Origin of the sequence: Hymenobacter tibetensis, assembly GCF_022827545.1 — a bacterium.
Lineage (GTDB): Bacteria > Bacteroidota > Bacteroidia > Cytophagales > Hymenobacteraceae > Hymenobacter > Hymenobacter tibetensis.
The window spans coordinates 1,344,387-1,402,057 of record NZ_CP094669.1; the positions used below are offsets into that span (position 1 = coordinate 1,344,387).

General features: G+C 54.2%; 47 protein-coding genes. 25 read left to right on the forward strand and 22 right to left on the reverse strand.

Features of this window, described 5'->3' with window-relative positions:
* Positions 1-149 precede the first annotated feature (149 nt).
* Positions 150-686, forward strand: coding sequence for a DUF7935 family protein (locus MTX78_RS05420; protein WP_243800607.1), 537 nt, complete (start codon positions 150-152; stop codon positions 684-686).
* Between the two features lie 112 nt (positions 687-798).
* Positions 799-1,329, forward strand: coding sequence for a 5' nucleotidase, NT5C type (locus tag MTX78_RS05425; protein WP_243800610.1), 531 nt, complete (start codon positions 799-801; stop codon positions 1,327-1,329).
* Between the two features lie 96 nt (positions 1,330-1,425).
* On the opposite strand, the gene bshA is transcribed toward MTX78_RS05425, so the two are convergent.
* Together bshA and MTX78_RS05435 are read right to left on the reverse strand one after the other, a co-directional pair.
* Positions 1,426-2,565: an N-acetyl-alpha-D-glucosaminyl L-malate synthase BshA gene (gene bshA / locus MTX78_RS05430; protein WP_243800611.1), complete on the reverse strand. Its 1,140-nt coding sequence runs from the start codon at positions 2,563-2,565 to the stop codon at positions 1,426-1,428.
* Between the two features lie 179 nt (positions 2,566-2,744).
* Positions 2,745-5,819 carry a glycoside hydrolase family 3 N-terminal domain-containing protein gene (locus MTX78_RS05435; RefSeq protein ID WP_243800612.1) on the reverse strand — a complete coding sequence of 1,025 codons (3,075 nt, stop codon included), beginning with the start codon at positions 5,817-5,819 and terminating at the stop codon, positions 2,745-2,747.
* Between the two features lie 198 nt (positions 5,820-6,017).
* Between MTX78_RS05435 and mutL the strand changes: the two genes are divergently transcribed.
* From mutL to MTX78_RS05450, 3 genes are all read left to right on the forward strand, one after another.
* On the forward strand, positions 6,018-8,066 hold the full coding sequence (gene mutL / locus MTX78_RS05440; protein ID WP_243800613.1) for a DNA mismatch repair endonuclease MutL: 2,049 nt from the start codon (positions 6,018-6,020) through the stop codon (positions 8,064-8,066).
* Between the two features lie 167 nt (positions 8,067-8,233).
* Complete coding sequence (locus tag MTX78_RS05445) at positions 8,234-9,031, forward strand: rhomboid family intramembrane serine protease (protein ID WP_243800614.1); 798 nt, start codon at positions 8,234-8,236, stop codon at positions 9,029-9,031.
* Between the two features lie 107 nt (positions 9,032-9,138).
* The gene (locus tag MTX78_RS05450) at positions 9,139-10,026 is read left to right on the forward strand and encodes a rhomboid family intramembrane serine protease (RefSeq protein WP_243800615.1); all 888 of its coding nucleotides are present in this window, start codon (positions 9,139-9,141) and stop codon (positions 10,024-10,026) included.
* Between the two features lie 52 nt (positions 10,027-10,078).
* On the opposite strand, the gene MTX78_RS05455 is transcribed toward MTX78_RS05450, so the two are convergent.
* The 4 genes from MTX78_RS05455 to tilS all read right to left on the reverse strand — a co-directional run bounded on the left by MTX78_RS05455 (position 10,079) and on the right by tilS (position 14,080).
* A complete protein-coding gene (locus MTX78_RS05455) occupies positions 10,079-10,777 on the reverse strand; it encodes a DNA alkylation repair protein (protein ID WP_243800619.1) in 699 nt (232 codons plus the stop codon).
* Between the two features lie 38 nt (positions 10,778-10,815).
* Positions 10,816-11,448: a macro domain-containing protein gene (locus MTX78_RS05460; RefSeq protein WP_243800621.1), complete on the reverse strand. Its 633-nt coding sequence runs from the start codon at positions 11,446-11,448 to the stop codon at positions 10,816-10,818.
* 117 nt (positions 11,449-11,565) lie between these two features.
* Positions 11,566-12,507: a malate dehydrogenase gene (gene mdh, locus MTX78_RS05465; protein WP_243800623.1), complete on the reverse strand. Its 942-nt coding sequence runs from the start codon at positions 12,505-12,507 to the stop codon at positions 11,566-11,568.
* A 244-nt stretch (positions 12,508-12,751) separates the two neighbouring features.
* The gene (gene tilS, locus MTX78_RS05470; protein ID WP_243800625.1) at positions 12,752-14,080 is read right to left on the reverse strand and encodes a tRNA lysidine(34) synthetase TilS; all 1,329 of its coding nucleotides are present in this window, start codon (positions 14,078-14,080) and stop codon (positions 12,752-12,754) included.
* Positions 14,081-14,154: 74 nt separating this feature from the next.
* Between tilS and MTX78_RS05475 the strand changes: the two genes are divergently transcribed.
* The 10 genes from MTX78_RS05475 (at position 14,155) to MTX78_RS05520 (ending at position 26,063) form a co-directional block, all read left to right on the forward strand.
* Entirely contained in the window at positions 14,155-15,081 is a 927-nt protein-coding gene (locus MTX78_RS05475; protein ID WP_243800628.1) for a glycerophosphodiester phosphodiesterase, read from the forward strand.
* A 176-nt stretch (positions 15,082-15,257) separates the two neighbouring features.
* Positions 15,258-16,982, forward strand: coding sequence for an OstA-like protein (locus MTX78_RS05480; protein WP_243800629.1), 1,725 nt, complete (start codon positions 15,258-15,260; stop codon positions 16,980-16,982).
* Positions 16,983-17,084: 102 nt separating this feature from the next.
* Entirely contained in the window at positions 17,085-17,909 is an 825-nt protein-coding gene (locus MTX78_RS05485) for an outer membrane protein assembly factor BamD (RefSeq protein WP_243800633.1), read from the forward strand.
* Between the two features lie 115 nt (positions 17,910-18,024).
* Positions 18,025-18,369 carry a DNA-directed RNA polymerase subunit omega gene (locus MTX78_RS05490; RefSeq protein WP_243800634.1) on the forward strand — a complete coding sequence of 115 codons (345 nt, stop codon included), beginning with the start codon at positions 18,025-18,027 and terminating at the stop codon, positions 18,367-18,369.
* 161 nt (positions 18,370-18,530) lie between these two features.
* Positions 18,531-19,112, forward strand: coding sequence for a flavoprotein (locus MTX78_RS05495; protein ID WP_394805605.1), 582 nt, complete (start codon positions 18,531-18,533; stop codon positions 19,110-19,112).
* A gap of 104 nt (positions 19,113-19,216) precedes the next feature.
* Positions 19,217-19,867, forward strand: a complete 651-nt coding sequence (locus MTX78_RS05500) for a phosphopantothenoylcysteine decarboxylase (RefSeq protein WP_243800636.1) — start codon at positions 19,217-19,219, stop codon at positions 19,865-19,867.
* A complete protein-coding gene (gene porD, locus MTX78_RS05505) occupies positions 19,857-20,789 on the forward strand; it encodes a type IX secretion system protein PorD (RefSeq protein WP_243800638.1) in 933 nt (310 codons plus the stop codon). The genes MTX78_RS05500 and porD overlap by 11 nt, the downstream gene beginning before the upstream one ends.
* Before the next feature lie 238 nt (positions 20,790-21,027).
* On the forward strand, positions 21,028-22,701 hold the full coding sequence (recN, locus tag MTX78_RS05510) for a DNA repair protein RecN (RefSeq protein WP_243800640.1): 1,674 nt from the start codon (positions 21,028-21,030) through the stop codon (positions 22,699-22,701).
* A gap of 154 nt (positions 22,702-22,855) precedes the next feature.
* Positions 22,856-23,677, forward strand: coding sequence for an enoyl-ACP reductase FabI (locus MTX78_RS05515; protein WP_243800644.1), 822 nt, complete (start codon positions 22,856-22,858; stop codon positions 23,675-23,677).
* Between the two features lie 1,072 nt (positions 23,678-24,749).
* Positions 24,750-26,063 carry a cytochrome P450 gene (locus MTX78_RS05520; protein WP_243800645.1) on the forward strand — a complete coding sequence of 438 codons (1,314 nt, stop codon included), beginning with the start codon at positions 24,750-24,752 and terminating at the stop codon, positions 26,061-26,063.
* Positions 26,064-26,099: 36 nt separating this feature from the next.
* Here the strand turns inward: MTX78_RS05520 and MTX78_RS05525 are convergent, their stop codons facing one another.
* A complete protein-coding gene (locus MTX78_RS05525) occupies positions 26,100-27,200 on the reverse strand; it encodes a lipase family protein (RefSeq protein ID WP_243800651.1) in 1,101 nt (366 codons plus the stop codon).
* A 294-nt stretch (positions 27,201-27,494) separates the two neighbouring features.
* Here MTX78_RS05525 and MTX78_RS05530 point away from each other — a divergent pair, with 294 nt between their 5' ends.
* Positions 27,495-27,911 (forward strand): tellurite resistance TerB family protein, encoded by a 417-nt coding sequence (locus MTX78_RS05530; protein ID WP_243800654.1) that lies wholly within the window; start codon positions 27,495-27,497, stop codon positions 27,909-27,911.
* Between the two features lie 128 nt (positions 27,912-28,039).
* Here MTX78_RS05530 and MTX78_RS05535 read toward each other — a convergent pair whose 3' ends face one another.
* Positions 28,040-28,738, reverse strand: a complete 699-nt coding sequence (locus MTX78_RS05535) for a hypothetical protein (RefSeq protein WP_243800656.1) — start codon at positions 28,736-28,738, stop codon at positions 28,040-28,042.
* 222 nt (positions 28,739-28,960) lie between these two features.
* Here MTX78_RS05535 and MTX78_RS05540 point away from each other — a divergent pair, with 222 nt between their 5' ends.
* The gene (locus MTX78_RS05540) at positions 28,961-29,587 is read left to right on the forward strand and encodes a class I SAM-dependent DNA methyltransferase (RefSeq protein ID WP_243800658.1); all 627 of its coding nucleotides are present in this window, start codon (positions 28,961-28,963) and stop codon (positions 29,585-29,587) included.
* A gap of 700 nt (positions 29,588-30,287) precedes the next feature.
* Positions 30,288-31,847: a hypothetical protein gene (locus MTX78_RS05545; protein ID WP_243800659.1), complete on the forward strand. Its 1,560-nt coding sequence runs from the start codon at positions 30,288-30,290 to the stop codon at positions 31,845-31,847.
* A 132-nt stretch (positions 31,848-31,979) separates the two neighbouring features.
* On the opposite strand, the gene MTX78_RS05550 is transcribed toward MTX78_RS05545, so the two are convergent.
* The 10 genes from MTX78_RS05550 to MTX78_RS05595 all read right to left on the reverse strand — a co-directional run bounded on the left by MTX78_RS05550 (position 31,980) and on the right by MTX78_RS05595 (position 46,212).
* Positions 31,980-32,843, reverse strand: a complete 864-nt coding sequence (locus MTX78_RS05550; protein ID WP_243800661.1) for a glycosyltransferase family 32 protein — start codon at positions 32,841-32,843, stop codon at positions 31,980-31,982.
* A gap of 462 nt (positions 32,844-33,305) precedes the next feature.
* On the reverse strand, positions 33,306-33,986 hold the full coding sequence (locus tag MTX78_RS05555; RefSeq protein ID WP_243800663.1) for a metallophosphoesterase: 681 nt from the start codon (positions 33,984-33,986) through the stop codon (positions 33,306-33,308).
* A gap of 34 nt (positions 33,987-34,020) precedes the next feature.
* Positions 34,021-34,428, reverse strand: coding sequence for a hypothetical protein (locus tag MTX78_RS05560; protein WP_243800664.1), 408 nt, complete (start codon positions 34,426-34,428; stop codon positions 34,021-34,023).
* Positions 34,429-34,598: 170 nt separating this feature from the next.
* A complete protein-coding gene (locus MTX78_RS05565) occupies positions 34,599-35,423 on the reverse strand; it encodes an alpha/beta fold hydrolase (RefSeq protein WP_243800665.1) in 825 nt (274 codons plus the stop codon).
* 169 nt (positions 35,424-35,592) lie between these two features.
* Positions 35,593-36,606, reverse strand: a complete 1,014-nt coding sequence (locus MTX78_RS05570; protein WP_243800666.1) for a hypothetical protein — start codon at positions 36,604-36,606, stop codon at positions 35,593-35,595.
* A gap of 120 nt (positions 36,607-36,726) precedes the next feature.
* A complete protein-coding gene (locus MTX78_RS05575; protein ID WP_243800668.1) occupies positions 36,727-38,538 on the reverse strand; it encodes an ABC transporter ATP-binding protein in 1,812 nt (603 codons plus the stop codon).
* A 209-nt stretch (positions 38,539-38,747) separates the two neighbouring features.
* Entirely contained in the window at positions 38,748-39,542 is a 795-nt protein-coding gene (locus tag MTX78_RS05580) for an alpha/beta fold hydrolase (RefSeq protein ID WP_243800670.1), read from the reverse strand.
* A gap of 365 nt (positions 39,543-39,907) precedes the next feature.
* A complete protein-coding gene (locus MTX78_RS05585) occupies positions 39,908-41,194 on the reverse strand; it encodes a M20/M25/M40 family metallo-hydrolase (RefSeq protein WP_243800672.1) in 1,287 nt (428 codons plus the stop codon).
* 172 nt (positions 41,195-41,366) lie between these two features.
* The gene (locus MTX78_RS05590; protein ID WP_243800674.1) at positions 41,367-42,983 is read right to left on the reverse strand and encodes a SusD/RagB family nutrient-binding outer membrane lipoprotein; all 1,617 of its coding nucleotides are present in this window, start codon (positions 42,981-42,983) and stop codon (positions 41,367-41,369) included.
* A gap of 10 nt (positions 42,984-42,993) precedes the next feature.
* Entirely contained in the window at positions 42,994-46,212 is a 3,219-nt protein-coding gene (locus tag MTX78_RS05595) for a SusC/RagA family TonB-linked outer membrane protein (RefSeq protein ID WP_243800676.1), read from the reverse strand.
* Between the two features lie 559 nt (positions 46,213-46,771).
* On the opposite strand from MTX78_RS05595, the gene MTX78_RS05600 reads away from it, so the two are divergent.
* Together MTX78_RS05600 and MTX78_RS05605 are read left to right on the forward strand one after the other, a co-directional pair.
* The gene (locus MTX78_RS05600; RefSeq protein WP_243800677.1) at positions 46,772-48,358 is read left to right on the forward strand and encodes a M28 family metallopeptidase; all 1,587 of its coding nucleotides are present in this window, start codon (positions 46,772-46,774) and stop codon (positions 48,356-48,358) included.
* A gap of 133 nt (positions 48,359-48,491) precedes the next feature.
* Positions 48,492-48,704 (forward strand): hypothetical protein, encoded by a 213-nt coding sequence (locus tag MTX78_RS05605; RefSeq protein WP_243800678.1) that lies wholly within the window; start codon positions 48,492-48,494, stop codon positions 48,702-48,704.
* A gap of 107 nt (positions 48,705-48,811) precedes the next feature.
* Here MTX78_RS05605 and MTX78_RS05610 read toward each other — a convergent pair whose 3' ends face one another.
* From MTX78_RS05610 to MTX78_RS05625, 4 genes are all read right to left on the reverse strand, one after another.
* The gene (locus MTX78_RS05610) at positions 48,812-49,045 is read right to left on the reverse strand and encodes a hypothetical protein (RefSeq protein ID WP_243800679.1); all 234 of its coding nucleotides are present in this window, start codon (positions 49,043-49,045) and stop codon (positions 48,812-48,814) included.
* A gap of 190 nt (positions 49,046-49,235) precedes the next feature.
* Positions 49,236-49,844 carry a DUF4468 domain-containing protein gene (locus tag MTX78_RS05615; protein WP_243800681.1) on the reverse strand — a complete coding sequence of 203 codons (609 nt, stop codon included), beginning with the start codon at positions 49,842-49,844 and terminating at the stop codon, positions 49,236-49,238.
* Between the two features lie 200 nt (positions 49,845-50,044).
* On the reverse strand, positions 50,045-50,365 hold the full coding sequence (locus tag MTX78_RS05620; RefSeq protein ID WP_243800683.1) for a hypothetical protein: 321 nt from the start codon (positions 50,363-50,365) through the stop codon (positions 50,045-50,047).
* 164 nt (positions 50,366-50,529) lie between these two features.
* Positions 50,530-52,074, reverse strand: a complete 1,545-nt coding sequence (locus tag MTX78_RS05625; protein WP_243800687.1) for a hypothetical protein — start codon at positions 52,072-52,074, stop codon at positions 50,530-50,532.
* Between the two features lie 177 nt (positions 52,075-52,251).
* On the opposite strand from MTX78_RS05625, the gene MTX78_RS05630 reads away from it, so the two are divergent.
* The 5 genes from MTX78_RS05630 (at position 52,252) to MTX78_RS05650 (ending at position 57,654) form a co-directional block, all read left to right on the forward strand.
* On the forward strand, positions 52,252-53,418 hold the full coding sequence (locus tag MTX78_RS05630) for a 2-isopropylmalate synthase (protein ID WP_243800689.1): 1,167 nt from the start codon (positions 52,252-52,254) through the stop codon (positions 53,416-53,418).
* Position 53,419: 1 nt separating this feature from the next.
* Positions 53,420-54,814, forward strand: coding sequence for a 3-isopropylmalate dehydratase large subunit (gene leuC / locus MTX78_RS05635; protein ID WP_243800690.1), 1,395 nt, complete (start codon positions 53,420-53,422; stop codon positions 54,812-54,814).
* Positions 54,815-54,829: 15 nt separating this feature from the next.
* Positions 54,830-55,426 carry a 3-isopropylmalate dehydratase small subunit gene (leuD, locus tag MTX78_RS05640; protein ID WP_243800692.1) on the forward strand — a complete coding sequence of 199 codons (597 nt, stop codon included), beginning with the start codon at positions 54,830-54,832 and terminating at the stop codon, positions 55,424-55,426.
* Positions 55,414-56,538 (forward strand): 3-isopropylmalate dehydrogenase, encoded by a 1,125-nt coding sequence (leuB, locus tag MTX78_RS05645; RefSeq protein WP_243800694.1) that lies wholly within the window; start codon positions 55,414-55,416, stop codon positions 56,536-56,538. The genes leuD and leuB overlap by 13 nt, the downstream gene beginning before the upstream one ends.
* Before the next feature lie 210 nt (positions 56,539-56,748).
* Positions 56,749-57,654, forward strand: coding sequence for a branched-chain amino acid transaminase (locus MTX78_RS05650; protein ID WP_243800696.1), 906 nt, complete (start codon positions 56,749-56,751; stop codon positions 57,652-57,654).
* Positions 57,655-57,671 lie beyond the last annotated feature (17 nt).

Below are 57,671 nucleotides of genomic sequence, written 5' to 3' on the forward strand. Positions count from 1 at the left end.
GCCCAGCCAAAAATATGCCTAGTTCGTATGGAAACATGCGGTAAGGCTGATACTGCTTGCTGGATGTGTGGTTGCCGAGGCAAATAGTGAACCGTAGTGCCTCTCTTTATCTTTCGAATGCCCTTTCTTCTGGTCTGTAAAAAAACCTAATGAATACCACTGCTTACCTCTTCGACCTACTCAAAATTATTTTGCCAGCACTCATTGTTGCAGGCTCGATTTTCTACCTCATTCAGCAATACCTAGAGAAAGAGCAGCAGCGGCGCTTAATTGAATTACGCCTAGAAGCCACCAAAACCACCTTGCCACTGCGTTTGCAAGCCTTGGAGCGAGTTACGTTGCTGCTGGAGCGTATCACGCCCAACAACATTCTTATTCGCCTGAATAGCGCCGGCCAGACGGCCCCCGATTACTACCGGCTGTTGCTGCAGGAAATTCGGGCAGAATACGAGCACAACCTGTCGCAGCAACTCTACATGAGTCCTGAAACCTGGGCAGAAGTGAAAAGCGCCAAGGAGCACATCCTCACCGTTATCAACAAGTCGTACCAAGGGTTAGCGCAGCCTCAGCAGGCCCGCGGAACCGAGCTAGCCAAGCGGGTGCTTGAAACGCTAATCAACGAGGAAGCTGACCCAACCGAACGCGCCTTGCACGCCGTGAAACGCGAGGCAGCCGGCTTGTTCTAAGTTCCCTGAATCGGTACGCAACCAACCTGCCTGACTGCTCTTAGGGTGCCAGAAAAGCTCATATGCTTAGCGAGGCGCTGAGTTTGATTTGCTTCCGTTACCAACACAGTACATGATAAAAGCACGCATTGCAGTGGACATGGACGAGGTAATAGCCGACTCCATCGCTCGGTTTCAGGAATGGTATGGGCTTGAATACAACCTTGAAATAACGCGGGAACAACTGCGCGGTAAAAAGCTATATGATACGATAGCGCCCGAACACCAACCTGCCCTGCGTGAGTACCCCAACCGGCCCGGCTTCTTCAAAGACCTACCCATTATTGCCGATAGCCAGCGCGTACTACGCGAAATAGCGCAACAACACGAGCTGTTTATTGCTACGGCTGCTATGGAGTTTCCCAACTCCTTTGTCGACAAATACAACTGGCTCAAACAACACTTCGACTTTATTTCGTGGCGGAACATCGTTTTCTGTGGCGACAAAAGCATCCTCAACGCCGACTATCTCATCGACGATAATGCCTTCAACTTCGAGGGTTTTCGTGGCGAAGGCCTGTTGTTCGACGCGCCGCACAATGCCAATGAAACCCGTTATCGGCGGGTCCACAACTGGGAAGAAGTAGGGGCGATGTTTCTGTAGACTAGGTGACCTGCCAATAGGAAAAACGCCGGTTTCTTTCCTTTCAGGGAAGAGAAACCGGCGTTTTGGTTTTCGTATAAAACGAAGTTGCTGCCTTTACACTGCTGCTAGCTGCGCATCAATAGCCCGCTGATAACATTCCTCGTAGCGTGGTACTATCTTATCCGTCGCGAAGGTTTCGGCGTGGGCGCGGGCAGCCGCTTTAAAGCGCGGTAGGTTGTCGTCTTGCAGGACGTATAACGCATTCTTGACCATGTCGGCCACGTCGCCCACGTTGCTGACCATGCCGGTTATGCCGTGCTCGTTTAACTCCGGGATACCGCCAGCATTGGTGCTGATGACTGGCACCTCGCACGACATAGCTTCTAGCGCCGCCAAGCCGAAGCTTTCTTTCTCTGAAGGCATCAGGAACAGATCCGATACGCTCAACACTTCCTCTACCGCTTCGAGCTTGCCCAGGAAGCGCACATCGTTGCTGGATAACCCCAGGTCGCGGCAGAGCTTCTCAATGCGGGGGCGGTCGGGTCCATCACCCACCAGCAACAGCTTGGCGGGCACCTGCTGCCGCACCCCGTCGAAAATACGCACCACGTCTTCCACCCGCTTCACCGAGCGGAAGTTGGACGTATGAATGAGCAGCTTTTCGCCGTCGGGTGCAATGGCTGCCCGGAAGTGGTTTTTGTCTTGCTTCCGAAATCGGTCTAGGTTGATGAAGTTTGGAATAACCTCGATGTCTTTCTCGATGGCGAAGTACTCGTAAGTTTCCTTGCGCAAGTCCGCCGAAACGGCCGTCACCCCATCCGATTGGTTGATGCTGAACGTCACAACGGGCTCATAGCTGGCGTCTTTGCCCACCAGCGTAATGTCGGTGCCGTGCAAGGTGGTGATTACCGGTACGCGGATACCCTTCGTGACAAGAATCTGCTTGGCCATGTAGGCCGCCGACGCGTGCGGAATGGCATAGTGCACATGGAGCACATCTAGCTTCTCGTTCTGAACAATGTCCACCATCTTGCTTGCCAAAGCCAGCTCGTAGGGTGGAAACTGAAACAGCGGATACGGCGGAATATAGACTTCGTGGTAAAACAAGTTCTCGTTGAAAAAGTCGAGACGCACTGGCTGGCTATAGGTGATGAAATGCACGCGGTGGCCTTTCAGAGCCAGTGCCTTACCAAGTTCGGTGGCTACGACCCCGGAGCCGCCAAAGGTGGGGTAACAGACGATGCCAATGTTCATGAGAGAGGAAAAAGGTTGTCGTTCCGACGCAAGAAGGACCAGAGGTAGTAGTTGAAAACGAATGCTCGGGTTCTCTCTTGACGGAAAGACAACGAAAAATAAAAAAGGCGGCAAGCCATCCCGATTGGATGCCTCACCGCCAGATGCAGGTCAGGGGAAAATCAACTTCGAACAACAAATCATGACTTCAGGAGCGACTTGTAGATGACGTCGTGAATACGCGTACGAATGTTGTATTGACGCAGTTTGTTGTTGCCAGCGTCGGGGTACACTCGGTTGGAAAGAAAGATGTATAGGATTTTGTTTTCGGGGTCCATCCAAACGCAGGTGCCCGTGAAACCGGTGTGGCCAAACGTGCTAGCCGGCGAGAGGTTGGAAGTGGGGCCTTCGGGCTTGCTAGGGTCGCCGTGGTCCCAGCCTAAGCCGTGTCGGTTGCCAGCTACCGTGCTGCGCGCAAACTCCGTCACAACGGGAGCTTGAAAGTAATTGCGCCCTCCGTACCGGCCATTTTGCAAGTTCATCTGCATCAGAATGGCTAGGTCATTGGCATTGGCAAACAAGCCTGCATGGCCACCGACGCCCCCAATCATGGCAGCGGTTTGGTCGTGTACGGTGCCTTGCAATTGCGTCCGGCGGTAGTACGTATCGTTTTCGGTGGGCGCAATGCACGACTGCGGAAACTTAGCCAGCGGGTTGTAGGTCATGGTGCCTAACCCCAGTGGCTTATAGAAATTCTTATCCAAGAAATTCTCAATGGGCTGATTGAGTAATTTCTCAGCTACCCGCTTAAGAATGATGAAGCTTAAGTCGCTGTATTCTACTGGGTATTTGCCTTTCACCTTCGGCAGCAAGCTAGAGCGTTGCACCCACGTCCACACCGAATCTTCGGCAGTCTGCACGCTGAACAGGGTGGGCGTTACCTGATTGGGAAACTCGGTTGCGCTGGTGCTGGCGTAGAACGTAGGCTTTGGGCCCGTCTTGGTAATGGTCTTCTCCCAGGTAGGAATGCCCGCCTTCAAGCCTGCTTGGTGGAGCAGCACCTCCCGCACAGTCATGTCTCGTTTGTTGGTTTGCTTCAGCTCCGGCAGATAAGAGGCTACTTTGCTGTCCAGGCTGAGCGTGCCTTGGTCTTTGAGGTACATGATGGCCTGCAACGTGCCAGCTACTTTGGTCACGGAAGCCAAATCGTACAGCGTGCTGGCACTCACCGGATTGGCCTTGTCATAGGTGCAGTAGCCGTAGCTTTTGTCAAACACTACAGCGCCGTTCTTGGCTACTATCACCTGGCAGCCTGGAGCGGCGGCATACGCCACTGTTTCCAAACCGATGTTGTCAATTTGAGCTAGTACTTTAGAATCTAGGCCTTCGCTTTCTGGGGTGGCGTAGCGTAGGCGCCGCAAATCCGGTGTGGGAATACCTGTGCCGGCTTTAAGTTCCGGAGTAACCGTTACGGGTAGGCGCCCTTTGGCTGGCAGTGCGCCAAACAGCACCTGCGGAACCACCAACTGCGCTGCATACGTGTCTTCGTAGCCGCATACTAGAGTACGAGCACTGTCGAGGCTTTTGAGAGCGTACGCATTGCCCATGGCTACTACCACGGTTTTTAGCTGCGGATTCGCTTGCAGCGCCTTTATAAATTTGAGTGCCCCATCCCCAATGCCATAGTTATGGGTGGGGGTGTTGTTCATGTTGTGAAGCGTCACAACTACCGTGTTGTAAGGCGCTAGGCGGGGCAGCAAGCGGGCAAACGTGGTATCAGGAGCATAGCGGTTCGGCACCGGATACACTGGCCCGTTCTGATACTTGCCCATGATTTCGCCCACCGTGCTTCCAGCACCCGTGCCGATGGTCACGGTGGCAATGCGGAGCGTATCGAGGCGCAAAAAGGGGAGGAGGTTGTCTTGATTCTTGACAACGGTAGTGGCGTGTTCGAATATTTCCTGCGCTACCGCCCGGCTTTGGGGCCGGTTTAGGTTGGTCATCAGGGTTGGCACATTGATGGGCTGGTAATGGTTGAGCCCCGCCCAGTACTTGGCGCGCAGAATTTTGCGGACCCGCTGGTCGACATCTTCCTGCGTAATGGCGCCTGCCGCTATGGCTTCCTTGATTTTGGTCAGGGCTACCGGTACATCTTCCGAAAACAGCAGCACGTCGTTGCCAGCTAGCAACGCCAGCGCATCCAGTTGGCCAGGCTTATACAGGTTGGCCACGCTCTTCATGTTGAGCGCGTCCGTGAAGACCAGGCCTTTGTACGCCATTTTCTCTTTCAGCAAGCCCGTTACAAGGTTGCGGGAAATGGTGGCACTCACCGAGCGTACCGTATCAAATAGCGGCATGTAGAGGTGCCCAACCATCACGCCCATCACGCCCGATTGAATGGCTTGCTGAAACGGATACAGGTCCACGTTGGTGAGGTGGGCCAGGTCGGAGTTGATAACTGGCAACGCTACGTGCGAGTCCACGTCAGTGTCGCCGTGACCAGGGAAGTGTTTTACTACCGCAATTATCCCGTGGTCTTGCAGGCCCCGCAGATAGCTGACGCCCCGCTTGGCCACTTGCTCTTTGTCTTCACCAAACGACCGGTTACCAATAACCGGATTGTCGGGGTTGGAGTTGATATCCATGACCGGCGAGAAGCTGACATGCACGCCGAGGGTTTTCATCTTCAGGGCAATTTCGCGGCCCATCTGATAGATGTACTGGTCGTCGTCCATGGCGCCCAGCGTCATTTGCTTGGCGAAGTGCATGCTGGAGTCCAGGCGCATGTCTAGCCCCCACTCGGCATCCAGCGAAACCAGTAGCGGCACCTTGGCTGCTGCCTGGTACCGGTTGGTTAGAATAGCTTGTCGGCGCGGCCCGCCTTGCAAGAACATAAGTCCGCCAATGTTCTGGTTACGGACCAGGTTCTCGATGGATTGGGCGTGGCGTTTGTCTTTGTTGGAGTAGGCCGCCACCATGAAGAGCTGGCCCAGCCGCTGATCGGGAGTGAGCGAGGTGAATACGCTGTCCACCCAGTTCTGCTCGGCCACTGACTGCGGGCGGGCAGCATCGTCGTAGGGCACGGCCGATGTGATGAGTAGACCCGTCGCGGCCAGGAGCAACAGGAAGAGTCTAATCCGAAAATCCTTGAGCATCGGCTCCCGTGGTAATATCTGGCGTGATAGAGTCAGGTTGAAAGCAAGCGGAATTCGCCCTACTTTTGCCCAATCCGTGTAGGAGAAAGTGAACGGGCCGGATAGTCCGGCGGTTGGCATAGCGGGCCCGCGGCATCCTTTCTTCTACTCTTCCCAAAGCATTGATTCGGCAATTCGAACAACGCTTCGCACACGAATGTTGATCGCAAACTTACGGATAATTTTTGGTGGCTGGATGTAGAAGCGCCGCCGTAATGCAATTTTTCTGCTCTCTAACGTGTTCATTTTCACCTTTCGTATCTCTTTTCTTCCACTGGCATGGCCGACATAATTCAGCTGCTTCCCGAATACCTGGCCAACCAGATTGCGGCCGGTGAAGTGGTGCAGCGCCCGGCTTCAGCGGTAAAAGAATTGCTGGAAAATGCCGTTGACGCCGGAGCCACGCAGATTCAGCTCATCATCAAGGATGCTGGCAAACAGCTCGTGCAGGTGGTCGACAACGGCGCCGGTATGAGCGCCACCGATGCCCGCATGAGCCTTGAGCGCCATGCCACCAGCAAGATCCGCACGACCGATGACCTATTCCGGATCCGTACGCTCGGCTTCCGGGGCGAAGCCCTGGCTTCCATTGCGGCCGTGGCTCAGGTAGAGCTGCGCACCAAGCCCCGCGACCAAGATACGGGCACGCTCCTGCTGGTAGAAGGCTCCCAGATTACCAGTCAGCAGCCCGTGGCCTGCCCCGATGGGACGAGCATCAGCGTCAAGAATCTGTTCTTCAATGTGCCTGCCCGCCGCAACTTCTTGAAAAGCAACGCGGTGGAAATGCGACACATCCTCGATGAGTTTCAGCACATAGCGTTGGCTAACCCCCAGATTTCGTTTTCCTTGTATCAAAACGACCTGGAAGTGTTCAATTTGCCATCGGGCAAGCTGAGCCAGCGCATTGTGAGCTTGCTTGGTAATGGGTATAAAGAGCAATTGGCGGCTTGTGAAGAAGTGACGCCTTTCATCACCGTGCGGGGGTTCATTGGCAAGCCCGAATCTGCCAAGAAAAGCCGCGGCGACCAGTTTTTCTTTGTCAACAACCGCTTTATCCGCTCGGCTTACCTCAACCATGCTGTTCTAACAGCTTATGAGGGACTATTGCCCAAGGACACCTACCCGTTCTATGTGCTGTTTCTGGACCTCGACCCGAAGTCCATTGACATCAACGTGCACCCAACCAAAACGGAAATCAAGTTCGAAGACGAGAAAACCGTGTATGCTATTGTGCGCGCTGCCGTAAAACAGTCACTAGGCTTGCACAACATGGCGCCGTCGTTGGATTTTGATGGCGACGTGAATTTTGCGCCTATCCAGCCGTTGCGCTTGTCAGACGATCAGAAAAGTTCGTTCGACAGCAGCTTCCGACCCGACGCGCTGGCTTCGGCCGCTTCGCAGGCAGCCCAGCCGGCCTCCCGGGAGCCGCGTCCCAGCAGCGCTGACCGGGGGGGCAGCCGTTCGGATGCGTACGAACGGCAGGTGCCGCCCCGCCCAACCGACCAAGCCAAACGCGAACTAGAGGCGTTTTACAAATCATTGAGTGAACTCAATGTGCCTGACGTGGAGCGGGAAGCCACCGCGAAAGGAGTGCCGGTGCCGTCGGCGGCGGCGCTGGAGGCCGCGCAAGCGGCCGCTACAGAGATGCCAGCGCCTGCACCAACTCCAACCCCAACCCCAACCGCAGCAGGGCTACCTGTTATGCCAGTTGCCGCTCCGGTTGCGCCGCAGCTGCCGCTCCGCGAGAGTACCGCTGGCCCGGGCGGCAAGGTGTTGCAGCTGCACCAGCAGTATTTGTTGGTGCCAGTTAAGTCGGGCCTAATGCTGATCGACCAGGCGGCAGCGCGGGAGCGGATTCTGTACGAGCAATATGCTCAAGAATTGGAGCGCGAAACCGGCACCTCCCAAACGTTGTTGTTTCCGCGTACGATTACGTTTTCTCCGCAAGACTTTGCCGTGCTACGCGAAGTGGAAGAGGCACTACGCGCGTTAGGATTCCGTTTCACTGATTTCGGCAAGCATACTATTGCGGTGGAAGGCATTCCGGCCGATGTGCTAGCCCGCGACGAAAAGGAACTGCTGGAAAGCCTTATCGAGCAATTTCGCAACAGTGCGGGTCCGGTGAAGCTGGAGCGCCGCGAGCAAATGGCGCGGGCCTTGGCGCGCCGAGTAGCCACTACGGCCTCCACTGCCCGTCTCTCCGATACTGAAATGACGGCCTTGGTTGACAAGCTTTTTGCCTGCCAAGTGCCTGGCTATACTCCCGATGGCCGCCGGACGTTGGTGATGCTGGAAATGAGCCAGTTGCAGTCCTTCTTTACGCGCTGAATAAGCTTGCTGCACCTGCTTGTCATGCTTTGCAGGCAGGTGCAGCTACCAGCTAGCTTCCAAAAAAAGAGGGGATGGTGCGCACCGGCAAGCCGACGAATTCCGGGCAATCAGCGTAAGGAAAAATAGTCAACGAAATTACCTCAACCAGCGCAACTCAGCACTTCATGTTCCGACTTACTCCGACCGTTCGCACCTTGCTCATTATCAACGTGCTGGTGTTTTTCTTGCAAAGCCAATTTGGCGCTCAAGTTGATGTACTAGGTGCTTTGTACCCGTTCAGCTCCATCTATTTTAAGCCATGGCAGTTTGTAACGTATATGTTCATGCACAGTGGCTTCGGGCATCTGCTCTCCAACATGCTTGGGTTGGTGTTCATCGGGGCTTCATTGGAAGACGTATGGGGGCCTAAGCGGTTCCTGACGTATTGGCTGATTTGCGGTATTGGAGCGGGTGTACTCTACCAAGGAGTGCGCACATATGAAATTCAGCAGATGAACGCGGACCGCATAGAATTTCGTGAAAATCCATCGGGTGTTGCCTTTGTAGACTTCTTTAGTCAGCATTTTCCGGCTTATGAGCAGTCGGCTAAGTCAATGGGTGTCTCGCTCGACCGCAATCCAGGCAATGCATCTATGATAGATCAGGCCGCTGATGCTATTGACGACGCATATCAAAGCTTACTGGCTAGCCCTAACGCAGGTATGCTAGGCGCTTCAGGTGCCTTGTTCGGGGTTCTTTTCGCTTTCGGCTTTCTATTTCCACAGCAAACCCTCATCATATTCCCTATCCCGATTCCAATCAAAGCGTGGCTGTTCGTATTTCTATACACTGCCTACGAACTATACTCCGGCTTGCACCGGACACCCGGCGACAATGTGGCGCACTTTGCACATTTGGGCGGAATGTTGATTGGCTTTATTGTCCTGAAAATCTGGCAACGTAATGGCACGCATTTCGGTTAAGTAAGCAGCCAACAGCTCTGTTGGTGGTCACTGGAAACCGGAGGCTGTTGTTGTGCTTCTATAGCAGCCTGGTTTCCAATTTTTCCTGTTTCTACGTTCTACTTTCCATGAGCTTTATCGACGATATCCGCACAGCCTTCAGCCGGCGCGACAATGCGCTGAATCAGCTGCTGCTGCTGAATGCGCTGGTGTTTGTGGGGCTGATAGTGTTTGGAGCCATCATGTTTGTGAGCACAGGCTCTACCAACCATGGGCTGGTGTTGGATTGGATTGCTGTGCCTTCGGAGCCCATGCGCCTACTCACCCGCCCCTGGACGCTGCTGACGTATAGCTTCACCCACATCGGGTTCTTTCACATCCTTTTCAACTTGCTCAACCTGTACTGGTTTGGCTCTTTGGTACGTGAGTACCTCGGCGACCGGAAGCTGGTGAGTTTGTACGTGTTGGGCGCGCTGGCCGGCGTGGTGCTGTTTCTGCTGGCGTTCAATCTGCTGCCTGTTTTCCAAGGACGCCCGGCTATCTTGTACGGTGCCTCGGCTAGTGTAACGGCCATCATTGTGGCGGCGGCCACCCTGCTCCCCGACTACACTTTCAGTATCATTCTGATTGGCCCCGTCAAGATCAAATACATTGCAGCAGTAGTGGTGCTGGTATCGTTGGCTGGGCTTGATGGCAGCAATGCTGGCGGCGAAATTGCCCACCTGGGTGGCGCGCTGCTCGGCTTTCTATATATAAAGCAGCTGCAACGCGGCCGCGACTTAGGTACTCCCGTGCAAGCTGTTGGTGATTGGGTAGGAGCACTACTTTCCGGTCGGCCGCGGCTGCGAGTCACGCACCGTGGGGGAGGTACAAATACTGCTGCGGCCAAGAAAGGCGCCATGCCCAAACCCGAGCAAAACGACATCGATACCATCCTCGACAAGATTTCACGCTCCGGTTACGAAAGCCTTTCCAAAGACGAAAAGCAAAAGCTATTTCGCGCCAGCCAAAAGTAACCTCACTCGACTACCGACTAAAAAGCTCCACTGCTTTTCGCAGTGGAGCTTTTTAGTTGTGCATATGCCAGTGTCGCCGCTCAGGTGGCAGCCGCTCAATGGCGTAACGCAAAGCGGTGCGGGGCATTTGGCCCCGGTAGTCAGCTAAAAATTCTTCGAGGGCGTCTTCGTTGCGCTTGCCTACCTCGCGCAGCATCCAGCCCATAGCCTTGTGAATCAGGTCGTGGGGGTGGGAGAGGAGTTGGGCGGCCAGTTGGAAGGTGTCAGCGAATTGGTTTTTGCGAATGAAGGTTAGCGTTGAAACCAAGGCCATACGCTGGCTCCAAAGCTGTGGCTCGGCTGCTAGCTCATAGAGTGGCTCCCGGCTTTTGTCGAGCAGGTAGGTGCCCACTAGCATGGGGCAAGTAATGTCTACCAGATTCCAGTTGTTGACGAAGCGCCGATTGGCCAGGTACCGTTCGTGAATAACGCGCTGCCCGGCGGGGCCAGCCTTCGGATACTGCAGCGTCCAGACAATAAGGGCTGTCTGCCGACATTCGTGCCACGGACTTGCCAACAGCTTCTCGACCTCGGCCAGCGGCAGCGCCCGAAACTGCCGGGCCAGCTGGCGCTGTTGCGGCAAATCAAGGCCTAAAAACTGGTCGCCAGCGCCGTACTCACCAGGCTTGGTTTTGAAGAAACGCTGTAGAAGAACGACTCGGGCTGGATTGGCGAGGGTGTGAAGGGCAACTTCGAGGTCGGCGGCAGTCATCGGAAGCAAAGTTTATGTTCCTAACAGCAAGCTGGAAGTTACTTGATATTGTACTTCAAGTCTGACTCGTTGTGGGTATAGAAGTAGGCGTAGTTGGAGCGCAACTCTTCCCAACCGGCTTTAGTGGCATATTTCTGGTGTATCACGTCCTCCCAAGCAATCCGCATTTGGCGGGCGCATACCAGCGGCCGCACCTGCCCCACCCCGGTACCTAGACCTGGAATGGCTACACTCTTGATGGTTGATTTCACCGATTCGCCAGTAGGCAGTACCCCGTGCTCCAGCAAGAGCAGTAGGGCTTTCATACAATGATACACATTGGGCCCACGCGTAATAGTCATGGGCGTGCGCATGGTAGGAGCTGAAATCAGGTAGGGAAATAAGTCGCTGCCTGTAGGCAGAATGATGGCCTGCCCAACCAATAGTTCTCCGTAGAACTTCTCGCGGATAATGCGCTGCAAATCCTTCTCGATATGCCAGCCTAAGTGCTTGGATATCGCAAAGTCTATGCCCCCGTTCATGAAGCCGAAACTGTTGGCCGGGCTGACAATGGCGTCGCACGGAAAGTCGAAGATGGAGCCGTGGCGGACTGTTACTGCATCGACGTCGGCAAATACTTGCTTCCAGGCGTCGGTAATCTCTTGGTTGACATCAATAAGGTGAAAGTGCATGTAAGGATTTTAGGCTAGCAAGGTAATAAATACCTGCCTTTCGCTATACTCGGTAAACGAAAATCGGCCGCCCCGCTAGTGCGGAACGGCCGGTTTCAATTAAAGCGGAAACTAGAACTAAGCTGAAGCCTGGCTCATGTTGTCTAGCGCATCCATTACCTCTTTTACGTGGCCGCGTGAGGTTTCCAGCATTGCCTTTTCCTCGTCGTTGAGTTGCAGCTCGATAACCTTCTCGATGCCGTTTTTGCCGAGAATAACCGGGGCGCCCAAGTACACACCATTGATGCCGTATTCGCCCTGCAGTTCGATGCACACCGGGAATACGCGGCGCTGGTCGCGCACAATGGCTTCTACCATCTGAGCGGCGGCAGCACCAGGTGCATACCACGCCGACGTACCCATCAGCTTCACTAACTCACCGCCACCCACGGCCGTGCGCTGTACAATGGCGTCCAACTCGGCCTTACCGATTAGCTCGGTAACAGGAATGCCGCCCACGGTGGTGTAGCGGGGCAGGGGCACCATGGTGTCGCCGTGGCCGCCCATCAATACCGCTTGGATGTCTTTGGGGCTTACGTTCAGAGCTTCGGCCAGAAACGCACGATACCGAGCGGTGTCGAGGATACCAGCCATGCCAAATACCTTCTCGCGGGGCAAGCCCGAGGTGAGGTGCGCCTGATAGGTCATCACGTCGAGCGGGTTGCTCACTACAATGATGATGGCGTTGGGCGAATACTTTACCACTTGCTCCGTCACCGTTTTCACGATACCGGCGTTGGTCGAAATCAGGTCGTCGCGGCTCATGCCGGGCTTGCGGGGCAGGCCCGAGGTAATAACTACCACCTCCGAATCGGCGGTGCGGCTATAGTCGCCGGTGACACCTACGGTGCGGGAGTCATACCCAATGATGGGAGATTTCTGCCAGATATCCAGCGCTTTGCCTTCGGCGAAGCCCTCTTTGATGTCAACCAGAACAATTTCGTTGGCGATTTCGCGGGTGGCCAATACGTCGGCGCAAGTAGCGCCTACGTTGCCAGCCCCAACTACGGTAACTTTCATCGAGTGATGGATTGGGTGTACGGTTTGGGTTCGGGGGTAAAAGTAAGCGCGAGAAGTGAGAGTTTCTGCGAAAGTTTATCTACCCTTTCCACCAATTGCCCTCAATCTAGAGCTACCGAATCTTCAGCTCTGTAATAGTAAGGCCGTCAGCGTCCTGCCTCTGAAAAGGGACTCGGCCTACCCAGCCGAACTAAAGATAGCCTCATGGGCATTTGCTAGGAAAGCTAAGTAGGAGGCTGCTCCTCTACATCCGCTTCACCACCAAGACCCGCTCAGTGGCTTCTGTCACCTTGAACCGCTCATCGGGGCGGAAGCCAACCACCCAGGCAATTTTGCCGTCGGCGGATACCAGTACAAACACGTTGTCTTTGAGGTTGAGCGGTACTTTCTGATCAATCAGAAAGTCAGACAGCTTCTTCTTGCCTTTCATGCCAATAGGCATAAACCAGTCGCCTTCCTGCCAGGGGCGCACGATAAGCGGGAACTTCAATAAGTCGGCATCCAGCGCAGCCACGGCTTTGCCACGCGGAATAGTAAGGCCAGCAGCTTCAGCTAGTTCTAGGCGCAGGTGTAAGCCGTCAATTTTCAGCACCTCCTGGCCCGCCTGAATCTGATGCGTGCCGAATTTGGTGAGTACCTTCCGAGTGATAACCAACTGCTCCCGGTCCTTCACCAGGCGGTGCGTTGGCGACTCGAAGCGGCGGCCAGGCTCAGCGGGAAAGGAGGCCACAATGTCTTTTACCACTGGAAAGCTGAACCCAAATGGCCGCAGTAGCTCGTGCAGCACCAGCGTGGTAGCGGCCGTGCGCTGGAGCGTGGCTATGTTGAGGTAGGTGACTTCCTCCTCGGTGCGTTGCGCCTGCGCGGCCGTATCCTGCACGTAGCGCCGCACAATCTCCTCGGCTCCACCCACGCGCTCCGCCGTGAATTGCAAGGTCTGGTCGAGGTTGGGATTGATTTCGCGTAGCACGGGTAGCACCTCCTGGCGCAGGCGGTTGCGCTGGTACACCGGGCTGTCGTTGGAGGCATCTTCGCGCCATAGCAAGTGCTGCTCCACCAAGTAGTCAAACAGCTCAGGCTTGCCAATACCAAGCAGAGGGCGCACGAGGTACCCGTTCTTGGCCGGAATGCCGTGCAAGCCCGCCAGCCCAGTGCCGTGGGTGAGGTTGAGCAACATGGTTTCGGCCGCGTCGCGCTGGTGGTGGGCGGTGGCAATGTAGGCCAGGCCCTGGGTCTGACGCAGGCGCTCAAACCACTCGTAGCGCAAAGCGCGGGCCGCCATTTGCGTGGAAATGCCCTCCTGCTCGGCAAAGGCTTTGGTTTGGAAGAACTCAGCGAAGTAGGGAACTTCGTATTTCTTAGCCAGCTTGCGCACAAACTGCTCGTCGGCGTCTGCTTCTTCGCCCCGCAGCCCGAAATGGCAGTGGGCAACAGCAAACTGCACGCCCAACCGGTGCAGCACATCCGCTAGCGCCACCGAATCCTGCCCGCCACTAACGGCAACTAGCAACGGGTCTTCGGTGAGCGAGAAAAGCTGGTGTTCTTCGATGTACTGGCGGACTTGGTCGAGCATATAAAAACGATAAGCGAGGCGCAAAAATACGGACGCCTCCTTATTGGACGTTACGCATCAGAAACCTAATCGGAATGATTGATTTACGAGACCAGCTTGTTACACGGCCGCGGCATACTTCCTACTATTGGCTGCGGTATATTTCTTTGTTGATAAGCTGGCCCTTCTTGCTGGTGGGTTGCGGGCCATCGACCAAGCCGTTGCCCATGGGTAAGCAGCCGTTGGTGATAGGGCACGCCGGTTCGGGCTTCCTGACGCCAATCAACCCGTTCAACCCGTTGCCCCCTAGCAGCATGGCCAGCATTGAAAAGGCTCTAGCCCGTGGTGCCGACGGAGTGGAAATTGATATTCAGCTTAGCCAGGACAGCGTGCTGATGCTCTACCACGACCAAACACTGGAGTCCATGACCAACGGGAAAGGCTGTATCTACGAGCAGCCGGCAGCGGCCATCCAAACGCTAGACTATAAAGGCGGCTGGTTCTACGATTTGTGGCACGATGAGCATCCGGCCACGCTCGACGACCTGTTGGGCAAGCTCAGTAAGCGCCCTACATTACCGTATCTGCACTTCGACCTGCACGAAACCAACGTTTGCAACACCGAGCAGCCGTTAGCGCGCGCGCCGGCTTTGGCCCGAGCACTAGGCAAAACGCTGAAGCGTTACGCCTGGCCCCCAGACCGGCTTTTGGTTTTGACCATCAATCAATCGTCGTTAGCGGGCCTGCGCCAGGAATTGCCGGGCATCCCTCTCGGGCTGGAAATAACCGATGATTTCGAGCAGCAACTGCAAGCCGCAAAAGCTGAAAACGTGCAGGCCATCATCGTCCGGAAAGACTTGATAACGCCGGAGCGTACTGCTCAGGCACACGCCGCCGGCTTGCAGGTGGTTACGTTCGGTGGCCGCGCCAGTGGCACGGTGCAGCGCCTGATAGACTGCCAACCCGATGCTATTGAGGTCGACAATGTGCCAACTATGCTGAGTTTACTCGGCCGTAACTAACACGAAGGCTCAACTTAATGAATCGTTGAGGCACTGGCGCTGTTGCAGTAGGGCAGCCTGGGGAGTCGCCTAGCAGTGCTAGCGGCGGCATATTTCATTAGCACTTCCTCCACTGGAGCTTCGCAGCACAACCCCATACCCCAACGCGGAAGCAGATTTCCTACCTTTGCTTAGCAATGCCCTTATCTAGATTTCTTTTTTTGTTTTTAATGGCGTGGTTGCCGCTGTTGGCCTCGGCTCAGCGCAAACCCGCCCCCCAGCCCACGCCTCCCAAAGGCCAGCGTATCGAGCTGTTGCCGGGCACCGAGCGACTGGTAGGAGGGACGTTCAACGGGGTTGAAATCCGCAAGTTGATCGGCAACGTGAGCTTCCGGCAGGGCACCACGCTGCTCTACTGCGACTCGGCCTACCAGTACACGGATAAGAATGCGCTGGAAGCCTTCAGCAACGTGCGCATCATCCAGAACGATACTATCACCATCACCGGCGACCGGGCTACTTACAACGGGGATACACGTAAGGCCCGCATGATTGGCAACGTGACCATGCGCGACCCCCGCATGACGCTCACCACCAGCCTGCTCGACTACGACCTGAACAGCAACCTAGCCTATTACAGTACCGGCGGCCACATTGTAGACCCCGAAAACACGCTCGATAGCCAATACGGGTACTACAACACCACCACCAAGATATTCAGCTTCAAGCGTGATGTGAAGGTGCTCACCAAAGACAACACCATCGACACCGATACGCTGCAATACAACACCATTTCGAAGGTGGCATACTTCTTCGGCCCGACCCGCCTTACGGACCGGCAAAATCAGACGCTGTACGCTGAAAACGGTGTGCACAACACCATCACGGGCGTATCCGTGTTTCAGCGCAACGCTAAAATCGAAACCCCCAACTACCTGCTCACCGGCGACAAACTGGTGTACGACCAAGCCAAGAAATACGGCGTAGCCACCGGGCACGTCTCCATGACGTCGAAGAAAGACAACGTGGTCATACGCGGCGACGTGGGGCGTTATTGGCGGCTGTTAGGCAAAGTGAAAGTGTACGGCGCCCCCGTGATGCGCAACATTTCCGGCAAAGACACGCTGTATCTGGCCGCCGATACCCTTATCAGCCAGGAAGGCCGCCCACCCCTCAACGCGGCGGGTGTAATCTATGCTTTCCCTCGAACGAAGATTTTTCGCACCGACTTGCAAGGCAGCTGCGACTCGCTCACCTACAACCGCCAGGATTCCATTATCTACCTCAACAAGCGGCCCATCCTGTGGAGCAACAAAAACCAGTTAACCTCCGACAGCATGGAAATCCGGCAGCGGAAAGGCAGAGTAGACCAGATGCGGCTCTACGCCAATGCCTTTATTGTCGGGCAAGACACTCTATTGAACTTCAACCAAGTGAAGGGGCGCCGAATGATTGCCTACTTCCAGAGCAACGCCATAAAAAAAGTGGACGTGCTTGGCAACGCCGAGAGCCTATACTATGCTCTTGAAGGTGATACGGCCGTGAGTGGCATGAACAAAGCCCTGTCGGCTACGATGGTGCTCCGCTTCGCCAAGAGCAAGCTGGAAACCATCAGCTTCATTACCAACCCCGATGCCAGCTTTATTCCGCCCCATGAGTTAAAGCCCGCAGACGAAAAGCTGAAAGATTTCGCTTGGCGCCCCACGGAACGCCCCACGCGCCGCCAAGTGTTAGGCAGGCATTTCGCGTTGCCCGTGAAAGCGAAACCGAAAGCCAAGTCGAAGTCCACCAAATCGAAGGCGAAGCCCAAAGTTGCCCCAAAGACCAATACGAAGCCCAAAGCCACACAAGTTCCCAAGCCTCCGGTTACCCGTGTGACGCCTTCTCCATCAGGGGCGTCGGGGCTACCTGCCAAGAAATAGAGCCTCTTTAGGGCCTTCGTTTATTTTCCGCAAGTGCCTTTCACCAAACAGCTCGTTCGCAGTTCAGTGATTCAGGCAGAAACCGTTACCTTTGCGCCCCTTATGCATTCATTCCGCCCAACTCTTTTTGTTCTCTTGTTGAGTACGTTGCTGCTTGGCTCCTGTACCGGCTATCAAAAGCTGCTCAAGAGCGGCGACGTGAACAAGAAGTACGAAGCTGCCATCAAGTACTACGACAAAGGCGACTTTTTCAAGGCTGGTACGCTGCTCGAAGATTTAGTGCCGCTGCTGAAAGGCCGCCCGGAAGCGGAAAAGGCGCAGTTCTACTTCGCTAACACCAACTTCCGCCAGCGCAACTACACGCTCAGCTCGTACTACTTCAAGTCGTTTGCCGATACCTATCCGAACTCCACCTACGCTGAGGAGGCTTCCTTCCTACAGGCGAAGTCGTTGTTCCGCGATTCTCCGGAGTACGAACTCGACCAAACCAACACGTACTCTGCCCTGGAAACTATCCAGGAATTTATCAACCGCTATCCTAGCAGCACGTTCCGCCCCGAAGCCGAGAATATGTCGCAGGAATTGCAGAAGAAGCTGGAAAACAAAGCGTACCAGGGAGCCAAACTCTACTACGACCTGCGTTACTACCAGTCGGCGGTGGTGGCCCTGACCAACTTCCAGCAGCAGTTCCCGGCTTCGGCTTTCAACGAAGAAGCGGAATACTTGAAAGTGAGTGCCCAATATGACTTGGCTCGCGAAAGCGTAGAAGAAAAGCAGCGCGAGCGGTACCAAGAGGTAGTTGCCTTCTACCAGCACTTCATTGACACCTATCCGCAAAGCCGCCGCCTGAAGGAAGCCGAGCGTATGTACACCGACGCCACCGCGCAGGTAGCTAAGCTCAAGCCGAAAGACGCGGCGGCTAATTGATTTTAAACATACATGGCTGAGTTGTTTGATTGTTGAATAGCTGCTCTGGTTCTAACAGCAGAAGAGAAATTCAACGACAACAAGTAGGCAATTCAACAAGTTAACCATTCACCTCATGAAGACCCCAAGCAACCTCTCTGCTTCTATCGTTACCCGCAATATGTCGGAGTTCGCCAACGAGACGGGCAATGTATACGAGTCTATTGCCATCATCTCAAAGCGTGCCAACCAGTTGGCTATCAAGCTGAAAGAAGAGTTGAACGGCAAGCTGGCCGAGTTTGCAACCACCGTCGATAACCTAGAAGAGGTGTTCGAGAATCGGGAGCAAATCGAAATTTCCAAGCACTACGAGCGTCTGCCCAAGCCTACCAACCTCGCTATCGAAGAGTTCTTGGAAGGCAAAGTGCATTACCGTACGCCTGCTGAAGAAGCACCTAGCCCAGTTGCTAAGGCAGAGTAAAGCACGGATTCAAACAAGACAAACGGATTACACGGGTGCATGTAGTGCAGTCCAGTGTAATCCGTTTGTTTTTCATTGCTTTATATCCGGCTTAATCGGGCAACAACTGTGATGGGTGCGCTCATCTGTCAGAAAATGGCATTCTCAATCCGTGAAATTCAATGAATCCGCCTGAGTTAGTGCTTGAAGGGCGCAAAATCCTACTGGGAGTTTGTGGCAGTATTGCGGCGTACAAGGCGGCCCCACTGGTGCGGCTACTGACGAAAGCCGGTGCCGAGGTACAGGTGATTCTTACGGCTTCAGGGGCGGCGTTTGTCACGCCTCTCACGCTAGGAACCCTCTCCAAACGACCCGTGCTGCAAGGGTTCCTGAAAGATGAGCAGGCTGGTGAGTGGCACAACCACGTGCATCTGGGCCTTTGGGCCGATGTATTGCTGGTAGCCCCAACTTCGGCCAACACGCTAGCCCACTTCGCCCATGGCCTCTGCGACTCGCTGCTGGATGCCGTGTATCTCTCGGCCCGCTGCCCTGTGGTGCTGGCTCCGGCCATGGATCTGGATATGTACGCTCACCCGGCCACCACGGCGAACCTAGCGCGGCTGCGTTCTTACGGCAACATCATACTCGATTCACCGGCCGGAGAGTTGGCTAGTGGCCTTTCTGGTCCTGGCCGTATGCTGGAGCCGGAGGATATCGTAACTGAGTTGGCGCGTTTCTTCATGGAACTGCACGACAAAGCCTAACCACTTGGCCGCATGCTGTTTGGCTTTGCGCATGCTGATGGACTGGCACTAGCCGTTCGCGCTGTTGAAATTCGATTGATAGTTTTCTGTTCTCACCTACCCTCATGCGCGTCTTAGTTACGGCTGGTCCCACCTACGAACCTATTGATCCGGTACGCTTCGTTGGCAACCATAGCACCGGCAAAATGGGCTACGCCTTGGCCGATGCATTTGCGGCCACCGGCGCCGATGTAACGCTTATCAGCGGCCCCACCAACCTCCCTGATCCGGCGCACCCGCGTATTCAGATTCAACGCGTAGAAACAGCCGACCAAATGTATGCCGCCGCCGCCGCGGTAGCTCCGCTGGCGGACGTGTGGGTGTTTGCGGCGGCCGTAGCAGACTATAAGCCGGCGCACGTAGCTGAAAACAAGATCAAGAAGGAAGGCAATACGCTCACATTAGAGCTGGTCAAGAATGTAGACATTGCCGCCACGCTAGGTAAAACCAAGCGGCCCGGACAATTTTCGGTGGGTTTTGCGTTGGAGACCAACAACGAAGAAGTAAATGCCCGCGACAAGCTCCACCGCAAGAATTTCAACCTGGTAGTTCTTAATTCTCTGCGCGATGCTGGGGCTGGGTTCCGCCACGACACCAACAAAGTGACGCTGCTGGACGCGCAGGGTGAAATGATTATCTTTGAAGTGAAGCTGAAAGCCGCCGTGGCCCACGATATTGTTCAAGCTGTTCTTGCCCGCCTGCCCCGTGAAGCGTAACTCCCTGCTGTCGTCTGTTTTAGTTGTATTAGCTTTCCTGCTTGCGGCCCCTGCCAGCCAAGCCCAGGAGATACTATCCGAAGTGCGCGTCACCACCGAAAACGTAACTATTTCGGACCAGCAGTTGGTGCAGCAAATGCAGAAGGATATTCAAGCATTTTTGAACACTCGCTCCTTCACCAACCAGGAGTACCGGCCAGAGGAACGCATTAAGATGCGGATGTTCATTGGCATCACGGGCATTCCGCAAAACGGCCAATATATAGCCACGGCCCGCATCGTCACGACGCGGCCCGTGTATGGTACTGGTTTCGAGACCAACCTGCTAAGCTTCACGGACCGCAATTTTAGGTTCAACTACTCGCCCCAGAACCCGATTGACTTCTCGGAAAACACCTTCGTTGGGAATCTGTCGTCGTTGCTGACTTTCTACACGTACATCGCCATCGGACTCGACCAAGACAGCTTCTCTCGTCTGGGCGGCTCGCCTTACTACGACCAAGCGCGCATTGTATTGCAAAATGCTTCTTCCCAAACCGTGACCAACGAGTCGGATGAGGCCTGGAAGGATGGCAACACGCGGAACCGGTACTGGCTGCTCAACAACCTGCAAGACCCCCAGCTAGAAGCGCTACGCACCGGTAGCTACGCATATTACCGCCAAGGGCTCGATATTTTCATTGAAAAGCCCGAAGATGCGCGTGCCAGCATTTTCACGGCGCTACAGAGCGTACAGGTTGCTGCAACCCGTCGGCCGGGTACGTTGCTAGCCCGGGCGTTCTTCGATACCAAAGCCGAGGAAATTGCCAACATATTCCGGAGTGGAACTGATATGCAGCAAAAGCAGAACCTGGCGAACCTGCTCACAGAAGTAGATCCTACCAACTCGTCCAAGTACCAAGCTATGCTGAAGCAACAGTAAGCAGCTTGTTGCCATTCCGGCACCAAAGAAGTATGGATCAGGGCAGTTAATACCCTCACCCAATTTACTGTCTCGCTCGGCATGGCACGCTTGCGAATTCATAAAAACTTGATGCGAATATAGTTGGCATAAACCTAAGTTAATTAGTAGGTTTGTAAAACCCGTCCTGTCTGGAAGTTCCAGCGCGGCGGGTTTCTTGTTTTTCAGCTACGGCCGATACGGGCCTTCATTTCATAGTATGCTGGTTGATCTTCGCATCCGCAATTACGCTCTAATCGAGCAGCTGGAGCTGCGGCCTTCAGCGCTCCTCAACATTATAACCGGCGAAACTGGCGCCGGTAAATCCATTATGCTCGGGGCCATTGGGTTGCTGCTCGGCAACCGCGCCGACTCCCGCATGCTTTTCGACACCGAGAAGAAATGCGTGATTGAAGGGCAGTTTGATATCTCCAGCTATCAACTGCAAGACATATTCGAATCCGAGGATCTCGACTACGATACCCAGTGCATACTACGCCGCGAAATCAGTCCGGCGGGCAAGTCCAGGGCCTTTGTGAACGACACGCCCGTGACGCTGGAAACGTTGCGCCACATCGGAGCCAACCTCATGGACATTCACTCCCAGCATGACACGCTGCTGCTCGGAGATGCTGTTTTTCAGCTAAACCTGCTGGACCTGTATGCTGGCTTGGTGCCCACGCGGGGCCAATACAGTGGCGCCTATCGGCAGTATCGTAAGCTGGAAGCTGATCTGAAATCCTTGGAAGACCAAGTAGCGCAGGCCAACAAGGAGCTGGATTACCATAGCTTTCTGCTAAATGAGCTGGAAGAGGCTCGCCTCGACAACGAACAGCAGGATGATCTGGAGCAGGAAGTGAAGCAGCTCGAACACGCCGAGGAAATCAAGTTCAAGCTCACGCACGCGCTGCAAAGCTTAAGTGAGGGCGAATACTGCGCTACCAGCAGCCTGAAAGATGCGGCTACACTGCTCGGCCAAATAGCACCCTATGCCGATACGTTCCGCGACCTAAAGGAACGCCTCGACAGCTGCGTCATCGAAATAAATGACATTGCTGCTGAAGCTGAAGCGGCCGAGCGTCGTACGGAAGGCGACCCCGCCCGCATCGACGAACTGCAAGGCCGCCTCAACGTCATCTACAACTTGCAACGCAAGCACCAAGTGCGTGACGTGGTGGCACTGCTTGCCGTTCGCGACGAATTGCGCGACAAAGTGAGTTCGGTGCTAAACCTCGACAAACAGATTTCTCGCCTGCGCCGCGACGCCGACGGAGCCTTAGCCACGGCCACCAAGCTGGCTACTCGGCTGTCGGAAGCTCGGCGCAAGAGCTTCCCAAAATTCGAGAAAGAATTAGTGGCCTTGCTAGCCGACTTGGGCATGCCGAACTCACGGCTGGTGGTACACCACCAAGCGGGACCCTTGGCTGTGAGTGGCATGGATATCATCAGCATACTGTTCACAGCCAACAAAGGCGCGCAGCCCCAGACGCTGAGCAAAGCAGCGTCGGGCGGTGAGTTCTCGCGCCTGATGCTGTGCATCAAGTACATGCTAGCCGACAAAACTGCCTTGCCCACTATAGTATTCGACGAAATCGATACGGGTATCTCCGGAGAAATTGCCGTCAAAGTTGGCCGCATGATGCAGCAAATGGCCCACAAGCACCAGCTCATTGCCATTTCGCACCTGCCTCAAATGGCCGCGGCCGGCGACACGCATTACTTCGTGTACAAGCAGGACCGTGCCGACCGGACCATCAGCTGCATCCGGCAACTGAACCTAGACGAGCGTATCAGCGAAATAGCCCATATGATTGCCGGAGCCAACCCAAGCCAACACGCCTTCCAGAGTGCCCGCGAGCTGTTGGCGATGCGCGGCGAAGAATTGGTAGGGTAGGGCAAGAAGTTGAAACGTCATTCCGGCTGGCCGGAGAAACCTGAATAGTCGCTCTTGAAGCGCATTCGGATTCCTCCGGCCAGCCGGAATGACATTTTTTTACCTCTTTTGTAACTCCAACTACTCTCAACTGCTCAAACACTTCTTTCCCCATATGTCCAACAACATACTAGCTGGCAAGGTCGGCATCATTTCCGGCGCGCTCAACGAAGAATCAATTGCCTGGAAAGTGGCGCTCAAAGCCCACGCCGAAGGAGCCCGCTTTGTGCTTACCAATGCGCCGCTAGCCATGCGCATGGGCGAAATCAACAAGCTATCCGAGCAGTGCAACGCCCCCATCATTCCGGCTGATGCCACCTCCATGGAAGACCTGGAGAAGCTGTTCAGCGGCGCCCAAGAGCACCTAGGCGGCAAGCTCGACTTCGTGCTGCACAGCATTGGTATGAGCGCCAACATCCGGAAGGGCAAGCACTACGGCGAGCTGAACTACGAGTGGTACCAGAAGACGCTCGACGTGTCGGCGCTGTCGTTTCATAAGATGCTGGCCGTGGCTGAGAAGCAGGACGCCTTCAACGAGTGGGCCTCGGTCGTAGCCCTGAGCTACATTGCGGCCCAGCGTGCGTTCCTCGACTACACCGACATGTCGCAGGCAAAGGCTGTGCTGGAAAGCATTGCGCGTAGCTACGGCCAGCGCCTCGGCAAGCTCAAGAAAGTGCGCGTGAACACCATCAGCCAGTCGCCAACCAAAACCACGGCCGGTACCGGTATCAGTGGCTTCGATGCATTCTACGAGTATGCCGACCGCCTCTCGCCGCTGGGCAACGCCCCCGCCGAAGCCTGCGCCGACTACTGCGTAAGCCTGTTTTCGGATTTGACCCGCTACGTAACCATGCAAAACCTCATGCACGACGGCGGCTTCAGCACCACTGGTATTTCCGAGGAAATTGTGGAGCTGATTACGAAGTCTAATTCGTAAACCATCAACTCGATGAAAAGCAAAAGCCCGACCAGATGGTCGGGCTTCTTTATGCTTGAATATGTGGAAGTGTCAGCGAGGTTATTGCTTGATAAAAGGGACTTCTCGCACTTGTACCACAATTGTGTCGCCTGTGCGAAGCTGGTTAAGGACAGTGGTATTAAATATGTTTCGCACGCCGTTATACGCGTTACTACAATAACCTAGACCCTGCTGATTTTTAATCAGCCAGCTGAAGAAGGGCAACCGTAAATTGCCATCCTTGACAAGCAGCACTGAGGTAGGCCGGTATCGGCACTGTTGCGAAAAACCAGTAACAGGCGGAAGAGCCCGACACCGCTTGTTGGGTAGCTCTAGCATCATATTCCGAGATAATTGTTCGCATCGGTCTGAAGACACAGAACTAGCTAGGTTTACGGAGTCAAACTCCGCTAGTACAAAATGATCTTGCAAGCGGGATAGTATTTCAGCTTTCAGGATGTCAGGGCTACGCGGATCATTAGGCGCCATAGACACGAACGTCGCCTTATTGTCTGAACTGATAGAGAGCGTAAGAGAATTGCCAGCGGGAACAGGAACGTCAATGCGCGAGAAGTAGGAACCCACCTGGTGTCGGCGGATAAATTTATCTATCAGCGTGTTGTTGTTTACCTGCCCGTTGCTAGTGTACATGTTGATAGCAGTGGCTACAATACGGTTCTCGGCCCGATACTCGCCGGGCAGGCTGAGTTCAGGTGCATCGTCTTTACCACAGGCACTGAACAGGAGTAGGCTAGATGCTAATAAGTAACTGTGCTTCATATACAGAAGAAAAATAAGGCATTGTATGGCTTGCAGGATAGCGCAGCAAAATACAATATTCTCTGCGTAGTAGGGCTAAAGCGGCCTGTTTTGTAGCATTCTGCAAGGACGCTGTAGGCTAGGTATGAAGGCTAACTGACACCGTTATTTTTAAGCGAAAAGTGACCTCCAAGTGAGAGGGAAAGCCTATAGTTACCAAGCTCGTCTGCATCCTGCTAGAGGCTAAGTCGTAGGAAGGGGGGCCGGCTCACTAGCTACCCGGCCTTTCCTTATGCCACAAATCATTCGCGACCCTAAGTTCGACAGCACGTTAGATGTGCTTCGCCAGGGATATACCTTCTTATATGACCGCAGCCGGAAGTTCGATTCCGACATTTTCCAGATTCGTTTGATGGGTATGAAGGCTATCTGCCTGCATGGGCCCGAGGCTGCGGAACTGTTCTACGACCCAGAATACTTCATCCGCAAGGGAGCCATTCCACGGCGGGTGCAAACCACCCTGATGGGCGTGGATGCTATCCAGACGCGAGACAACGGGGAGCATCGTTGCCGCAAAGAGCTATTCATGTCGCTGATGACGCCGGAAAGCCGGCAGCGGCTCATGGGGCTGCTAGCCAAGGAGTGGCAACGGTACGCCCAAAAGTGGGAGCAGATAGAGCAGGTGGTATTGTTCAACGAGGTGCAGGAGATATTGTGCCGAGCCGCCTGCGCCTGGGCTGGCGTGCCCTTGCAGGACGAAGAAGTGCCGACCAGGGCGCGGGAATTTGGCAACATGGTAGACGGGTTTGGCGGCGTTGGTCCGCGGCACTGGCGCGGCAAGCAAGCCCGCATACGTGGGGAGAAATGGATGCGCGGTATTATTCGGGCTATTCGCGCTGGCGAGCTACAACCCACAGTAGACACGGCGGCCTACAAAGTGGCCTGGCACCGGGAGCCCGACGGCAAGCTGTTGGATGTGCAGATGGCTGCTATTGAACTGATGAATGCGGTGCGGCCCATTGTGGCTATTGCCACGTACATCACCTTCGCTGCGGTTGCCTTGCACGAATATTCACCGTATCGGCAGCGGCTGCGCAATTCCTCGGAAGACTACGCCGAACTGTTCGTACAGGAGGTGCGGCGCTATTTCCCGTTTACTCCTTTTGTAGGAGCCATTGTCCGCGACGATTTCACGTGGCACGACTTTCACTTTCCCAAAGGCACAATGGTGCTGCTGGATGTATACGGCGCCAACCGCGACGAGCGGTGGTGGCAAGACCCGGAAGTTTTCTGGCCCGACCGGTTTCGCCACTGGCAAGACAACGCCTACGATTTTATCCCGCAGGGGGGCGGCGACTTTCTTACTGGCCACCGTTGCGCTGGAGAGTGGATTACGATTGAAGTTATGAAGCAGGCCGTGCATTTTCTCAACGACGGCATTACGTATGATGTCCCGGCCCAAGACCTACGCTACGACCTAACTCGTATGCCGACGCTACCTGCCAGCGGCTTTCTTATGACTCGCGTGCACCGGACCGGCAAAGCAGCTCCAGTTGCTGCTGCTGCCCCCGCAGCCACCGGAGGATGCCCGTTTCACCACGGCTAAACAGGTACAGACAGTGGTAGGTAAGACAAACGTTGCTCAAGGCAGCTTCTCGGCCAGGTAATAATAGGGTTCAAACAGATGATGGCGGAAGATCTTGCCTTCCTCGTCGGGGAACAGTTGGTAGTAGGGCTTGTCGGCGGCTAGAACAATGGTGGAGCCGGTCCGCACGTAGTGGCTGCTTGGGTAATAGGAGGAGGGCTGGTAGCCCGGCAATTGCTTGGTTACCTGCTTGCCTACCAAAGTGCCTAGGTATTTCTGGTAGGCCCGTTGTGCCTTGCGGGTTGGGCGCTCCAACTGGTTGTAGAGGTAGCGTAGCACCAGGCGCTGAGAAAACTTCTGCTTACCAATTGTGTGCTTGGCGCCTACAAAAGGATTGGTTGGATTGAAGTCTTGAATGGTCTGGATGGAAATAGGTACTTCTGGCACCCAGTCGGCGGAGTTTACCACGTTGCAGGCCCAACTCCCTAGCGCGGTCTGGGCCTGCGCTTCGTAGTCGTAGGCGTAATAGAGGTTACCGGGTTTGGGGCCAGCACTGCAATAGGTCTTCAGCCTGATGTCAGCGGGAAGCTTTTGTTGGCGCTGCAGGGCGCGCACATGAGAGGTAAGTAAGTAGGCAATGCCACCTCCCTGGCTATGCCCCATCACCACAACATCCCGAATGCCCCGGCGGTAGCAGGAGTCAAGCTGCTGCACAATGCCATCGGAAAGATAAGCCATGCCTAAAAGCCAGCCGGCGTGCACCGCTGCCTGCGGATGGCTAGACAATTCGTACGGAAAAGTGCGGGACGGCGAAAGGCGTAGCTCCCCCTTAGCAGGCAGCATGGCCGCATAGAAATTCTCCAGCCAGCTAACCGAGTTGGCCGTGGTGCCCCGGATGCTTACCACCGCTACCGAATCGGGGCTGGTCCACAGTTCCCAGCTGTTGTCGAGGCCGAGCACCGGGGAACGGTAGGCTCTGCGAAATCGGCTAGGACGCGGAATCTTGCCGAAAAACGACGTGTCGGCCATGCGGGCGTGCAAGCGCAACAGCTCCAAGTATTCGGCCTTCTCGAAACCAGGCCGCAGGGGACGTGCCTGCGCAACTTGCGTTAGGGCAAGCAGCGCTACTAGCCAGCAGAGTAGTGAGGATGGTTTCATATGGCCAATAAGAGGAGGTATGCGCAAGCAGCTACTTACTTAGTGCCTGCTTTCAGCTACATAAAGCCTAAACAAACGAGCTTGTTTTTAGGGAAGTCCGTGGGGGAGAAGCTTGAAACCAGCAGGATGTTGGACTTCATCCAAGGCTATACGGGCGCTGCTCAGTTATAGGAGAAGGATGCGGTAGCGCATCTCAACCGTAGATTATAAGCCAATAACCTTCCCGAAAAGGGGCCGTTGAATGGAATTACTATCGATAAATCAAGCAACTCCCATTCTCAATTCCCCGGCGCTATGCAGTCGCAACATTCCCTCGAAGACGTATTAAACACGCAGCAAAAGAAGTTGGCTTTCTTTCAGAATCTGATGTTGGTGGCCGCCGCCGATGGCCAGCTAGACGAACAGGAAGGACAGTTTCTGGTGCAAATAGGCGACCGGCTTGGGTTGTCGGCTAAAGAAGTGCAGCCCATTGCTGACAACCTGCAGGTGCTTAGCTTTATAGTGCCATCAGAAGGCATTCAACGGACTTTGGAGCTGCAAACGTTGGTGCAGATGATGTTGCAAGACGGCGAAATTGACCCGCGCGAATATGGCCTCTGTATGGAGTACGCCAACCGCATCGGGTACAGCAAAGGCATTCTGGACGACATGGTGAGCCAACTGACCGGCAACGGACCCGTGACCAACCCGAACCCACCAACTGTAAGCTAACCGAAACTTCGGAAGCTACGAACACCATACATCCTGCTTCGTGGGCTTACTTCTGGACGTACTGCTGCTGTCAGTGCACCTTCCAGGTAGGCCTACGGAGCAGGATGTAGTGTTTAGGAGTACAGCGGTTAGTTTTCTTCTTCAACTAGCGCATCGGCCTGCGTGGTGGCTTCATAGGAATCTGCGTATTTGAAATCGTCCAGCCAGTAAGCTGAACTCACAACTTCTAGCGTGATACTGGAGGCTTCTTGTTTCACGGTGCGAAGCTGCCACACAATGTCTTTTGCTTCGGGAAAACTGGTGCCTGCTAGCTGCTCTCCGAAAAGGCGTTTGAGCAGGGTATTATCGGGCATGCCTTGGGCCAGCAGGCGCAGAAGCGGAGCCTCGGGTTGCGCTTCGAACAAGGATATACTCTCCGCGTCTTCCGCGGTGAGCTGCACTTGAAACTGAACTGCTTCAGCCCGCGGGAATTTGCCGTTGTAGGCTTCGTAGAGCAGTTGGGTGGCTTTATAGAACCCTTGGTGCTGGCTCAGCTCAGGGTTTTCTTCCCACAGCTTTTCGGTAAGCATCTGGTGCGCTAGGTTCTCGATTTGACCACTAGTGAGCTGCTCAGAGAAAAGGTAGCCAAGAACGAGTTGCGCCGCTTCAGTGGGCTCCAAGTCGGTCAGTGACATTAGGCACATGGCTTTGAGTTCGGCTGGCTCTATTTCGTCGGGATTGTCGTAGCCGGTTTCCCGCAACAGGTCTTTGTAGTCTTGGTTTTGCCAAGAATCGGGCAACTCAGTGAGAGAATCAAAAGACAAACGCTCTACGGTGAAGTTCTTCATGGAGAATGTAAACGGGTTGCAGCCATTGATGGCCATTAAAAGGCGCTGTAGTTGCGCTTTATGCGCTGTTTACGACTGAGCTCAATAAATACACATGTTATTTTGAGAATAAAGCCTACGAGCACTAGTTCAGCTTCCCGCTCAAGCGGAACGAGCGTATATAGTAAGCAGGCAATTTTCTATTTTGCAGCCCACCAGTGAGCTTATAAAGCTGCCAGCATCATGGATATTCAGCAAGCGTACAATGCCTGGGCTGCCACCTACGACACGGTCCGTAACAGAACGCGCGACTTAGAGGCACATGCCATCCAAACGGTGCTGCACGACACTACTGCTGAGGAAATACTGGAGCTAGGCTGCGGTACGGGCAAGAATACCGCGTGGCTAGCCTCCAAAGCCACCCACGTCACGGCCGTAGACTTCTCGCACGAAATGATGGCCAAAGCTCAAGCGAAGTTGCCCTTGCCTACTATAACCTACAAGCAAGGCGATATCACGCACGGGTGGCACTTTGTGGAGCAGCCCGCCAACCTTATAACGTGCAGCCTGATCTTAGAGCACATCCAAGACCTCGGCTTCGTCTTCGGGCAAGCCTACCAGGCACTCCACCCCAATGGCCTGCTGTACATCGGCGAGTTGCACCCATTCAAACAATACCAAGGCACAAAAGCCCGCTTCGACACCGAGACAGGCTTGTTTGAACTAGAGTGCTACGTGCACCACTTGTCCGACTACACCGAAAACGCCCGCCAGCACAACTTCACTTGTGTAGCGCTGCAGGAGTGGTTCGATGACGACAACCGCAGCGGGGTACCGCGCATAGTCTCGTTTCTGTTCCGAAAAGGGTAGCTAGCCTATAGAACTGTTCGCCTGGCAGCTTACGCCTATAGAAAATGTCGTTGAGAGTGTAACGCTATGTGGCACGGATAGAAATTCTTGCCCACCACGCGGCGGTACGTGAAAAATTACGTCACCACCTAAAACTCGATGCCAAGCTACTTTTCTGTTTAACAAGCCCGAGCAAAAGCCGATGTATCGTTATATAAGCAACGTAAAATCCTCAAAGAGACGCTGATATAAGAACAGCGCAAGAATACAATACAACTAGCTGGATTTATATTATCGAGCTTACATGCGCGGCAATAGATTTTAATTTGGCAACTACAGGTTGTGCAAACTTCTTGATATGTTCAATTTTTAATTGGAATACGTACATTGCACCGCTGCTACAGGTTTGGCTCCACCTCTTGCCTAGCAGCACTATCAATACAGACAGACAACGCCCTTCCGCAGGACAATAGGTCCTGTACCAACCTTGTGCCATGCGCAGGGCTAGGGACTTGCATTCCATAACGGGCCAAGGCAGAAAGTTAAGGCCACCCAATACTTCTTACCGCAACTTCATCACTATGCCTTGTTGCTGCTGTTGACTAGCCCGATAACCCTAAAATTCACTTTCTGCATTGCAGGCGTGTCATTCACTACGCTTCCCTGCAATTCGTTTGTGTGTTAAAATACTTTCAAAACACCAACCATACTTCTCTTTATTTTGAAACCCTCTAATAATTTCTGGCTCTTTTTCTTTATTCTACTCTGCCTGCACGCAATTATTGTTTGTACTATCGATTTTTTTCCATTTGCAGATGTGCCTAGCCACTTGGCAGAAGGCGCTATTTACAGATATTACAATGAGACCTCTAATCAATTCAATCAGTATTACACTTTAAATTATCTTTTCTATCCCAATACATTTCATTTATTCTTTTTCTCTCTGCCTATCTTCAGTGATGTAGAAATTGCTAATAAAGTATTGCATCTCGTTCTCGTTGTTACGCTGCCGGTGTTAGTGCTACTGATAATCAAGGAGCTACAAGGGAATAAATGGTTTGCAATTATCTCCTTCATTCTAGTTTATAATTACAATCTCACTTTCGGGTTCACAGGCAATGCCATAGCCAACAACGTAATACTACTGATCCTATGGCTCTGGCTGCGCACTATTAATAGAAAGTCGAATCATCTCATTAAGATGGTTGCCATATCTGTGCTGTTGCTTGTCGTGTATTTCTCGCACGCTATGGTAGCCTTGTTTGGTATGATGATGGTTGGTTGCTTTTTATTATATAGATACAAGAGCGACTTTAAAGCCCTAGTGTTGAATTCGTTTGCGGCAGTGCCGTTGGGGTTGTTGGTTGTGTACTGGTGGTTTGTTCTGCAAAAATCAGCCGAGAAAAGTGCTGGCTTTACCACCCAAGAGACATCCACCGGGGCGTTTATGAAAGAATATTACCAACATGAATTCTTACAGACGTTTTTGGTTAGAGCCAAGTTTATTGTGGCAGATAATGCACAATTGTTTGGTGGGCCACTCGGAAAAATAGTAGCTCTCCTTTTGGCTTTCATTATCCTAGTTCCCTTTATAGTGTTTTTATATAAATACAGCACCGCTAAAGCAACTACAGATAGGCAGAGTTTATATCCCGCTGTAGATGAAAAGCTGATGTATATTTTCATTCTTCTTGCAGTAAGCTGCTTCTGCTATTTCCTGTTGCCTCAGCGCATTCCTGGTCAGGAACCGCTGTATGAGCGGTTTTCCACTATTGTGCTGTTTGCTCTTATTTTTATTGGAAGTAAAGTGCCGCAGGTGGATAATAAACTGTTCGGTTATGCGGCTACCCTCGTTGCATTTGTGCACTTAGCGCTTTGGGGCCAGTATTTCTATCAGTTTGATCAGGAGAACGAAAACTTCTCTAGCGTGTTGCCGCAGGATAACACCAAAACTCTTTCCTATATGAACTATGATCCTAATTATAGAGGGAGAATGATTTATGACCACTTCCAAAATTACTTTATCACGCGAAGCAAGGGCATATCAACCACTAGGATAATTGATTATAGATTTGGTATGATCAGAAGAAAAGAAAGCGGCGGCCTTCCTTACCAAGGCTACATGTACAACAAGGAGAGCCCAAGGAATATGATGTTGAAGTCTGATTATCTGTTGGTGAGAGGCGATATTGCTGCCAGGGACCAAAAACTCTTAGACTCACTAAACACCTTTAAAATGGTGAAAAGTATTAATAAATGGCACTTGCTGGAAAAACAATAATATACGGCAGTTGCTTAGCAGGCTATTTCTAAAATAGTTCTGCGGGCACGGTATCCTGACGCCCGCTGCAATTGCGCAACAAGCGTCAGGATACCGTGCCCGCAGGAAAATATATGACTGGTGTCAGGATACTTATCTGCCGAAAATCAAGTGCTTGCTTTTCTTGACAATACTGTACAGCTGAGCCGGTAGTTTATGCTGCCATTTCATGTGCACAATAGTTTCAGTTAAAAGAGCGTAATTCTTTTTGTAAACTACTTTGTGCGAAACGGTCTTGTAAATATTATAGTCGAGACCTATAACAGATTCATTTGCCACTGCCCGGTAGGATGAGGTAGGCAGCAACGGGTGAATGGCCAGTGTGTAAGCCAGCGGGCCGGTTAGCCTCAATACTCCTATGCCGCCTGTGCCGTGTAGCCACGGGCGGTAATTATCAATGTTGGTAAGTACGGATTCCAGCACTGCCTTCAGGAACGGGTGGCCGGGAGCAGCAATAACGTGCCATTGCTGATACTCACCGCCCTCGATGTGCGCTACCTCTGCCGATAGGCCATAGCCGGCGTATGGTTCACCCGGCTTGTTTTTCCACTGAGCCAAAATGTATCGGTCGTCTGGACGCAGCACCTCATCGAGTGGGCGGAGGCAGGTGCTTTTAATATCCAAGTACACGCCACCGCGTTTGTACAACAGCAAATAGCGAAATAAATCGGCTCGGGCTGCGCCATACCTAGGGTTTATGCGTTCGTAATAACCAAGTATTTTAGGTCCATAATTGTCTTTTATGAATTCTACTATATCAGCATCATCATAAATAATGTATTCCCAGCCTGGATTTATTTTTTTTAGATTTTCAACATTGCTCTGTAGCTCAGGCGTCAAATTCTTTGTCATGAACGTCTGGTGAATCACACGCGGAATAGCAGTGCCTTCGTCCAGCAGAGGCAAGTGGGAGTGTTTGCCATTGTATGTGTTAGGAGAATCTGCTGCTTTCGTCATGACTGTTTAAATGAAATTTGATGCGCCTAGCCAATTACTGACCGGCAACGATATTGTAAATCCTATGCAAAGAAAAGACGCAAAAGGAGTAAGAAGCTACACACAGCAGGAAAACATGCTGCGCCTTGTTATTTAGTAACGATGGAGGTGGCTGTTTGTCACAAGGACCACACTACGGTAGCACGCCGCTCGTGGTAGCAGACTCACTGCTTGTGCTACTTGCTAGGAGTAGGACTCACGCGACCAAGTCCTAATTCCTAACAGGCAACAACGGGCTGCTCTAAGTGCCTGAAATCCGACATACACAGCTCCCGACAAGCAATGGTGGTGTTGAGGCTGAGGCACTCATTGCGTCGTTGTCATTGCCAAAGAAGAGCAGCCAAAACGAGGGAGACGCCACTATATGAACGCACTCCGGTCCTGAACCGGGCGTTGGCTAGCCATGGCTCAACTCTTCATATTTCAACGCCCTTTGATGCCGGGGTACAGGTCCTGCACAATGTCGCTTTGCACAAATTCCTTGGTACGAACATTCATCAAACTCAGGCAGCCGCTGTAAGCAGCGCCTTGGTCGAGGTTCCATACGTTGGCTTGCTGATAAGGGACTGTGCTGGCTGGCCAAGTGGGCGTGTGGCCAATAAAGCATTCGTTGTAAGCCGTAGCTTCTAGCCCATACCGCCACAATGTGCGCGACCAAACAAGGTCGTAGGGATCTTGCTCGGCAATAGGGAGGGTGGGGTCATACCCGGCGTGCACGTATAGGTTGCCGGCTTCGTCTTCAAAATAGGGGAGTTGCTGGCAGAAAAAGTCAAGGAAATGATGCCGGATGTACTGGCTCGGATGACGTTGGTAAGCTTCATAAGTGGCCTTTCCGCCTTGGGTGTACCAGCTCCTGTCTAAGTCAAGCAGCTTCGGTTGAGTGGCCATCCATTCGGCTGTCCACCAGTCGTGGTTGCCTTGCAGCCAGATGCTCCCCGGAATAGCTAGCAGCCGCTCTACGCACTGCGGGGTTTCGGGCCAGCCATCGGCTACATCCCCTAAGTGAACAAGCCGGTCGATGCCAGGGCGGAAGGGGCTGCGCTCCAACACTTGCTCTAGAGCTTTGAATGCGCCGTGAATATCGCCAAGAACGTACGTTTCCATGAGCGTACTACGCAGGCAATGCTTGCTTAGGATACTACTGCTGAGCGCGTAACCAGTCCTGTGTGGTTTCTAGCGTGTCGAAGAGATAAATATCCAGCTGGTCGCTGATGCGGAACTTCAAATCTTCGATGGAAAGCTGACTGAAAATATCCGGCGACACCACCTGCCCGATAAAGCGCAGACCTTGCTTGATAATGAGCGGCGTCCAGACCTGCTGAATCCATTCGTTGGCATCGGTGAAAGTGCCGACAAGGTCGCGGTGGTCGTTGAGTAGCTTGGCGCAAGGTGTCTGTCGTAGCAAGTCTAGGTACGTCAGGCCCCCGTCCATTACGGTTCCGAGGGTCTGGCGGCCATACCAACGGGCATGAATCCAGTCTTCGACTTGGTTGTACTCTATGGTGAGGTATACGCTTCCGTCTCCTCGCCGCAGGGAGTCTATCATGTGAGGGGTACTAGGTAAAGGTGTATGCCGCCCGGTTCAGGCAGACATGGTTGCAAATAACGGCGCTCCTCCGCTGAGAGTTGTAGTAGGCTGCGTCTTTGCCACGAGCAAGCCTGAGTGCAAGTGCCGCCGGGCCCGGTTGCCACACCAGACAAGCACGCACCGGAAGTTTAGCGCGAAGGGGGCAAGATGGTGCGGGCCTTGAAAAACGTATCCACCTTTTCGTTGAACTCATTGGCGTGCTCGTGCAACGTGGCGTGGCCGCTGTTGGGCAGTATCCAGAGCCACGCGCGGGGCAGATTCTGGTAGATAGCCACCGTATGCTCGGGGCGAATCACGTCCCGGTCGCCGGCAATAATGAACGCCGGGGCCTTGACGTTAGCCAGCGCCGATAGTGGAATGTGTGGATGCCGCCAGTCAAGCAAAAACACCTTCCAGTCGTTTTTGCGACCGGCGTCGGTGAAGGTTTGCGTGCGGCCTTCTTGGTAGCCACGCTTCATTTGTTGCCATAGTTCCGGCGTTAAGGCCGTGGAATCGGGCCAGAGGTTGGCGCCGGTGGCAGCCAGCCGTTTCACCTTTTGCGGATGCCGCAGCGCCAGCACCAGCGCCGTGATGCCCCCGTCGCTCCACCCGAGCACGTACGCCGAATCGAGGCGTAGCTGGGTGAGCAGGGCAGCACAATCATCGGCTAGCATCTCGAAACTCAGCGAGTCGGCGCGGTCCACGGATTTGCCGTGCGCCCGGCTGTCCATGGCAAGTACGCGGTAGTGTTTGGCGAAGTAGGGAATGGTCTTGGCGAATTCCTTGCTGCTGCCGCCGTTGCCGTGCAAGAGCAGCAGGGGTGGGCCAGCACCGTAGGCTTCGTAGTATAGCTTCACGCCGCGCACCGTAGCGTACTTGCCAGCAGCGGGGTTGTTGCCGTACGGTACCGCTGTTTGCCCCAGCGCCACTTGGCAGACCAACAGCAAAAGCGCAAACAGGGAAGTGCGAAGCATGGGTACGGGACTGGATAACAAGCAAAAAGAACGTTGTACTGCACTTGCCAAAGCATTTTCACCACAGCGGCAAACCCGTTGTGAACCGAAATAGGCTTAGCGCGGTGTAGTTGGCAAGCAACCGCAGTACAACCGCTCTAGCTGGCGGAAACCGTAGCCTGGCAAGCCCTTACTTCTTCTGAAGATACAGCAAAGTCGATTGGTTGGACGGGCCGTACTTGTCGTTGATTAGAAAATAGCCGCCCTGGTAAGCAGCCAATCCTTCCCAGTTGTAGGCCATGTATTCCTTGGGCAGCTCAAACAGAGGCTTCCAACTCACTTTGTCGCCTGTGTAGTGTAGGCTGATGAGCCGGCAGTAATTCTGGTAGCTGGCACCGTCGCGGATGAACCGGGTGTTCGGGTCGTTGGCCGGGGTGCGGTACACGCTGTCGTCTTTGCCGCTGTAGAAGTAGTTGATGGCAGTGAAGCGGTTTTTGCCTTCGTACACCAAGTCCGTTACGCGGAAGGGGAGGCGGGCCACTGGCACGTACTGCGGAATATCGGGGGGGCTGGTCGCGTCGGGCAGCTGGAAGGCGTAGTTATCGTGCGCGAAGTAGTTGTACTCGAAAAGAAACAGCAGGCTTTTGTTGTAGCCGGTGGCGGCCTCAAACCCCGCGTTGCTGATGTGGGACCCGTCGGTGAGGGCTGGTTTGGCGAGCGGCACCAGATAGGTGGTGTCGATGGTGATGGTAGCGTTGGTTTCGTTGAGCAGCCCCTTGATCAGGTAGCAGTAAGCGGAAGGCGTGGTCGTTTCGACAGTGAAGTAGGCCGTGTTGCCAACCATGGTCAGGCCTTCCAAGCCTTCATACTCCTGGCAGGCCTCGTCCATGCGAGCTTTCATCTGGTCGAGGTTCTGGATGCTGTATTTTCTGTAAGACACTTCTGCCGACTTCTGCGCTAGTTGTGCGTCGATGCTGGCCATGTCCAAGACGTACACTTTGGCCTCGGCGCGCTCCTGCAAGCGGCTCTCAGAAAGCAGCAGCAGGTGGTTGCCGTACCTGAATAGCCCGGAGAACTGGTTGTTGCGGTCGGCAATTTCTTGGGGCAGCGTGATGGTGTGAGCAGTGAAGGCGGGCTTTTGGGCGCTGGCAAAGGCCGCTTGCAGCACTAAAACAAAGAAGGCAGCGCGTTTGAGGCAGGGCATCTGTTGGCAAGACAAGGGGTACACGCCGACATAAGAACGGCTCGGCGCACAAAGGTCGCCACCGACGGAATAACTACGACTTATACAGTGTGTTTCACTGGCCATTTCAATCACCATTTCTTACGCTGCCGTGTCGCCTACCTCGTCTTCGTCGTCTACCATCACACGGGCCAGCTTCTCGATGTTGAGGCTGCGGGCCGAAGCGTCGAAGATTTCGCGGTAGGTGCCGCGCAGGTCGTAAAGCTGCTCATGGGTGCCGCTTTCCACCATGCGGCCTTCCTTCATAACGTAGATGCAGTCGGCATCCACAATCTGAGCGAGGCTGTGGGAGATAATAACTACGGTGCGGCCCTGCTTGATGGCGTCGAGGGAATTCTTGATCTGCTCGGTGGCAATGGCGTCGAGGGAGGCCGTGGGTTCATCCAGAAAGATGATGGGCGGGTTTTTGAGAAACAAGCGCGCAATGGCAATACGCTGTTGCTGCCCACCCGAAAGCTGCTGGGCGTCGGCTTCATAGTGCTTTGGCAACTGCATAATTTGCTCGTGCAGGTAGGCCTGCTTGGCAGCAGCTTGAATCTGCTCGAAGGTGGCGTCCATTACGCCGTAGCGGATATTCTCTTCGATGGTGCCCTTGAAGATGTGGTTTTTCTGGAGCACCAGTCCAATCTGTTGGCGCAGGGCGTGCGTGTCGTAATCGGCCAGCGGCTTGCCATCAAGGAGCATCTTGCCGTGGTCGGGTTGGTAGAACTTGCAAAGCAAGTTGATGATGGTGCTCTTGCCGGCGCCGCTTAGGCCCACTAAGGCCGAAGTTTTACCGGCCTCAATGGTTAGGCAGACATCATGCAGCGCCTGGGTGCCACTGGGATACGTGAAGTCAACGTTGCAAATCTCGAAGGTGCCGCGCAAGTGGTCGGGTTGCAACTGGCCAGTCGGTTCCACAGCGTCTTGCGCGTCGAGGATATCAAAGAAGCCTTCGGAATACGTGAGGGCGTCGTTCATCTCGTCGTATATGCGGTGCAGTTGCCGGATGGGCGCCGACACGTTGTTGAAAAGCAGAATATGGAACATGATGGCCCCAATAGAAATCTGCCGGTCCAGTACCAAGTACGCCGTGAGAATAATGATGAGCACCACGCCTACCTGCTCGGTAAACGTTTTGAGGCCGTCGAAGAGGAAGTTGGTTTTGCGGGTTTGTAGCTGCGCATCTTGGAGCTGTTGTTGTACGCCTGCCTGTTTTTGCTGCTCGTAGTCTTCGCGCACAAAGCTTTTGATGACCACTGCCGAGTCGATGAGGTTGACGAGGCCTTGGCTTTTGGCTTCGCGCAAGCCGCGCAGAGCTCGGCGAGTACCATTCAGTTTGTCGGCTTGCCGGTAGCTGATCCAGAAATACAGCGGCATGATGCATACGGCCACGAGCCCCACATACATGTTGGCCGTGAACATGATAATCAGGGCCACTATCGAGTTGGCAAACAGCGGCAGAATATCGATAAAGAAATTCTGCACCAGTTTCATCAAGCTTTCCACGCCCCGGTCGATGCGGGTTTGCAGCTTGCCAGTCTGGTTGCCATTGTCGGAGTAGAAGCCGAGCTGGTAGCTCAGGATTTTGCGTACCGCATCCTGCGAGAGGGTACTCGACACGTTGATGCGGATTTTCTCGCCGTAAAACTTCTGCCCGAACTGGATGAAGGTGTTGATGATTTCCTTGCCCAACAGCAGCCCGCTCACCAGCAACAGCAGGTTGGCGCCCTCCACCAAGCCCTTGTTCTGGTTTAGCAGGCCCTGCACGGTGTCCACGGTGTAGCGCAGCACAAACGGGTTGACCTGGGCCGCCAACGACCCTATCAGCGTCAGCAGCAGCGTGCCGATAACCAGCGGGCGGTAGGGCCGGACGTAAGGGTAGAGGCGCTTGATAATCTCCCAAAGGCTCATGCGTCGGTAGCGGCTAGTGTGGTGGTAGCCGGTTAGACGAGCTTCTGTTGGAGGAGGTTATTTGCAGAGGCGTAGCACGGTCGTTTTTGCGGGCGAGTACAGCCGTTAAAATCTGCGGACGGATGCAGGCTGCTCTATCTTTTCATAGGGTAGCGGCATGGCACCTTATACAAGCTTCGTTGGCATAGAGGGCTCTGCCGCCACTCAACCTACGCTGCCATGAACGCCTCAATAGCCTCTAGCGTCTCAAACGGGGCGCTTACGTGCGGGCAGTGCCCATTAACCGGCAATGTGATGAGCGTAGAACCAGGAATGGCTGCCTGCAAAAAACTGCCTACTTCCAAGGGGGCAATCAGGTCTTGGGCGCACTGCACCAGCAGGCAAGGCGTGTGCAGCTGGCTTACATCAAGCCGGTTGTCAGACAAAAACGTGACGCGAGCAAATTCCTTGGCAATAGTCGGGTCGTTCTGGCAAAAGCTGTGCGCTAGGTCAGCGGCCAACGAGGGGCGGTCAGGGTTGCCCATGAGAAAGGGAGCAAAATGCTCGGCCCAGCCCATGTAATCCTTTTCCATATATGCAAGCATGGCCTCCACATCGGCCCTTTCGAAGCCACCGTAATAGTCGGGCTCGTTGAGGTAATAAGGAGAAGGGCAGAGCAACAAGAGCTGCTGAAACAGGCTAGGATTTTTGATAGCAGCCAGCATCCCAATCATGGCTCCCACCGAGTGGCCGACTATCGTTACGTTGGTTAGTTGCAGTTCCTCGCAGATGGCCAGCACGTCTTGCGCGTACCCATGGAGCGAGGCGTATTTCGCGGGCTCGTAATCTGATGCGTCAGAGGAGCCAGCTCCGATATGGTCGAAAAGCACCAACCGGAATTGTTTGGACAGAGCGGGCAAAACAAAACGCCAAATGCTTTGGTCGCAACCGTAGCCATTCACGAACAGAAGTGTCCGCTGCCCTTGGCCGATTACGTGGACGTTATTGCGTTCTAGCACGTTCATACAGTGATAATATAAGTTTCTTACTAGTAATTTATAGTTAAAATCCTGTGGAAAGTTTCATTATGTCAAAATAGGACAAGCGCTGAGAGGTAAATGCTTTTGTGCACCGCACTAGAATGGTCCTGATTCAAAATGGGAGTGCTGGTTCAATACGCAACGGGTCCCTAATTCGCTGAAACAGGCCAAACGGAGGATACGGCTCCTAGGCAGACCAAAAACCGTCTTTGATGATTCTACCTGTCGAGCTAAGTAGAATACGGCAAGCGCGTAGCGGCATATTTGCTTTCAGAGTAAACAGCGCAGGCATGAGGCTGAATAGCTTGGTTTTCCTCGCTATATGTGCTGTTGTACTGCCGAATTGTACCTTATCGGGTGAGGCGATAAATCATCAGGGCGGCGCGCTGCACAAGCAGGGGGAATTCCTTGGTGTTGAGCGTTTCGCCGGGGGCGTGAGCACCTTTTCCTGAGGCACCTAGGCCGTCGAGGCAATCCAGGTACTGTGCCACCAGCGAAACGTCGCCGGCGCCGCGGGAGCCAGGGTCGCCGGCTGTTACGGGCCCGAAGCCTAGGTCGCGGCTCACGTGGTCAGCGAGGGCGGCGAGCTTCTGGTTACCGGGAGTGGGCGGCATACCGGGTAGGTTGTCGGTAAAGGTTATTTCGGCGCGGGTGTTCGGTAGATTGCGCGCTACGATCTCGCGCATCTTGGTGCGGGCCTCTTCTTTCTGCTTTTCGGTCAGGAAACGCAAGTCGCCCGCTACGGCCACTTCCGGCGAAATAATGTTGGTTTTGCCTGCCACCTCGCCGTGGGCCTTTGCCACTTCGTACTTCACTTCCGAGCCGCCCACTATCAGGCCCGGATTAAACGTCAGATACTGCTCTTGGCTGAGCTTCTCCCGAAACTCGTTCAGAATGCGTGCCGATTCGAAAATAGCTCCGTAGCCAACGTTGGGTTTAAATATGGTGGAGGAATGACCCGCCTGCCCGTACGTTTTAAGCTGCCAACTACTAGAGCCGCGCCGTGCCGTAGCCACCGAGTGCAGCCCCGCCGCCGACTCGAACGCCAAAGCCACATCCGACTCCTTGGCTTTGGCAATGAAGTCGGCGCGACTGGCTTCGCCTTCTCCTTTGCGCTCTTCGTCGCCGGTGAAATACGCCGTGATGGTAGTGTTGTCGAGCAGGCCATTTTGCTGCAAGGCTTGTAACGCAGCTAGCATCACTACGTCGCCGCCTTTCATATCGTTGACGCCTTGCCCAGTGGCCGTCGAGTCGTTGAGTTGGGTATAGGTAGTGAAGGGCATGTCCAGCTCGAACACGGTATCGAGGTGCCCGATCAGAAACAACTTCTTGCCCTTTTTGCCTTTGCGTTGGGCCACCAGATGGCCGGCGCGCTGCATAGCCGGAGGCATGGCTACCCATTCCGTTTTGAACCCAATGGCGTCGAATTCCTTCCGCAAAATGGCTCCCACTTCCTGCACGCCTTTCTGGTTGAGGGTGCCGCTGTTGGTGTTGACTAATTGCACCAGCAGCTTCTCGCTCTGCGGCATGTTTTGCTTCACCGAGGCAATAATTTTTTGTTCGGTGGCCGAGAGCTTTTGCGCGTTGGCCGTAAGGCTGCACGCTAGCGTGCAGATAAGCGTAAGTTGTTTTCTCATGAGATAAGTCAGCTTTTCAAGCGAGGCACAGTAGCATTTGTTGGGTTCCATTCCGCTATTTGCACACGGCGAATGGGGTGGCGGTACCAATACAATGTACTAAAGCCTGTTATACAGGCACGAAAAAGGGGATTGAATGATTCAACCCCCTTTTATTCCTCTGTACGCCTTGTTAGTCCATCACGTCCCAGAAGATCTTAGACGTGAATTGATTGATGTTCTCTGGGATATTAGAGAAGTTGGTGCTAATCTCAGTTTGCGGGTACAGCAGTCGAACGGGTAGCTTATCGGCCCGTGGAGAGCTAGACTGCAGAGACGCCGGAAACTTCGGGAAAGTGGTGCGTCTATACTCGTTCCACGCTTCAATAGCCGTGACGGAGTTCATAGCCAGATATTTCTGGTAAATGATTTTTTCCAGCTTGCTAACAGGACGAGTTGTACTGCCCGCCGGAACTCCCAAGGTGGTGGTGGCTGCATCCCAATCGACCAAGCCATTCGTGGTGTTTGCCGTCAAGTACTTGGTGTAATCAGCTACGGCGTTGGCCGATACGTTGCTGGTAGTGGCTGCGCGACTAGGGGCCGGGGCGTAGAAATACACAAACGAAGCTCGAATACCGTTATTGAAATCGGTTTTGGCACCAGCGTCGCCTCCAGTCAGGAAGCCTCTGGATTTAGCTTCAGCCTGTAGAAAGTAGCTCTCTGCAGCGAGCATCAGTGGTGTAGAAGCATCAAATCCCTTCAGAATACCGCCGTAGTCTTTCCAGCGCGATATTTGCGTACCCCCTGGTAGGGGGTTTGGGTCGCCCAACACAACACCTTTGTACTTGCCATTGAAAGCGCCAGCAGTAGCCAACACATATAGCTGCGATACCCGAGGATCACTGTTCTGCTCGTACTGATCGATGATGTACTGCGTACCAGCCTGGTAGTTGCTCTGGGCAATACGGGCACCCGCAGGGTTTGCACGGTAGGCGTTCCAAAAGGGGTTCTGCTTGCCAGCAGTCTGCAAATACCCTGGCTGTGCTGCTACATCGGTAGTAGTAAATCCTTCGGGCGCCAGCTGTGCCTGTAGTTTGGTCATTTCGGCTCGCACATAGCCATCCAATGCTGGAACGAACGACTGACGCAGCAGAATACGGAGCTTGAGCGTATTAGCGAACCGAACCCAGTTGGCCATGGTACCACCAAACACAATGTCTTCGGGGCCTACAGCAACGGCATTAGCGCCGGGAGTTCTAATGGCAGCAATGGCTTCGTCGAGCTTAACTACCAAATCCTTATAAATGTCTTCCGCTTTGTCGTATTGCGGGGCGAGAATGGGCGTGGGCGAATCAGATTGTAGCGACTGGGAATATGGAATATCACCGTATTGATCGACCAATAGCTGATAGTTCAGCACCTTCATGATCTTGCCAATCGACGAAATGTACACCAGCCCTAAGTCCGCACCGTTCTTCTCGATGTTGTCGTAGTCCTTGATGTTGTCGTACACCGATCCCCAAAGTCCTTGCTGATACGTGCTGCTGTAGGTGTAGGTGCGTTCGGGGTTGTAGCCGTTAACCGTACCCGTTTTGCCCCAGTAGCCGGCCGTCCAGCTGCCGTACGTGTTCAGCGTAAGGCCATAGTTGTCAGCAGTTACTTTCAGCGCCTGAGCCAGAATGGCGTTGGGAGTTGCTGACTCCAGCGTTAAGCTGTTAGGGTTTTCGTTGATGTCGAAAAAGTCGTCGCCGCAGCTAGTCGTGAGAGACACGAGTACCAGCGCCGCCAGAAACTTACTTGTATTTTTCATTGCTGTTGAGTTAGAAGGTGGCGGACAAACTGGCACCGTAGAAGCGAGTTGGAGGCGTCTGGTCGGAGTTGTTGATACCGATACCGTTGCCACTTGTGAAGCTGAATTCCGGATCGGTGAACTGGTTCGCCTTGGGAACCCACGTGTACAGGTTGCGGCCGTACAGGTTAAGCGTTACACCCTTGATAAAGCGTGCGTTGTCTAGCAATGAAGCTGGTAAGCTGTAGTTAAGGGAAACCTCCCGCAACTTGAAGAAGTCGCCTTTCGTGACGTAGTTGTAGGCTATGTTCCGGTTGTAGGAACTGTTGGCCCAGAACTCGGCGCCCCCAGGAGTCAGGTTTTCGGTGTTGTCTACGTAGGAGCCGTCAGGAGCCTGTATCGACGAGTTCGGCATCACAAATGGTTCGCGGCCGGTAGAGGCGCTGCGGGCCGAAGCACCTGTGAAGTCCATTGTGGCGCCGAGGCCGTGATACACGGAATAGCCAGTCCGGTATTCGGCTTGGGCGGCCAGCGTAATGCCCTTGAACGTGAGGCTGGTGTTGAAGCCGTACTTGTACTTAGGCAGCGTATTGCCAAACGTAGTAAGCTGGCTGGCCTGCGAAGGAACCCACCCCTGACGCTGGTATGTAGAGCCATCCGCTGCCTTGGCCGGGCCAAGATCCACGAACGTTAAGATCACGCGGCCCTTGTCATCACGAGCGTAGTCGGTGCCCTGAAGTACCGGATACGCCTGTCCTGCAATAGCATATACTTGTGCGTCTCCACCCGTCGTGAGTGGCAACTGCGTCGTTTGGTCCGTGATTTTAAGAACCTTGTTATCGTTGTAGTTGAAATTCGCTCCCACCTTCCAGGTTAAGCCATTCTCTGCTTCCACTGGTGTTACATTCAGGTCCATTTCCACGCCGTTGTTCTGCACTCTGCCGGCGTTGAGCAAGTAGTTGGTGAACCCACCCGACGGGGCAATGTTGGCGTTGATAGTTTGGTTGATGGAAAGCTGGTAGTAGTAGGTAGCTGCCAAACTGATCCGCTGCTTCAGGAAGCTCAACTCGGTGCCTACTTCAGTGGAGTGGGTAAACTCCGGCTTCAGATTCGGTACGATAGTTTGGTTGCTGAGCGTATAAGACGCTGCCGACCCAAACGGATACCCGCTGCCCGGGTTATAAACAGGCTCGATGCTGTAGGCGCCGAAGTTGTTGGCAACGCCGCCAACAACTCCACCCAAGTTTACCTGACCTACTTTAGAGTAGCCACCACGGAGTTTGGCATAGTCGATGATGGCCACTGACTTCAATGCCGGCACAATTTCCGTCAGCACCACGGAGGCGTCTACGCTAGGGTAGAAATAGGAGCGGTTTTCTGGGCTCAATACAGAAACCTCTTCCTGACGGGCCGAGCCGTGCAAGAACAACATGTCTTTGTAGCCCAACGTCAAGTCGCCGAAGAAGGCAGCTTGCCGATACCGGTACCGACCTTGGCTGACAACGGCTTCGCCTATCCGGTTATTACCTACGTTGAACACGCCGGGTACCGACAAGCCGTTCGCGGTGGCTGCCAGAAACTGGGAGTTGTTCATCTGAACGTTATTGCCCAGAATTCCTTTCAATGAAATGTCACCGAATTGCTTGACAATGTTGACAAACAAGTCGGAATTGAGGCGACTATTGTAGCTGTTGAGTTCCGTCACGCCACCAGCAATGTTGCTTCGGGAGTTGATGGGCCGGCCGAGAGTGTACGCTGTGTAAGTGAATTTGTCCAGCCAGTTCTTGTTGTCTTGGTTGATGTACGTCAGGCCAACCCTGTATTGTGCTGACAGCCAATCATTGATTTTGTAGCCCAGATCAATATTCCCAACCAGTGTGCTTTGGCGAATATTGCGTCGGTTGATATCGAGGGTGAAGTAAGGGTTGGCGTAATACTCGTTGTAGTAGCCGTTGGGGTTGGCAAACTCATTGTTCTGCCAGTCTCGGTAGCTGGTAATCGGAATCAGAGCCGAGGTATTAAGCAATTGGTCATACACGGAGCCATTGCCTTGGTTCACCTTCACTTGCGCAAACGAAACGTTCATGCCCGCAGAGAGCTTGTTCATTTGTCGCGACGCATTGGCCCGGAATGTGTTGCGGTCATACTGGTCTTTCGGCAGTACGCCCTTGTTTTTCGCGTTCTGGTACGATACAAAAATCTTGGTATCCTTGTCGCCGCCCGAAAACGAGACGTTGTTTTGCATCTGGTAGCCGGTGTTGAAGAAGTCTTTACGCTCGTTTGGCCGGGCTTTGTACTCGATGCTTTGGATGTTACCGTCCGTGGTTTTGTAGCCTAGTTCCCGGATAGAGCCATCGTACCGGTCGCCGTACTGCTGGTTCTCGTACGGCGAATACTCCCGAATCCACTCCGAAGAACCCGGCCCGAACTCGTTTTGAGTTTTCGGCCAGAAGTTGATTTGCTCTAGCTGGGAAGTGTGCGAGAACGTAACACTGGGGGTTGTGCCCCCTCGTTTGGTGGTGATAATCAACGCCCCGTTGGTGGCCTGCGAACCATAAAGAGCGGCAGCGTTGGCCCCTTTCAGAATGGTGATATCGGCGATATCATCAGGGTTGAGCGCAGTTAACACATCCTGCGTGGTTTGCACCCCATCAAGTACAACGAGAGCTTGGTTTTCACCAGTTATAGAGCGGGTGCCGCGTAGCGTGATCCGTACGCTCGGGTTGATACCGTTGTTAACGGTCTGAATCTGTAAGCCTGATACTTTGCCGGCCAAGCCATTCGTGACGTTCGTCACGCGGGCTTGGTTTAAGTCCTTTGCATCAATGGTGGAGGTGGCATAGCCCATTTCTCGTGCCTGACGCTGAATGCCCAGTGCCCCCGTCACAACCACTTCACCAAGCTGCTTGGTGTCGGCCCCCAGGCCGATATTAATAACTGCGGCATCCCCGATGGGCCGTTCTACAGCACCGTACCCAATCGAGGAAAACGTAAGCACGGTAGTGCCGGCCGGAACACTAATTGAGTAGCCACCATCGGCATTCGTTGACACGCCAATGGAGGTGCCTTTAGCTAATACAGTAACTCCCGGAAGCCCTTGACCAGTGGCCTGGTCAGTAACCTTACCTGAAATTGCTCTGTTCTGGGCCATCCCCTGCTGCAACAGGCTGATAGTCAAAACAGAAGTCAGAAGTAGCTTTTGCTTCATGCGCTTGTTTTTTTGGTGAGTGAAAATGATTGTTGGAAACATGCAACTGTACAAGTATACAGCAGATGCATCATTAAGTAATCATTAAAATACGCCTGTTTATTGAAAAAAATATATAAACAAGGCCGAGTATTTTAATTTTCAACAAAAAAATGATGGTATTAGTGCCATATTGTTAACAAGCGGCAACAGGCTATAATGCTATCGGTGTACTTACATACTTGTTGTTGCGACGTTTCACGAATAGGTGTTACAACGCTGGGTTGCAGGTCGAGTCAATCGATTGCAATTCAAGCTGCTTGGCCAAGAGCTTGCGAATTGTTTGCAGAAAGCTGCTTTTGTTAGCGAAAATTGATAGCGCTATCAATAACACAGGTGCACCTTCTACAACATAGCATCCTGGTTTAATTACATAGAATGAGTACTGCAGAGCACAGCCAGCATCATCTGTTTCTTGCATATCGATTGGGGTGCTTACAGCGAAAACTTTTTTAGTTAAGCAGCAATCCTATTTTAAATAGGTAGAATGCAGCACTCAACGCAACGAAATACGAATTGCTGGTACTTTAGCTTTCAAAGACTCTCTCACAAACAACCTTCTATGAACTCACTACGACTCCTCACTCTATCCGCTGGTTTTGCGCTGGCGGCTCCCGCGCTTGCCCAACAAGCTGCCGAAAAGGTAGATCAAGCTGCTATTGCCAAAATAAAGGATGAAGGTTTCAACCGCTCCAAGGTGATGGAAACGGCTTTCTACCTCACCGATGTGTGCGGCCCCCGCCTGGCAGGCTCCGACGGCTTGAAACGCGCCTACGACTGGACCAAAACCCGCCTCACCCAATATGGCCTTACCAATGCCAACCTGGAGCCGTGGGGCGAATTTGGCCGTGGCTGGGACATTGAAAAATCGTACGTAGCCATGACGGCGCCGTACTACCACACCATGATCGGGGCCCCCAAAGCCTGGACGCCCAGCACCAGCGGCACCGTGAAAAAGCAAGTGGTGTATGTGAAAGCCACCACCGAGGCGGAGCTAGACAAGTTTAAAGGCCAGCTGCGCGACAAAATAGTGGTGACGGAAGTGGCCACGCCCCCGAAAGAAGGATTCGAGCCCGACGCCAAACGCTACACCGACGAGGAGCTGAAGACAATGGCCGCTGGTGCCGCCCCCGCCCGCCCCGCTGCCGCTGGCACCCCAGCCACTTCCGAAGCTGACCGGATGGCCACTTACCGGGCCCGCCTAGCGCTGCGCACCAAGATGGGAGAGATGATGATGGCTGAAGGGGCCGCCGCCGTGCTAAGCACCCGTGGTGGTTCGCAAGGCACGTTCTTCACTTCGAACGGCGCGCCTTACGCCCCCGACGCCAAGCCCGTACTGCCCGAAATAGAAATGTCGCCCGAAGACCAGTTGCGTATCATTCGCTTGGTAGAGGCGGGTGTGCCGGTGGAAGTGGAGATGGAAACCAAAACCCGTTTCCAGACCCAGGACCTAAAAAGCTACAATGTTATAGCTGAAATTCCGGGCACCGACAAAAAGCTGAAAAGTGAAATCGTGATGCTGGGTGGCCACCTCGACTCCTGGCATGCTGCCACCGGCGCCACCGACAACGCCGCCGGGTGCGCCGTCATGATGGAGGCGGTTCGCATCCTGAAAGCCAGTGGCTTGAAGCCGCGCCGTACCATTCGAATTGCCTTGTGGAGTGCCGAAGAGCAGGGCTTGTTCGGCTCGCGCAACTACGTGAAAAACCACTTCGCCGACCCCGCTACCATGAAACTATTGCCCGAGCATGAGAAACTGGCGGCCTACTTCAACCTAGATAATGGTGGCGGCAAAATCCGCGGTATCTACCAGCAAAGCAACGAAGCCGTAGCGCCCATCTTCACCGCGTGGCTCCAGCCATTTGCCGACCTGGGTGCTACCACCGTCACGCCCCGCAACACCGGTGGCACCGACCACTTATCATTCGACGCAGTGGGGCTGCCCGGCTTCCAGTTCATTCAGGACCCACTCGACTACGGCACCCGCACCCACCACACCAACCAAGACACCTACGACCGGTTGCTGCCCGAAGACCTGAAACAGGCCTCCGTAGTAGTGGCTTCGTTTGTGTACCACGCTGCCACGCGCGACCAGAAACTGCCACGCAAGACCTTACCTACGGCTACCGCCGCAGCCAAGCCCCAGTAGGTCATAGTGGTAGACTAAGAACATAGAGTTACCTTCGTGGTGCCCGACGACGTAAAGAGCCTCTCGGACAATGTTCGTGCTGCGGCACCACTACAGCACGAACCCTTTTAATCGCTCTTCGCGTTGCTTCATTATGTCGACACCCACAAAACGCCCTCGTCCCCGCAAAGCCAGCGAAACCGCTGCGCCTCCTGTCTCTCATGCCGATCAGCTTCTTGCGCTACACTCGCGTGAGGAAGGCAAAACGGTCATGTACAAGCAGGATGCTTGGGGCCATGTTGAAACGCGCTTCGTGCGCACCCAGAATGTAAAGGCCTGGGAAGCCAAGGGCTTTTTCGTACGCTAAACCCGAAACTGCTTTACGTGAAAAGCCCCGACATCGTCGGGGCTTTTTTTATGGGGTTCTGCTTGCTTTGTGTGCGCAAGCACTACGCTTGGCCTTCTCCTCACATTTCAGCGCCGCCGATACCGTTGCTCAGCGCGGGTGGCTTGTTTGGGCGTGGCCGCTGGCTCATCCGTTTTGCGCACGTGCAGCAAGGGCGCAGCGCTTTTCAAGCCGGCTTTGGCAGGTCGGCTCTGGTTGGTTTGGGTTAACGAAGCTTGCTGCCATTCCTGGAAAGCTTCTTCCACCATCCAGCGGATGTGCGGAAAGCAGAGGTGAAGGGAGGAGTAAGGCTGGTCGGACATACCGTGCGTTTTTACAGTAAAAACTGCCCTAGCTGCAAAGCCAGTAGCTTCCGTACTTGTACTCGCTTTTCCAGAGGGGGGTTGTAGCTCGACCTTAAAGCAAGGCCCAGAAGCACCTTACTAATTGGCTAGCTACACTTGCCTGTCTACTAAGAGGCTGCCTGCCTAAGCGTGCCATGCGGAGTAGGTGTTACCAGTCTTGTTCTGAGGCAGTGGCCAAGGCCGTCGTCAACGACTTCACTATTTCGCCCATTTGCTCCTGCACAGCGGCGGCATAGGGATTCAAAATAGGTGCAGGCTGCTTCTTGACAACAGAAGAAGTTCTCGAGGCTTTCGGAACGACTTTTTGAGGACGTGGCTGTACCGTTACCACGGGTGCCTTCTGCACAACGTGCGTGGCTTGCACCAAGGTCAGCGTATCTTGCTGGTTGGGCAAGTCAGTGAGCCGGTACTGATACTGGCCATCTTGGGCTTCGAGCGTGAATACAAACCAAACGCGGTGGCTACGGCCTGGCGCCCCAGCATTCCACTTCACGCGGGTGGAGCCTTTGCCAACCAGCGAACCAGCCGCCGTATTGGTAAGCATCAGCGGATTTTCGGCGTCGATGAAGTGAGCGGCAAACCACGTTTTGGCGCGGTTTTGCAAGGCAGTGCGGGAAACACCAGGCACTTGTACGACGCCTTGCTTGGTTACTTGCGGAAGAAGACTATCCGCCGCTGATGGTGCTTTGCTGGGGGCTAGCTGGGCCTGCGCCACGCTGCCGGCAAGCAGACAGAACGAGAGTAGGATGGTTTTCATAGGGTCCAAACATACACACGCTAAGCGAAAAAGTATATTTCATCCCATTATTTTGCAACATCCAGCAGCTGTTATTCGTAGCGAAACCCAGAAATAGCAAGCGCCCTTTCACTATATAAGCTCCACGGTACAGCGCTGTCAAGACCTCTGTTTGAAGCTGACAAATAGCACGTTATAGAGAGCTACAGTAGGTATAGATGCTATTCTGTCAAGCCCAGCTTTCGGGTGAGCCAATTTTTTGGCACTTCCACCGTCATTTCTACCACCGGCTTATCGGTTTTGTCTTTCAAGCGCTTGCTGAGTCGAGTCAGCTTGCCTTCCTCGCTGTTGCGAGAAAGCAGAATCTTACCGTAATCACGAACAACATTGACCGCCTTGGGCAGCGTAACGCTTACGGTTACCTCTTTATACTCCGTTTCGGGAAGCGGCGGATCAGCTGCTCGGCGGCTCTGAGCCTGGCCACTCACGGCTGTGAATAGCAATAGGGCAAGTAAAAGCGTGAGCAGTTTGCGGATAGACATTGGACCCTCTTAACACTATAAAGATGCTACTGCTGTAAATAGGGTTGTCTGAACGTGGTTGCAAAACTGCCACGGTTTTCCGTTGATGCAAGCCGTTTGTTCACTAGGGCGTTCGTCGGGAAGCTCAAACGGAGAGTGGCTACCCGCTTGGCTATCAATGGGCATTACTTCATCTGCAGAAATTTGCGCCTCATCACTTCCTGCACCGGTGTGTTGTTGATCTTGCTATCCAGCCACGAAACGATGTCTAGGTACAGGAAGGGCCGGTTTTCGAATGGATTAGCCGCTATAACAATCAACTTCTCGCGGAGCGCAACAAACGCCTCACGCACTTGATGTGGCGCAATGTTGCCGACGTTGCGCAGAAACCGAAAAATTTCCACCTGCATAGGTTGTTGGTCGTTCATCATGCCCAAGAAGCGGTAAACAGACCGTACCTGATATTCCAAGCTGGCATCTTCGCCGGCTTCGTAGTGCGCAATCAGGTTAAGGATACGGGCGAAGCACTGCAAATCTTCGCGCAAACTCAGGTCTTTGTGCTGAATGATGAGGTTCAAATACTCAATGGCCTTCTGGTATTGGCCACTGCCAAAGTAGAGGCTGGCTATCTTATAATAGAACACCAATGTGCGGTGCATATCCAACTGCGACTTGTAGTGTTCCAGGTTCTCCAACAACTCCGGAATGATTTCCAGGCCTTCGGTAAAGCGGCCTTCCAAGAAATAGGCGTTGATCTTGTTGGTATAGATGTACTGAAACAGCAGAATCTCGGTGTTGGGGCTGCTGCGCCGGGTTTGGTTGGCAGCAAATTCTTCCAGCGTTTTCAGCACCTCCATGAACTTGCTGTAGTACAGCATATTGTAGAGCGTGGCCAGCAGGTTGTGTAGGCCCTTGATGTAAAGCATGGCCTGCAAATCTTTCATGTGCGGGGCCTGCTCAAACAAATCCACCCACTTCTGCGCATAGCGGTAGCAAGCCCGGAAATCCTGGTTGAGCGTGTAGTACCACACGTGCGCTTGGTAGAAATACAGCTTCTCGAAAAAGCCGCCTTTGCTGTCCTCGAAGGGTGGCAGGTTTTCCCGGAAGAAAGCGGTAATCTGCTCATGGTCGGCGCGGTTGCGGGCGTGGCCGGCTTTCAGGTACAGCCCATAGAGCCGCAGGGAGGCATTGGAAAGCGCGTGCATTTTGCCCAAATGCTCGACCGTGTCTACGGCCTCGGTTGCCAGGGTTTCGGCGCGGTCTTTTATGCTGCGCGTGATGTACTGGCTTTCGATGAGCTTCTCGAAATCTAGCGCCAGCAGCACGATGTGCGGCATTTCCACCTGCCGAGCGGCCACTTTCACCTTCTCCAGCATGCGTAGGCTTTGCTGGTAGAAGCCCTTGTTGTAGAGCACCCGCGCATAATCGAGCTGCTCGTGCAGTTGAATGTCGGGGTTCTGGCCGGCGTGGTAGACCCGCAGGCTGGAGAGGAGCTGCTTATAGAGGTTGGCTTTCAGGTTGGCGAGCTGCACCCGCTTGAGCGTCGGGACCTGCACGAGTATCTGCGTCTCATCATAGGATTCTAGCGCCTCCAAGGCGTCGAAAAGTTGAAGGAACTTCAGGTCTTCGGAGGAACCTTGCCGGTTGGTAAAAAGCCGGAAATGGCGCTTTTCGGAGCGGGTAAGAGACTTTATTAACTGAAAAATGGGCTCTGTACTTCGGTTGGGCATCGTAAGAAGTTATTCATTAAGCTACTGATAAATAGATAGTTGAATTCGATAGAAGAGAAGTTGGAAATAGTAGAACTAGACAAAGAGCAGTTTACAAGGGGAGATAGAACACGGTACTTAGATCAATAATCAACACCTCGTTCCAGTTGACAAGGCTGTTTACAAGACTATTGTAGCATGGCGCATCAGCAAATACAAATCTTTGATACTACGCTCCGCGACGGCGAACAAGTGCCGGGCTGCAAGCTAAACAGGGAAGAGAAACTTGTTATTGCTCGACAGCTAGAACTACTCGGCGTCGATGTAATTGAGGCCGGTTTTCCCGTTTCCAGCCCCGGCGACTTTGCCGCCGTGCAAGCCATAGCCGCTCAAACCCGCGAGGCTACCGTATGCGGCCTGTCCCGCGCCGTTGAAAACGACATCCGGGTAGCTGCCGAGGCGCTGCAAAAGGCCCGTTACCCACGCATCCACACCGGCATCGGTACTTCCGACGTGCACATCCTGCACAAGCTCTGTACCACCCGCGAAGACGTACTAGAACGTGCTGTTGCCGCGGTAAAGCTCGCTAAAAGCTTCGTGGAAGATGTGGAATTTTACGCCGAAGACGCTGGCCGTACCGACAACGAGTTTCTAGCCCGCGTGTGCGAGGCGGTTATTAAGGCCGGTGCTACCGTCCTCAACATCCCCGATACCACTGGTTACTGCTTGCCGCAGGAGTACGGTGCCAAAATCAAGTTCCTCCAGGAAAATGTGCGGGGCATTGAAAATGTGCGGCTCTCTACGCACTGCCACAATGATTTGGGGCTGGCCACGGCCAACTCTATTGCCGGCGTGATGAACGGTGCCCGTCAGATTGAATGCACCATCAACGGGGTAGGGGAGCGGGCCGGTAATACGGCGCTGGAGGAAGTGGTGATGATCTTGCGTCAGCACCCATACCTCAACCTCGATACCCGCATTAACACCCGCCTGCTAGCCGAAACTTCCGCCATGGTGTCGCACCTGATGACTATGCCGGTACAGCCCAACAAGGCGATTGTGGGTTCCAATGCGTTTTCGCATTCCAGCGGCATCCACCAAGACGGCATCATCAAGCACCGCGAAACCTACGAAATCATCGACCCCAAAGAAGTGGGCGTCGCCGATTCTTCGATTGTGCTCACAGCGCGTTCGGGCCGTGCGGCGCTGGCCTATCGGCTCCAGAAAATCGGGTACGACTTCGAGAAAATCACGCTCAACAAAGCCTACGCCTGCTTCCTCCAACTAGCCGACCGCAAGCGGGAGGTGGTGGACGAGGATTTGCACGCCTTGGTAGAACAGGAAAAACTGGTAGCAGTCAACTAACATGGCCAAGTCCTTATTTGATAAAATTTGGGATGCGCACGTGGTAAAAACCGCGCCAGGCGGCTTGGATATCGTGTACATCGACCGGCACCTGATTCATGAGGTAACCAGCCCGCAGGCCTTCGACGAACTCGAAGCCCGCAACCTGCCGCTCTACCGCCCCAACCGCATCTTGGCTACCGCCGACCACAACGTTCCGACGCGCAACCAGCACCTCCCCATCGAGGAGCCGCTGTCTCGCTCGCAGGTGGATAAGTTGACTGCGAACTGCGAAAAGTACGGCGTAGAGCTGTATGGCTTGGGCCACGCCCGCCAGGGCATCGTGCACGTAATCGGGCCGGAATTGGGTTTGACGTTGCCCGGCGCTACCATCGTGTGCGGCGACAGCCACACCTCTACGCACGGCGCATTTGGCGCAGTGGCGTTCGGTATCGGTACCAGCCAGGTGGCGCAGGTAATGGCTACCCAGTGCTTGCTGCTGAGCCGCCCGAAGCGCATGCGCATCACTGTGGATGGCGAGTTGCGCCGCGGCGTGACGGCTAAAGACCTGATTCTCTATATTATCTCGCAGCTCGGTACCGGTGGTGCCACGGGCTATTTTGTTGAATACGCGGGTAGTGCTGTGCGCGGCCTGAGCATGGAAGGCCGGATGACGGTCTGCAACATGAGCATCGAAATGGGGGCGCGCGGCGGCCTTATTGCCCCCGATGCTACTACGTTTGCCTATGTCGAAGGCCGCGCCTACGCCCCGAAGGGCATTGTGTGGGAGCAGGCAGTAGCCTACTGGAAAACCCTGTATTCCGACGACGATACGGTGTTCGACGCCGAACACCACTTCAGCGCCCGCGACATTGCCCCGATGATAACCTACGGTACCAACCCCGGGATGGGCATTGCCTTGAACGGCAACATCCCAAGCGAGGTAGCTGCCAGCGAGTCTGAGAGCTTCGATAAGTCACTGGCCTACATGGGATTCCAGCGCGGTGAGTCGTTGTTGGGTAAGGAAATCAACTACGTGTTCATCGGCAGCTGCACCAACTCGCGCATCGAGGATTTGCGGGCGGTGGCGGCCTATGTGCAAGGCAAGCAGAAAGCCAAGCACGTGGAGGCCATCATCGTACCCGGTTCCAAGCAAGTCGAGCAGCAAGCCATTTCCGAGGGCTTAGACAAGATTCTGGCCGAAGCTGGTTTCGAGCTACGCGAGCCTGGTTGCAGTGCTTGCCTGGCCATGAATGAGGACAAGATTCCGGCTGGCGCGTACTGCGTGGCCACGTCCAACCGCAACTTCGAAGGCCGCCAAGGGCCGGGCTCGCGCACGTTGCTGGCATCGCCGCTGGTAGCGGCCATCACGGCCGTGCAAGGCCGCATTGTCGACATCACGCAGTACTTAAACTAAGCGCCGCCGACAGCCATGGAAAAGTTTCAGACCCTACACTCCAGCGCGGTGCCGCTGCCACTCGAAAACATCGACACGGACCAGATTATTCCGGCCCGTTTCCTGAAAGCCACCACGAGGGAGGGCTTCGGCGAGAACCTGTTTCGTGACTGGCGCTGCAACGCCAACGGAACGCCGAAGCCCGACTTCGTGCTCAACGACGCGCGCTACAGCGGCCAGATTCTGTTGGCCGGCAAAAACTTCGGTTGCGGTTCCAGTCGGGAGCACGCCGCGTGGGCCCTGTATGATGCCGGTTTCCGGTTGGTGATTTCCAGCTACTTCGCCGACATCTTCCGCGGCAACGCCTTGAATACCGGCCTGTTGCCGCTGCAAGTAACCGACGCCGAACTAAGCAACCTGTTTGCCCTAGTGGAGCAGAACGCCAACACCCAATTTGTGGTGAACCTGCCCGAGCAGACCTTGCACGTGCCGGCCACCAACCAAACAATTCACTTCGATATCGACCCCTACAAGAAGGAATGCCTGATTAATGGGTACGACGACATCGATTTTCTAGTAAGTCAGAAACAGGCCATCGAAGCCTACGAACAAAGCAGAACATGGGCATGGTAAGCAAGAAAATAGCGGTATTGCCCGGCGACGGTATCGGGCCGGAGGTGTGTAGACAGGCGGTGAAGGTGCTACAGGCCGTAGCCGAGCGTTTCGGCCATCGGTTCGAGATGCGCAACCATCTGATGGGCGCGTGCGCCATCGATGCCACCGGCGACCCGCTGCCCGAAGCCACCCTCACTGCCTGCCGCGAGGCCGACGCCGTTCTGCTAGGTGCCATCGGCGACCCGAAATACGACAACGACCCCTCCGCCAAGGTGCGCCCCGAACAGGGTTTGCTGCGCCTGCGCAAGTCGTTGGGCTTGTACGCTAACATTCGCCCCGTAACGGCTTACGACGTGCTGCTGAACCACTCGCCCCTGAAGCGGGAGCGGATTCAGGGCACCGACATGGTCATCTTCCGCGAGCTAACCGGCGGCATCTACTTCGGGGAGAAAGGCCGCACCGCCGACGGTACCAGTGCCTACGACCACTGCACCTACAGCCGCGACGAGATTCTGCGCATCGCACACCTCGCCTTCAAAGCCGCTGCGGGCCGCCGCCAAAAGCTGACGCTGGTTGACAAGGCCAACGTGCTGGAAACCTCCCGGCTCTGGCGCGAAGTGGTCCGCGAAATGGCCGCCCAATACCCCGAGGTGGAGGTGGATTACCTGTTCGTGGACAACGCCGCCATGCAGATTATCCTGAACCCCACGCAGTTCGACGTGATTCTGACCGAGAACATGTTCGGCGACATCATTTCCGACGAAGCCTCCGTCATTGCCGGTTCGATGGGCTTGTTGCCCTCGGCTTCGGTAGGCGCGGAAGTGGCCTTGTTCGAGCCCATTCACGGTTCGTATCCGCAGGCGAAGGGCAAAGGCATTGCCAACCCCATTGCCGCTATTCTATCGGCCGCTATGTTGCTGGAGCACTTGGATTTGAACACGGAAGCCGCCATGGTGCGCGAGGCCGTGGACGAAGCCCTGCACAACGGCATCCTGACCCAAGAACTCAGCCCCAATGCTCCGTACAGCACTGAAGAAGTAGGCAGCTACATCGCCTTCTGGATTGCTGATTCCAACGAGAAGCAGTGGAACAAAAACAACGTGGAAATCGGCGCTAGCACGATTATCTAACGCTTCAAAAGCCCGTCATGCTGCGCCTGCGCCCAACACGACGACCCCGCCGACCCCATGCATAAGAACCTGCTATTGGTGATTATAGTGATTATTCCTTGCCTCGCGGGCGCATAGGAACAGCTTTTTGTATCTCGACAAAAGCCTTTCTAAGCCCCGCGCTCAGGAAGGCTTTTCTTTTGGCTTCTCTTCTTCTCAAGTTCCACACGCATGTATTTCAATCCCGACACCCTCGCTTTTGTAGACGGCGAGTTCGTGAAAGCCGATCAAGCGCAGGTTAGCTCGTATGCGCAGTCGCTGCACTATGGCTATGCTGTTTTTGAAGGCATTCGGTCGTATGCTACACCGGCGGGCACGCAGATTTTCAAGGCCAAGGAGCACTACGAGCGGCTGCAATATTCCTGCAAGTCGGTGGGGTTGCCGCTGTCTTACTCCATCGAGGAGATGACGGAAATCACCTACCGGCTGCTCGAACTCAACAACCTGTCGGATGCCTACATCCGGCCGCTGGTGTACGCCGGCACGCCCAACATGACCCTCAAGCACGCCAGCACCAGCAACCTGATGATTGCCGTGTGGGATTGGGGCAAATACCTCGGCGACCAATGCCTGCGCCTCAGCATTTCGCCCTACCAGCGCCCCAACCCTAAGGCCGTGCCCATCGAGGCCAAAGTGTCGGGCCACTACGTCAACTCCATCATTGCCAGCTCGGAAGCCCGCGGCCGCGGCTTCGATGAAGCTTTGCTGCTGGACATGAACGGCTTCGTGGCCGAAGGACCCGGCGCCAACTTCTTCTTCGAGAAAGACGGTGAACTGTTCACCGCACCTCCCGGCAGCATCCTGCGCGGCATCACCCGCAACACCATCATCGATTTGGCCCGCGAAGCCGGCATCAAAGTCACCGAAAAGTTCTTCACCCCCGACGAGCTGCAAGGCGCAACCGGCGCCTTCTTCACCGGCACTGCTGCGGAAGTAATTGGCATCACTTCCATCGACGACTTGGTGTTCAGCACGCCTTACCAAGATACCCTCGGCCATGTGCTAGCCGAGCGCTACCACGCCCTAGTAACCGGCCAATCGGTAGCCCACAGCCAAAACCTTGAAGTGAAAGCCTAGCGCACCATTCCGACCAC

Bases quoted from the DNA above. Each gene is read 5' to 3' on its own strand.
- MTX78_RS05420 (WP_243800607.1), top strand. From the start codon at position 150: ATGAATACCACTGCTTACCTCTTCGACCTACTCAAAATTATTTTGCCA.
- MTX78_RS05425 (WP_243800610.1), top strand. From the start codon at position 799: ATGATAAAAGCACGCATTGCAGTGGACATGGACGAGGTAATAGCCGAC.
- bshA (WP_243800611.1), bottom strand. From the start codon at position 2,565: ATGAACATTGGCATCGTCTGTTACCCCACCTTTGGCGGCTCCGGGGTC.
- MTX78_RS05435 (WP_243800612.1), bottom strand. From the start codon at position 5,819: ATGCCAACCGCCGGACTATCCGGCCCGTTCACTTTCTCCTACACGGAT.
- mutL (WP_243800613.1), top strand. From the start codon at position 6,018: ATGGCCGACATAATTCAGCTGCTTCCCGAATACCTGGCCAACCAGATT.
- MTX78_RS05445 (WP_243800614.1), top strand. From the start codon at position 8,234: ATGTTCCGACTTACTCCGACCGTTCGCACCTTGCTCATTATCAACGTG.
- MTX78_RS05450 (WP_243800615.1), top strand. From the start codon at position 9,139: ATGAGCTTTATCGACGATATCCGCACAGCCTTCAGCCGGCGCGACAAT.
- MTX78_RS05455 (WP_243800619.1), bottom strand. From the start codon at position 10,777: ATGACTGCCGCCGACCTCGAAGTTGCCCTTCACACCCTCGCCAATCCA.
- MTX78_RS05460 (WP_243800621.1), bottom strand. From the start codon at position 11,448: ATGCACTTTCACCTTATTGATGTCAACCAAGAGATTACCGACGCCTGG.
- mdh (WP_243800623.1), bottom strand. From the start codon at position 12,507: ATGAAAGTTACCGTAGTTGGGGCTGGCAACGTAGGCGCTACTTGCGCC.
- tilS (WP_243800625.1), bottom strand. From the start codon at position 14,080: ATGCTCGACCAAGTCCGCCAGTACATCGAAGAACACCAGCTTTTCTCG.
- MTX78_RS05475 (WP_243800628.1), top strand. From the start codon at position 14,155: ATGATTGATTTACGAGACCAGCTTGTTACACGGCCGCGGCATACTTCC.
- MTX78_RS05480 (WP_243800629.1), top strand. From the start codon at position 15,258: ATGCCCTTATCTAGATTTCTTTTTTTGTTTTTAATGGCGTGGTTGCCG.
- MTX78_RS05485 (WP_243800633.1), top strand. From the start codon at position 17,085: ATGCATTCATTCCGCCCAACTCTTTTTGTTCTCTTGTTGAGTACGTTG.
- MTX78_RS05490 (WP_243800634.1), top strand. From the start codon at position 18,025: ATGAAGACCCCAAGCAACCTCTCTGCTTCTATCGTTACCCGCAATATG.
- MTX78_RS05495 (WP_394805605.1), top strand. From the start codon at position 18,531: ATGAATCCGCCTGAGTTAGTGCTTGAAGGGCGCAAAATCCTACTGGGA.
- MTX78_RS05500 (WP_243800636.1), top strand. From the start codon at position 19,217: ATGCGCGTCTTAGTTACGGCTGGTCCCACCTACGAACCTATTGATCCG.
- recN (WP_243800640.1), top strand. From the start codon at position 21,028: ATGCTGGTTGATCTTCGCATCCGCAATTACGCTCTAATCGAGCAGCTG.
- MTX78_RS05515 (WP_243800644.1), top strand. From the start codon at position 22,856: ATGTCCAACAACATACTAGCTGGCAAGGTCGGCATCATTTCCGGCGCG.
- MTX78_RS05520 (WP_243800645.1), top strand. From the start codon at position 24,750: ATGCCACAAATCATTCGCGACCCTAAGTTCGACAGCACGTTAGATGTG.
- MTX78_RS05525 (WP_243800651.1), bottom strand. From the start codon at position 27,200: ATGAAACCATCCTCACTACTCTGCTGGCTAGTAGCGCTGCTTGCCCTA.
- MTX78_RS05530 (WP_243800654.1), top strand. From the start codon at position 27,495: ATGCAGTCGCAACATTCCCTCGAAGACGTATTAAACACGCAGCAAAAG.
- MTX78_RS05535 (WP_243800656.1), bottom strand. From the start codon at position 28,738: ATGAAGAACTTCACCGTAGAGCGTTTGTCTTTTGATTCTCTCACTGAG.
- MTX78_RS05540 (WP_243800658.1), top strand. From the start codon at position 28,961: ATGGATATTCAGCAAGCGTACAATGCCTGGGCTGCCACCTACGACACG.
- MTX78_RS05550 (WP_243800661.1), bottom strand. From the start codon at position 32,843: ATGACGAAAGCAGCAGATTCTCCTAACACATACAATGGCAAACACTCC.
- MTX78_RS05555 (WP_243800663.1), bottom strand. From the start codon at position 33,986: ATGGAAACGTACGTTCTTGGCGATATTCACGGCGCATTCAAAGCTCTA.
- MTX78_RS05560 (WP_243800664.1), bottom strand. From the start codon at position 34,428: ATGATAGACTCCCTGCGGCGAGGAGACGGAAGCGTATACCTCACCATA.
- MTX78_RS05565 (WP_243800665.1), bottom strand. From the start codon at position 35,423: ATGCTTCGCACTTCCCTGTTTGCGCTTTTGCTGTTGGTCTGCCAAGTG.
- MTX78_RS05570 (WP_243800666.1), bottom strand. From the start codon at position 36,606: ATGCCCTGCCTCAAACGCGCTGCCTTCTTTGTTTTAGTGCTGCAAGCG.
- MTX78_RS05575 (WP_243800668.1), bottom strand. From the start codon at position 38,538: ATGAGCCTTTGGGAGATTATCAAGCGCCTCTACCCTTACGTCCGGCCC.
- MTX78_RS05580 (WP_243800670.1), bottom strand. From the start codon at position 39,542: ATGAACGTGCTAGAACGCAATAACGTCCACGTAATCGGCCAAGGGCAG.
- MTX78_RS05585 (WP_243800672.1), bottom strand. From the start codon at position 41,194: ATGAGAAAACAACTTACGCTTATCTGCACGCTAGCGTGCAGCCTTACG.
- MTX78_RS05590 (WP_243800674.1), bottom strand. From the start codon at position 42,983: ATGAAAAATACAAGTAAGTTTCTGGCGGCGCTGGTACTCGTGTCTCTC.
- MTX78_RS05595 (WP_243800676.1), bottom strand. From the start codon at position 46,212: ATGTTTCCAACAATCATTTTCACTCACCAAAAAAACAAGCGCATGAAG.
- MTX78_RS05600 (WP_243800677.1), top strand. From the start codon at position 46,772: ATGAACTCACTACGACTCCTCACTCTATCCGCTGGTTTTGCGCTGGCG.
- MTX78_RS05605 (WP_243800678.1), top strand. From the start codon at position 48,492: ATGTCGACACCCACAAAACGCCCTCGTCCCCGCAAAGCCAGCGAAACC.
- MTX78_RS05610 (WP_243800679.1), bottom strand. From the start codon at position 49,045: ATGTCCGACCAGCCTTACTCCTCCCTTCACCTCTGCTTTCCGCACATC.
- MTX78_RS05615 (WP_243800681.1), bottom strand. From the start codon at position 49,844: ATGAAAACCATCCTACTCTCGTTCTGTCTGCTTGCCGGCAGCGTGGCG.
- MTX78_RS05620 (WP_243800683.1), bottom strand. From the start codon at position 50,365: ATGTCTATCCGCAAACTGCTCACGCTTTTACTTGCCCTATTGCTATTC.
- MTX78_RS05625 (WP_243800687.1), bottom strand. From the start codon at position 52,074: ATGCCCAACCGAAGTACAGAGCCCATTTTTCAGTTAATAAAGTCTCTT.
- MTX78_RS05630 (WP_243800689.1), top strand. From the start codon at position 52,252: ATGGCGCATCAGCAAATACAAATCTTTGATACTACGCTCCGCGACGGC.
- leuC (WP_243800690.1), top strand. From the start codon at position 53,420: ATGGCCAAGTCCTTATTTGATAAAATTTGGGATGCGCACGTGGTAAAA.
- leuD (WP_243800692.1), top strand. From the start codon at position 54,830: ATGGAAAAGTTTCAGACCCTACACTCCAGCGCGGTGCCGCTGCCACTC.
- leuB (WP_243800694.1), top strand. From the start codon at position 55,414: ATGGGCATGGTAAGCAAGAAAATAGCGGTATTGCCCGGCGACGGTATC.
- MTX78_RS05650 (WP_243800696.1), top strand. From the start codon at position 56,749: ATGTATTTCAATCCCGACACCCTCGCTTTTGTAGACGGCGAGTTCGTG.